Annotated in this window: 35 protein-coding genes, 1 tRNA gene and 1 other RNA gene; 11 read left to right on the top strand and 26 right to left on the bottom strand. The window is 60.1% G+C overall.

The window, feature by feature from the left end:
- Positions 1 to 127 precede the first annotated feature (127 nt).
- Positions 128 to 640, top strand: coding sequence for a hypothetical protein (locus CHY22_RS08710; protein WP_089573517.1), 513 nt, complete (start codon positions 128 to 130; stop codon positions 638 to 640).
- A 347-nt stretch (positions 641 to 987) separates the two neighbouring features.
- Here the strand turns inward: CHY22_RS08710 and ffs are convergent.
- Both ffs and tadA read right to left on the bottom strand, forming a co-directional pair.
- An RNA gene (gene ffs / locus CHY22_RS08705) (signal recognition particle sRNA small type) lies at positions 988 to 1,083 on the bottom strand.
- Positions 1,084 to 1,537: 454 nt separating this feature from the next.
- Positions 1,538 to 3,319, bottom strand: coding sequence for a tRNA adenosine(34) deaminase TadA (gene tadA / locus CHY22_RS08700; RefSeq protein ID WP_089573516.1), 1,782 nt, complete (start codon positions 3,317 to 3,319; stop codon positions 1,538 to 1,540).
- Positions 3,320 to 3,370: 51 nt separating this feature from the next.
- Between tadA and CHY22_RS08695 the strand changes: the two genes are divergently transcribed.
- Positions 3,371 to 3,460: transfer RNA gene (locus CHY22_RS08695), tRNA-Ser, on the top strand.
- A 3-nt stretch (positions 3,461 to 3,463) separates the two neighbouring features.
- Here CHY22_RS08695 and CHY22_RS08690 read toward each other — a convergent pair.
- The gene (locus CHY22_RS08690; RefSeq protein WP_089573515.1) at positions 3,464 to 4,048 is read right to left on the bottom strand and encodes a TetR/AcrR family transcriptional regulator; all 585 of its coding nucleotides are present in this window, start codon (positions 4,046 to 4,048) and stop codon (positions 3,464 to 3,466) included.
- 212 nt (positions 4,049 to 4,260) lie between these two features.
- Here CHY22_RS08690 and CHY22_RS08685 point away from each other — a divergent pair, with 212 nt between their 5' ends.
- Positions 4,261 to 4,812, top strand: a complete 552-nt coding sequence (locus CHY22_RS08685) for a LemA family protein (protein WP_089573514.1) — start codon at positions 4,261 to 4,263, stop codon at positions 4,810 to 4,812.
- Between the two features lie 561 nt (positions 4,813 to 5,373).
- On the opposite strand, the gene CHY22_RS08680 is transcribed toward CHY22_RS08685, so the two are convergent.
- Together CHY22_RS08680 and CHY22_RS08675 are read right to left on the bottom strand one after the other, a co-directional pair.
- Complete coding sequence (locus CHY22_RS08680) at positions 5,374 to 6,426, bottom strand: branched-chain amino acid aminotransferase (RefSeq protein ID WP_089573513.1); 1,053 nt, start codon at positions 6,424 to 6,426, stop codon at positions 5,374 to 5,376.
- Between the two features lie 289 nt (positions 6,427 to 6,715).
- On the bottom strand, positions 6,716 to 7,363 hold the full coding sequence (locus tag CHY22_RS08675; RefSeq protein WP_089573512.1) for a VTT domain-containing protein: 648 nt from the start codon (positions 7,361 to 7,363) through the stop codon (positions 6,716 to 6,718).
- A 224-nt stretch (positions 7,364 to 7,587) separates the two neighbouring features.
- Between CHY22_RS08675 and cysE the strand changes: the two genes are divergently transcribed.
- Entirely contained in the window at positions 7,588 to 8,292 is a 705-nt protein-coding gene (cysE, locus tag CHY22_RS08670; RefSeq protein WP_089573511.1) for a serine O-acetyltransferase, read from the top strand.
- 111 nt (positions 8,293 to 8,403) lie between these two features.
- Here the strand turns inward: cysE and CHY22_RS08665 are convergent, their stop codons facing one another.
- From CHY22_RS08665 to CHY22_RS08650, 4 genes are all read right to left on the bottom strand, one after another.
- Positions 8,404 to 10,419: an ABC transporter ATP-binding protein gene (locus CHY22_RS08665; RefSeq protein WP_089573510.1), complete on the bottom strand. Its 2,016-nt coding sequence runs from the start codon at positions 10,417 to 10,419 to the stop codon at positions 8,404 to 8,406.
- Between the two features lies 1 nt (position 10,420).
- Positions 10,421 to 12,145 carry an ABC transporter ATP-binding protein gene (locus CHY22_RS08660; RefSeq protein ID WP_089573509.1) on the bottom strand — a complete coding sequence of 575 codons (1,725 nt, stop codon included), beginning with the start codon at positions 12,143 to 12,145 and terminating at the stop codon, positions 10,421 to 10,423.
- Positions 12,145 to 12,645, bottom strand: a complete 501-nt coding sequence (locus tag CHY22_RS08655; RefSeq protein ID WP_089573508.1) for a MarR family winged helix-turn-helix transcriptional regulator — start codon at positions 12,643 to 12,645, stop codon at positions 12,145 to 12,147. Before CHY22_RS08655 ends, CHY22_RS08660 begins: the two co-directional genes overlap by 1 nt.
- 181 nt (positions 12,646 to 12,826) lie before the next feature.
- Complete coding sequence (locus tag CHY22_RS08650; RefSeq protein ID WP_055251737.1) at positions 12,827 to 13,117, bottom strand: hypothetical protein; 291 nt, start codon at positions 13,115 to 13,117, stop codon at positions 12,827 to 12,829.
- 294 nt (positions 13,118 to 13,411) lie between these two features.
- On the opposite strand from CHY22_RS08650, the gene CHY22_RS08645 reads away from it, so the two are divergent.
- The gene (locus tag CHY22_RS08645) at positions 13,412 to 13,933 is read left to right on the top strand and encodes a nitroreductase (protein WP_089573507.1); all 522 of its coding nucleotides are present in this window, start codon (positions 13,412 to 13,414) and stop codon (positions 13,931 to 13,933) included.
- A gap of 41 nt (positions 13,934 to 13,974) precedes the next feature.
- On the opposite strand, the gene CHY22_RS08640 is transcribed toward CHY22_RS08645, so the two are convergent.
- The 3 genes from CHY22_RS08640 to CHY22_RS08630 form a co-directional block, all read right to left on the bottom strand.
- A complete protein-coding gene (locus CHY22_RS08640) occupies positions 13,975 to 14,400 on the bottom strand; it encodes a hypothetical protein (RefSeq protein ID WP_143759226.1) in 426 nt (141 codons plus the stop codon).
- A 234-nt stretch (positions 14,401 to 14,634) separates the two neighbouring features.
- A complete protein-coding gene (locus CHY22_RS08635) occupies positions 14,635 to 15,852 on the bottom strand; it encodes a helix-turn-helix domain-containing protein (protein WP_089573505.1) in 1,218 nt (405 codons plus the stop codon).
- Between the two features lie 266 nt (positions 15,853 to 16,118).
- On the bottom strand, positions 16,119 to 17,153 hold the full coding sequence (locus CHY22_RS08630; RefSeq protein WP_089573504.1) for a YeiH family protein: 1,035 nt from the start codon (positions 17,151 to 17,153) through the stop codon (positions 16,119 to 16,121).
- Between the two features lie 192 nt (positions 17,154 to 17,345).
- Between CHY22_RS08630 and CHY22_RS08625 the strand changes: the two genes are divergently transcribed.
- Positions 17,346 to 18,047, top strand: a complete 702-nt coding sequence (locus CHY22_RS08625; RefSeq protein WP_089573503.1) for a GntR family transcriptional regulator — start codon at positions 17,346 to 17,348, stop codon at positions 18,045 to 18,047.
- A 114-nt stretch (positions 18,048 to 18,161) separates the two neighbouring features.
- Here CHY22_RS08625 and glmS read toward each other — a convergent pair whose 3' ends face one another.
- Positions 18,162 to 20,009 (bottom strand): glutamine--fructose-6-phosphate transaminase (isomerizing), encoded by a 1,848-nt coding sequence (glmS, locus tag CHY22_RS08620; protein WP_089573502.1) that lies wholly within the window; start codon positions 20,007 to 20,009, stop codon positions 18,162 to 18,164.
- A 558-nt stretch (positions 20,010 to 20,567) separates the two neighbouring features.
- On the opposite strand from glmS, the gene CHY22_RS08615 reads away from it, so the two are divergent.
- Positions 20,568 to 21,701 (top strand): LacI family DNA-binding transcriptional regulator, encoded by a 1,134-nt coding sequence (locus CHY22_RS08615; RefSeq protein ID WP_233502875.1) that lies wholly within the window; start codon positions 20,568 to 20,570, stop codon positions 21,699 to 21,701.
- Positions 21,702 to 21,938: 237 nt separating this feature from the next.
- Here CHY22_RS08615 and CHY22_RS08610 read toward each other — a convergent pair whose 3' ends face one another.
- The gene (locus tag CHY22_RS08610) at positions 21,939 to 22,589 is read right to left on the bottom strand and encodes an HAD family phosphatase (RefSeq protein ID WP_089573501.1); all 651 of its coding nucleotides are present in this window, start codon (positions 22,587 to 22,589) and stop codon (positions 21,939 to 21,941) included.
- Between the two features lie 173 nt (positions 22,590 to 22,762).
- On the opposite strand from CHY22_RS08610, the gene CHY22_RS08605 reads away from it, so the two are divergent.
- The gene (locus CHY22_RS08605) at positions 22,763 to 23,641 is read left to right on the top strand and encodes an ATP-dependent sacrificial sulfur transferase LarE (protein WP_089573500.1); all 879 of its coding nucleotides are present in this window, start codon (positions 22,763 to 22,765) and stop codon (positions 23,639 to 23,641) included.
- Positions 23,642 to 23,783: 142 nt separating this feature from the next.
- Here the strand turns inward: CHY22_RS08605 and CHY22_RS08600 are convergent, their stop codons facing one another.
- From CHY22_RS08600 to CHY22_RS08575, 6 genes are all read right to left on the bottom strand, one after another.
- Positions 23,784 to 24,236, bottom strand: coding sequence for a PTS sugar transporter subunit IIA (locus tag CHY22_RS08600; RefSeq protein WP_089573499.1), 453 nt, complete (start codon positions 24,234 to 24,236; stop codon positions 23,784 to 23,786).
- Positions 24,237 to 24,248: 12 nt separating this feature from the next.
- Complete coding sequence (locus CHY22_RS08595) at positions 24,249 to 25,187, bottom strand: transketolase family protein (protein ID WP_089573498.1); 939 nt, start codon at positions 25,185 to 25,187, stop codon at positions 24,249 to 24,251.
- Positions 25,187 to 26,017: a transketolase gene (locus CHY22_RS08590; protein ID WP_089573497.1), complete on the bottom strand. Its 831-nt coding sequence runs from the start codon at positions 26,015 to 26,017 to the stop codon at positions 25,187 to 25,189. Before CHY22_RS08590 ends, CHY22_RS08595 begins: the two co-directional genes overlap by 1 nt.
- Before the next feature lie 64 nt (positions 26,018 to 26,081).
- Positions 26,082 to 26,765: a fructose-6-phosphate aldolase gene (gene fsa / locus CHY22_RS08585; RefSeq protein WP_006235616.1), complete on the bottom strand. Its 684-nt coding sequence runs from the start codon at positions 26,763 to 26,765 to the stop codon at positions 26,082 to 26,084.
- A gap of 125 nt (positions 26,766 to 26,890) precedes the next feature.
- Complete coding sequence (locus CHY22_RS08580) at positions 26,891 to 28,165, bottom strand: class II D-tagatose-bisphosphate aldolase, non-catalytic subunit (RefSeq protein WP_006235615.1); 1,275 nt, start codon at positions 28,163 to 28,165, stop codon at positions 26,891 to 26,893.
- 144 nt (positions 28,166 to 28,309) lie between these two features.
- On the bottom strand, positions 28,310 to 29,782 hold the full coding sequence (locus CHY22_RS08575) for a fructose-specific PTS transporter subunit EIIC (RefSeq protein WP_089573496.1): 1,473 nt from the start codon (positions 29,780 to 29,782) through the stop codon (positions 28,310 to 28,312).
- Between the two features lie 415 nt (positions 29,783 to 30,197).
- Between CHY22_RS08575 and CHY22_RS08570 the strand changes: the two genes are divergently transcribed.
- Positions 30,198 to 31,208 carry a LacI family DNA-binding transcriptional regulator gene (locus CHY22_RS08570; protein ID WP_233502874.1) on the top strand — a complete coding sequence of 337 codons (1,011 nt, stop codon included), beginning with the start codon at positions 30,198 to 30,200 and terminating at the stop codon, positions 31,206 to 31,208.
- 129 nt (positions 31,209 to 31,337) lie between these two features.
- Entirely contained in the window at positions 31,338 to 32,297 is a 960-nt protein-coding gene (locus CHY22_RS08565) for a DNA/RNA non-specific endonuclease (RefSeq protein ID WP_089573494.1), read from the top strand.
- A gap of 129 nt (positions 32,298 to 32,426) precedes the next feature.
- Here CHY22_RS08565 and CHY22_RS08560 read toward each other — a convergent pair whose 3' ends face one another.
- The 4 genes from CHY22_RS08560 to CHY22_RS08545 form a co-directional block, all read right to left on the bottom strand.
- Positions 32,427 to 34,502 carry an elongation factor G gene (locus CHY22_RS08560; protein WP_089573493.1) on the bottom strand — a complete coding sequence of 692 codons (2,076 nt, stop codon included), beginning with the start codon at positions 34,500 to 34,502 and terminating at the stop codon, positions 32,427 to 32,429.
- Between the two features lie 310 nt (positions 34,503 to 34,812).
- Positions 34,813 to 35,577 carry an amino acid ABC transporter ATP-binding protein gene (locus CHY22_RS08555; RefSeq protein WP_089573492.1) on the bottom strand — a complete coding sequence of 255 codons (765 nt, stop codon included), beginning with the start codon at positions 35,575 to 35,577 and terminating at the stop codon, positions 34,813 to 34,815.
- Positions 35,570 to 36,208 carry an amino acid ABC transporter permease gene (locus tag CHY22_RS08550; RefSeq protein ID WP_089573491.1) on the bottom strand — a complete coding sequence of 213 codons (639 nt, stop codon included), beginning with the start codon at positions 36,206 to 36,208 and terminating at the stop codon, positions 35,570 to 35,572. Before CHY22_RS08550 ends, CHY22_RS08555 begins: the two co-directional genes overlap by 8 nt.
- Before the next feature lie 154 nt (positions 36,209 to 36,362).
- Positions 36,363 to 37,223, bottom strand: a complete 861-nt coding sequence (locus CHY22_RS08545) for a transporter substrate-binding domain-containing protein (protein WP_089573490.1) — start codon at positions 37,221 to 37,223, stop codon at positions 36,363 to 36,365.
- Between the two features lie 337 nt (positions 37,224 to 37,560).
- Between CHY22_RS08545 and rlmD the strand changes: the two genes are divergently transcribed.
- The gene (gene rlmD / locus CHY22_RS08540; protein ID WP_089573489.1) at positions 37,561 to 39,009 is read left to right on the top strand and encodes a 23S rRNA (uracil(1939)-C(5))-methyltransferase RlmD; all 1,449 of its coding nucleotides are present in this window, start codon (positions 37,561 to 37,563) and stop codon (positions 39,007 to 39,009) included.
- 77 nt (positions 39,010 to 39,086) lie between these two features.
- Here rlmD and CHY22_RS08535 read toward each other — a convergent pair whose 3' ends face one another.
- Together CHY22_RS08535 and CHY22_RS08530 are read right to left on the bottom strand one after the other, a co-directional pair.
- The gene (locus CHY22_RS08535; RefSeq protein WP_089573488.1) at positions 39,087 to 39,908 is read right to left on the bottom strand and encodes a phosphatase; all 822 of its coding nucleotides are present in this window, start codon (positions 39,906 to 39,908) and stop codon (positions 39,087 to 39,089) included.
- Positions 39,909 to 40,067: 159 nt separating this feature from the next.
- Positions 40,068 to 41,258, bottom strand: coding sequence for a pyridoxal phosphate-dependent aminotransferase (locus CHY22_RS08530; RefSeq protein WP_089573487.1), 1,191 nt, complete (start codon positions 41,256 to 41,258; stop codon positions 40,068 to 40,070).
- Between the last annotated feature and the right edge of the window lie 175 nt (positions 41,259 to 41,433).

Here is a 41,433-nt window from a genome sequence, read left to right as displayed (position 1 = left end):
CAACGCGTTGCGCTGAGTCCTGAGGCTGTTGCAATGAAGATGAGAATCAAGGGAATTAAATAAAATCGACTACACGACTCCTGCCGAAACTATTCGGCAGTTGCAAGAGGCGATCACAGAGGCAATAATGCAAGAAAATTCCTGTGAAGATAAGCTTGAGCACTGCCGAATGCGCCTCGAAAGTCATAAAAGCCTGATTTATTTCTTTGAAAGCGAAGTGGAGTTTAATAAAACCCATCTCGACGGAGAAACAGCCAAGCGGGATGCGCTCCTCGACGATTTGAAAAGAGCGCAAATAGCCTATGACGATGCCTGCAAAGCATACGAAGAGGCAAAGGCCGCGGCGGACAAGGCCGCCTCGCCCGAGATAACGAAACCGACCGAGGCAGCGCCTCCCTCCGGCTCAACGCAACCCGCCAAGGCGACACCGCCCGTTGCCTCACCTGCAACCGGCAAAGACGCCCTACCAAGCTCCATCAAGCAAGCGAGCACAAGCAGCGGCAAACAAGCAGATACGACCGCCGGCAAGCTCGCAAACACGGGCGACACAGCACCGAGCGCAATCGCACTCGCAGCAATCGCCGCCGCAGGCCTCGGAATAACCGCCACAGCCACACGCCGCATCAGGAACCCAAAATAGCTGCCAGCGGTTATTGTCTTCGCCAATCCGCAAACCCAGAGACAAAAGAGGCCCGTTTCCCCAACCCAGGGAAACGGACCTTTTTAACTGCAAAATCCAAGCAACAGCACCGCCACCTCTTGAACAACGTAGCCATCAATGCCCAGACAACGCCAGCGAGCAGCAAAAGGCACGGGATTAAATTATTCAGATAAATGTAACCCTTCAGGCGGTTTTGGTCGGCTACCCGCGAGTGCCGGCAGGGCGCTTGGTAGTCGAGCGATCCCGCAGGCGAAGCCGAGGACCAGCGAGACACCAAGCGCCCTGCCGGCACTCGCGGGTAGCCGCGGCACCAAAAAGCGCCCGTGCGTTCGATGGATTCGGATGCCCGACAGAGGCTCCTTATGGCTGCTTCCTTCCGGACCTGACCAGATTCGGAACATGTCGTCATCCGAACCCATCGAACGCGCTAGGCGCTCGGTATATCTTACCCGCTCCCGCCCGATGGGGCAAGACAGCTAATTTGGGACGGGGCTTTTTTGACTACTTTTTGACTGGTGGGGCATCAGGGTGGCGAAAGTAGTCAAGGAGGCCCCGTCCTAAATAGACTGATCTGGTGCTGTGCCACGAAAAGGGCCCATCTACTACGTTTAGGTCGCAGGGGTCGACCATAGCCGACTTTTTCGAAAATCGGCAAGCTTTCTACCTGCGGTTTTGTTTTTGCAAATTCCGGGATGGTCGAGGGTGGCCGGCTTAACGTAGTAGATGGTCGCATTTCGTGGCAAACGGTCCGACCCAAGACCCAAGGCAGCCAACCTCGAATGGCCATTCTCAAAGTTGCGGTGGAATACGGACTGAATTGGCCCCTTAAAGGCAAAAACACTCCGTATTCCACCGCAACTTATAGGGAGATAGGCCTTAGAGGCGAGCGAGGTCATAGGCTTGTGCGGCTGACTCGCCGGCGCAGATAAGGTTGGCTGTGGCTTCTTGCGGATCGAGTGCCCGCTCCAGGTCCACGGGCTTGCGACAGATCGGCAGGACAAGGTCGATGCCCTGCTCGTACACCGCATCCAGGTTGTCGGCACGACCGCCCACGACGGCAACAACCGGCTTGCCATATCGCTTGGCACGGCGGGCCACGCCCACCGGCGCCTTGCCGGCGGCGGATTGCTCGTCCATATTGCCCTCGCCCGTTATGACCAGGTCGACATCGCGTACACGCTCGTCAAACCCCACGAGATCGAGCACTGTCTCCACGCCCGAACGCAACTCGGCACCGAGCGCCAGCAGCGCGGCGCCCAGGCCGCCGGCGGCACCGGCACCGGGCACGCCGAGCACCGAGCCGAACGTCCGTGCACCCTCGGGCACGCGCAGCAGCCCCTGGGCCCGAGCCTCGACAATTGCCGTATCGAGCAGACGACCGTAGCCGACCATCCAACTGTCGCACCTGCTCAGCGCCTCGGCGTCACCCGTCGGCAAGCCTTTCTGCCCACCAAACACCGCCAATGCGCCCCGACGCCCCACGAGCGGATTCTCGACATCCGAAAGCACAACGATACGAGCGTCATCCAAAGCCTGAAGCGCTGGCGCCAAATCAACGCTCGCCACCTGCTCAAGGCCTGCAAGACCGGGGGCGATATCGCAGCCCCGATCATCGACCACACGCGCGCCCAGCGCCTGCAGCATGCCGGCGCCACCGTCGTTGGTGGCACTGCCGCCCAGACCAATATAGATAGTCTTTGCCCCAGCACGGACTGCGCGAAGCATGAGCTCGCCCACGCCATAGGTCGAAGCCGCCAACGCCGCCGACTCCGTACAGGGCGAATACCCAATACCCGCCGCCTCGGCCATCTCAATAACAGCCGACTCGCGCCCGCCGTCAACCAGTAACCGTGCGGGCACACGATCGCCCAAGGGGCCCGCAACCTCGCAGGTCGCAAGTTCACCACCGCACGCGGCAACGGCATCGAGCGTCCCCTCGCCACCATCTGCCAGCAGCAATGTGCACACCTCGGCATCGGGCCAAACGCGGCGCACGCCTTCGGCAACGGCCTCCTCTGCCCGCGCACTCGACACGCTACCCTTAAAGGAGTCGATCGCCAGCAGCACACGGCGGGGCCGGCGGCACGCAGGACCAAAGTCAACCGCCGTGTCAGTATCCTCACCGGCACCTGCAAGTGCTGCGGCGTGAGCGGCGTGTGCTTCAAGATCGGCCCCACAACCGCAGCCAGCACCATCGGTGCCACGCAGCCTACTAAAATAGCTGCTCAACACCTCACGACACTCGTCTGCCAGCACGCCGGCGGTCACGTTAAACCGATGATTCAGGCGCGAATCGGCATTCAGGTCATACAGCGAACCCAGAGCGCCCGCCTTGGCATCAGCCGCGCCATACACGCAGCGTCCTACGCGCGCGTTAACCATAAGCCCCGCACACATGCAGCAGGGCTCGAGCGTCACGTAGACCGTACAGTCGGAAAGGCGCCAGCGACCGAGCGACCGAGCGGCAGCGCACAGGGCCGCGAACTCTGCATGCGCCGAAGGGTCCTGATCGAGCTCACGACGATTATGCGCCCGCGCGACAATCTCACCCGCGCGCACCACCACAGCGCCAATGGGCACCTCGCCCACCGCCGCGGCGGCGCGCGCCTCCGCCAACGCCTCGCGCATGAACTTCTCGTCGATTTCGGTGCTCGTCATCGTTCGCCTTCCCTGTTGCAAATTCAAAACGATGCTATCATTACGACTCACGGAGAGATGGCAGAGCGGTTGAATGCGGCGGTCTTGAAAACCGTTGAGCGCGAGAGCGTTCCGGGGGTTCGAATCCCCCTCTCTCCGCCACTCTTAGTGACTCACCGGCGTCATGGTCCGCTCGAACAGCGCATCGACCACGTCGGCGATTTCGGATCGGCGCTCCAGCACGTGGCCCGATTCCCACCACATGGTAAAGAGCCGAATAATGCCGCCGGCGACAAACTCAGACGTTGTCTCGAGCGATACGGGCGCAAGCGCATCCTCGTCAAGCGCGCTCATCACGCGCCCGCGTATGGAGCGCGCGATGCGGTCGCAAATCATGCTGGTCAGCATGCCCGACATACTGCTCGCCAAAATGTTATCCATGAGCTGCTCATGCGCCAGAATCAGATCCATGGCATCGGCGAACACTTCGTGGCGAAGCGCGCGCACGTCCTCGGCGCCCTCCGCGCCATCCGCATCGGCCCGCTTTTGCGGCAGACCCGACATGAGTTCATCGATATAGAAGGCAAAGTAATCGTTTTTGTCGCGGAAGTGCTTGTAGAACGTCGTCCGACGAATCATAGCGCGGTCGCACAGCATGGCAACCGTCACGTCCTCAAACCGATGCTCTTCGAGCAGCTCAGTAAAGGCCTCGAACAGGGCCCGATAGGCTTTCTTGATGCGAAGGTCCATACGTATCGCCCTCCTCAAGGAAAAGACAGCGTTCACTAATCTGTCGCATATCTTACACCTGTATCGCCCACTCCCTGGCGAACGGCCTCACCTTGGTGGAAACATAACGCTTACCGGAAAGTTCGGTATCGCCAAGGGTTGCGGGTATACTAGTAGCGTTACACCAACGGCAGCCGGCGGAAGACGCCGCGGCCATTCGAAACGGAGACACCATGATTCCCGTCATCATCGGTATCGTTGTTGTCGTTGTGATTGTCTGCGCCATCGCCGGCATCTACAACAACATGGTCACCAAGCGCAATCGCATTGATAACGCCTGGCAGAACATCGACACGCAGCTGCAGCGCCGCAACGACCTGATCCCTAACCTAGTCGAGACCGTCAAGGGCTATGCCAAACACGAGCAGGACACGCTTGCCGCCGTGGTCAACGCGCGCAACGCCGCCGTGAGCGCTACCACGCCCGAAGCCAAGATGGAAGCCGACAACGTGCTGACCGGCGCCCTGCGCCAGCTCTTCGCCGTGGCCGAGGCTTACCCCGATCTTAAGGCGAACACCAACTTTACGCAGCTCCAAGCCACGCTCGAAGACACCGAGAACAAGGTAAGCTACGCGCGCCAGAGCTACAACGACTGCGTGCTTAGCTACAACAACGCCATCCAGACGTTCCCGGCCGTTATCTTTGCCGGCATCTTCCAGTTTAAGGAGCGCCAGGGCTTCGAGGCCGCCGAAGCTGCCCGCCAGGCACCGACCGTCAAGTTCTAACAGATCCGCAGCGTATCCTTAATCGGGTATATGCATAAACCGCCCCGTCGAATGCATACTTCGACGGGGCGGTTTCCCTTATCGCGAAGGTCCCCCTCAAGGCGCCGTGCATTTTTGGGAGTATTCAGCACAGCCAAGAGCTTTGGGCTCCGCAGCAGAGGCGTTAGATAGCGAATACCCCTGCAGCCAGAGACCCAGCAGCCCATAACACCGCCTATTATTCGCGAAAAGCATCGACAAGCACGGATTTTTGCCCGAACGACGGTATACAGGAGCCTTCGATTGCAGAATACTCGCAAAAATGCACGTCGCCACCACCCCCACATGGCGCGACGCAAAACAAAAGCGCGGCCTAAAAGGCCGCGCGCCATCTTTCATTCAGATCTATATTGCCCGTAACGGCAGCGCCGAGGTAACGCAGGCCCGAGGGCAACCTTCCTTTCCGGCGCACTCCGCAGGACGAAAGAACCTCCGCCGCACGAAGTGCGCTGCGGAGGTTCTTGCATGTCCGAGGACGCGCCGGAAAGGAAGGTTGCCCTCGGGCCGAACAGCTATGGCAGCTTACGCGACGGTGTAAACCCAGTCGTGCTTATCCTCGACAGCACCAGATTGGATGCCGGTCAGGGTCTCGCGGAGCTTCTTCATCACAGGACCGATCTCGGTGTAGCCAGCCGGGAAGGTCACGGTCTCGTCGGCTCCGTAGACCTTGTTGTCGATCTCGCCGACCGGGGAGATAACGGCAGCGGTGCCGCACAGGCCGCACTCAACAAAGGTGCCGGCCTTGACCTCGGCCCACTCGACGGGACGCTGGTCGACGGTCATGCCCAGGTCCTGAGCAACCTGAACGAGCGAACGGCGGGTGATGGAGGGCAGGATGGAGTCGGTGTGCGACTGCGGAACGACGAGGGTGCCATCCTCCTTCACGAACAGGACGTTAGCGCCACCGGTCTCCTCGACATAGGTGCGGGACTCGGAGTCGAGATACAGGTTCTCGGCATAACCCTCGCGGTGAGCCTCCATCGTGGGCTTCAGGGACATGGCGTAGTTGAGGCCGGCCTTGATGTTGCCGGTGCCGTGCGGTGCGGCGCGGTCGTACTCGGAAACGCGCAGCTTGACGGGCTTAAGGCCGCCCTTAAAGTACGGACCGACCGGGGTCACGAGAATGCGGAACGTGTACTCAGGAGCGGGAGCCACGCCGATTACGTCACCGGAGCCGATCATAAACGGACGCACATACAGGGTTGCGCCAGAGCCGAAGGGCGGAACCCATGCGGCATTGGCAGAGACGACCTGCTTGACGGCCTCGACAAACTTGTCCTTGGGGAACGGGGGCATCTCGAGGCGCTGCGCAGAGTTGTACATACGCTCAGCGTTCATGTCGGGACGGAAACAGACGATGCTGCCGTCCTCGGCGGTGTAGGCCTTCAGGCCCTCAAAGACCTCCTGGCAGTAGTGGAAGATACCACCGCACTCGGAGACATGCAGGGTGTGGTCGGTGGTCAGGCCACCCTCGTCCCACTCGCCATCCTTCCAATGAGCCTCGTAGCTGTAATCGGTCTTCATGTAGCCAAAGCCGAGGCTACCCCAATCGATATCCTTCTTCTCGACAGTCATATGTCGCTCCTTACATACACAGTTGCATACTCGCGAACCCGCACGCAAGGACCGGGGCCGACCGCGTCGCAACGTCACACGCCCGGAGCGTAGAGCCGGACGGGACACGCGGACGACATCGAAGCCGATGACACGTCGATTCGCATGCACGAGATTGTACTCCGCACACGCATCGGATAAAACGTTTTTCTTTAACTAACTAAAGTATTTTCATTTGACCGAAGCTAGAGAGGCCCGCCACCGTAAACGGTGACGGGCCTCAACGACACGATTTGTGCGCCGGCTCGAGCTACGCGTTCTTTTTGCCCAGCTTTGCCTTAACCAAACCGACCACGGTCGGAATAATCGACACGGCAACAATGCCCACGATCAGCAGCTCAAAGTGCTCCTGCACAAAGGGAATGCCGCCAAAGAAATAGCCCAGCAGTGTAAAGACCGTCGACCAGGTGATACCGCCCAGCACGTTATAGATGACAAAGTTGCGCCAGTGCATGCCGCCCATACCGGCGATGAAGGGCACAAAGGTGCGGATAAACGGGAAGAAGCGACCCAGGAAGATGGCCAGGTGGCCCCACTTGTCAAGGAAGTCCTCGGACTTTTTAATGCGCTCGGGCGTCATGGCCTTGACCTTGCCCGAGGCGATGATCTTTCGGCCAAAGAAATGGCCGATCATAAAGTTGCACTGGTCGCCCAAGATGGCGGCCGTCCATGCGACGGCCAACAGGGCCACGATGTTAAAGCCGCCGTTGTGGGCAAAGAAGCCCGAAGCGAACAGCAGCGAATCGCCGGGAAGGAACGGGAAGAACACCACGCCCGTCTCGATAAAGATAATTAGGAACACGCAGCCGTAGGCCATAAGCGGGCCGGCGGCGATCCAACTGGCGATCGCGGTGCGCGGGTCCTTGAGCAGCTCGGCGATAAAGTTAATGAAACCCATGAAGTAAAACCTCTCAGTTGTGGGCGCGGACACGTCCAAGTTGACCAGTATACGGTTGCGGCGCCCCCTCGTGCGCAACCCCACAAAAGCATGACTCCATTACCAGCAAGTTTGCATAACTGACACTTGTCGCCCAAAGCAAAGCAAGATCGCCCTTCTTAATCCCTAGCGAATCGCTATACTTTATTGAATCGCATTGTCACGGCGCTGAGGGAGGGCGGCCAGTGAGCTTTATCAATACCATTCGCGAGGACATCAAGACCGTCCAAGCGCAGGACCCCGCCGCGCAAAACGGTCTGGTCATTTTTCTTTCGTACCCCGGCCTGCACGCCAAGTGGAACCACGTGCCCGAGCACTGGCTGTGGGAGCACGGCCATCGCTCGCTCGCCCGGGTGCTCTCGCAAATCACCCGCCACATCACCGGCGTCGAGATTCATCCCGCTGCACAGATCGGCAAACATTTCTTTATCGACCACGCCATGGGCGTTGTCATCGGCGAGACCACCATTGTGGGCGACAACTGCGTGCTCTACCAAGGCGTCACGCTCGGCGGTACCGGCAACGAGACCGGCAAACGCCATCCCACCCTGGGCAACAATGTCACGGTGGGCACGGGCGCCAAGGTGCTTGGCAACATCCACATTGGCGACAACGTCAAGATCGGCGGCAACTCGGTCGTCGTCAAGGACGTGCCCGACAACTGCACCGTCGTGGGCGTGCCCGGGCGCATCATCAAGCGCAACGGCTGCCGCGTGTTCGAGGAGAGCTTCGACGCCAAGCAGCATCGCGAGTACATGCCCGACGATGCCGCCGAGCAGAGCGCCCTCAACCGCCAGGGCATCAACGAAAACGCCCGTCGCGTCAAGGAACTCGAGCGAGAGGTGGCCGAGCTCAAAGCCCTCGTCGCCAAGCTCGTGGACGAGCGCTAGGGCCGTGGGCAGCCGCCACAGCATGAACGCCAGCACAAAAGGCGCGCCAGGGAATCAGCCCCCGGCGCGCCTTCTTTTCGATGCGACATGCGGGACTGCCCCTTTGTCACCTTATGCGAACTGGCTTAGGTAGAGGTCGGCGTAAGCGCCCTCGGCAGCCAGCAGCTCCTTGTGCGTACCCTGCTCGATGATATTGCCGTGATCCATGACCAGGATGAGGTCGGCATCAACAATCGTCGACAGACGGTGCGCGATCACAAAGCTCGTGCGCCCGCGCATGAGCGCGTCCATGGCGCGGCCGATGGCAAGCTCGGTGCGCGTGTCCACGCTCGACGTCGCCTCGTCCAGGATGAGGATCGCCGGGTTGTTGAGCAGCACGCGCGCGATGGTCAGCAGCTGACGTTGGCCCTGGCTGATGCTCTCGGCATCGTTAGCCACCCGTGTGTCGTAGCCCTGCGGCATAGTGCGCACAAAGAAGTCGACCTGAGCGGCACGTGCGGCCGCGACAATCTCCTCGCGCGTCGCCTCGGGACAGCCATAGGCGATGTTCTCGGCAATGGTGCCACCGAACAGCCAGGCGTCCTGCAACACCATGCCAAACTGCTGGCGCAGCTCGCCGCGGTCCATGCAGCTTGTGTCCACGCCGTCGAGCGTAATGCGGCCGCCGTCGATCTCGTAAAAGCGCATAAGCAGGTTGATGAGCGTGGTCTTACCCGCACCCGTGGTTCCCACCACGGCGATCTTTTGGCCCGGCTCGGCGGCAAACGACACGTCGCGCATAAGCGGCTTGTCGGGCGAATAACCAAAGCGCACGTGCTCAAAAGCGACGCGGCCCTCAATGCGACCCGGCAGCTTGGCGGCCTCGTCCGGCAGCGGATCGGCCTCCATCTCGGGCTCATCAAGCAGGTCGAACACGCGCTCCGCACTCGCCAGCGCGCTCTGCAGCGAGTTAAAAGTGAACGACAGCTGCGTCATGGGTTCGGACGCCTCGTAGATAAACTGGAAGAACGCCTGGAACACGCCGACGGTCATGTGACCGGCGACCAGCATGCTGCAGCCCACGAGCGCAATCACAATCTGCGCCAAACGGCCGATAAAGCGAACCGCGGGTCCGACGGCGTTAATCATAAAGTCGGCCTTGGTGCTCACGCGCGCCAGCTCGCCCGAGGCCTCGTGCACCTCGGCAGAGCTCTGGTGCTCGCGGTTGAATGCGCGAATCACCAAACGGCCCGAATAGCCTTCCTCGACCGCGCTCGTGATTTTGGACACCCACTCCTGACGCTCGCCCGTCACATCATGCGTACGGCGCGAAACCACCTTGGTCACCAGCAGCGACAACGCCGTAAAGAACAAAAAGACTAGCGTAAGCGGCACGCTAAACACGAACATCACGCCCACGGCGCCCACCACGGTGCCGATCGACACAAGCAGCTGCAGCAATCCGCGCTGCATGCTCTCGGACATCTTGTCCAAGTCGTTGGTCGCACGGCTGACGACCTCACCGGGACGATGCGCATCAAAGAAGGCAAGCGGCAGACGGTTGAGCTTTTGTGCGATGCGGTTGCGTAGACGCAGGTTGAGGCGTTCGGCCACGCTCGACATCAAAAAGCTCTGGAGCGCATAGAACGAGGCGGCGGCAGTCCAGATCATAAAGTAGACGAAGATGGTCTTGCCGCAGTTCTCCCAGGTGATGTTGAAGGTGGTTCCGTTGGCAAACGCCACCTGAATGTGGCCCCACAGCTCATCGATCACGCGGGCGCTATATGCCGGCGCGGCGGTGTTAAAGATGACATAGAACACAATGCTCGCAAACACGATATAGAAGCGCCAATGGTCGCCGGCAGCCTCGCTCCACAGGCGGCGCACCGTCGCCCAGGTATCACGGGGCGTCTCGTCTTCGTCTTCGTCATCCACGTCGCGCATGCGCTCTGCCTCGGCGCGGGCACGCTCATCCTCGGCTCGTTCGTTTTCCTCGTAAAGCGCTTGACGACGAGCCTCGCGCCCGGCCGCCGCCTTGGCGGCGTCATCCAGCTCGGTCGACGCGGCAGCCTGGTCGACCGTTTTATCGGCAGCGTCCGCAGCGGCGGCATCGACAAGGTCGCCCTGCTTCTTGAGCTCCTCGGTCATGCTACTCACCTCCCTTCATCTGCGATTCCGCGATGGCGCGGTACACCTCGCAGGTTTCCATAAGCTCGCCATGCGTGCCCAGGCCCACGACCTCGCCATCCTTGAGCACGACAATCTGGTCGGCGTGCAGAATCGTCGAGATGCGCTGCGCGATGATGAGCACCGCGGCGTCGCGCGTCTCGTCCTGCAGCGCATGGCGCAGGGCCGCATCGGTCTTAAAGTCCAGGGCCGAAAAACTGTCGTCGAAGATATACAGGTCGGCGCGCTTCATGAGCGCGCGAGCAATGGCCAGGCGCTGGCGCTGACCACCCGAGAAGTTCGTACCGCCCTGGGCAACCGGGGTATCGAGCCCCTGCGGTTGATCGAGCACAAAGGTGCTCTGGGCAACCTGCAGCGCATGAAGCATGTCCGCCTCGGTCGCGTCCTCGTTGCCAAAGCGCAGATTGCTTGCCACGGTGCCCGAGAACAGCCACGCCTTCTGCGGCACATAGGCAATGCGCCCGCGAATCTCGTCTTGCGAAAGGTCGCGCAGGTCAACACCGTCCAGGCGAATGGCGCCCTTAGTGGCATCGTGAAAACGCAGCAAGAGCTTTGCCACCGTCGACTTACCCGAACCGGTCGAGCCCACGATCGCGGTGGTCTGCCCGCGACGACAGGCAAAGCTCAGGTCGCACAGGGTGTCCTCGTCGGCATCGTCAAAGCGAAACGACATGTGATCGAACACGGCGACCGCATCGGCCCCGTCCTTTGAGTCGGACGCGGCCGCATCGAGCGTACGCTGGCCATCGACGATGCTCGGCTTAATCTCCAGCACCTGCTGTGCGCGGTTCAGACATGCGGCGGCACGCGGAAGCGTCAGCACCACCATCTGGGCCATCATCACAAAGAACAGGATCAGAAGCGCGTACTCCAGCACCGCCGAGATGCTCGCGATCTGCATGGCGTGGGCGCCCACGCGGTTGCCGCCCACCCACAGTACCGCCACCTCGGCGATATTCATCAGAAAGAAGGTGGAGCTGTCGAGGCCCACAAACAGATGGTTGACTTTGATGGCGTTGGCGGCGTAGTCGCTAAACACCTCGTCCAGGCGCTGTTCCTCACGACGCTCCTTGTTAAATGCACGGATGACGCGCACGCCCACGATGTTTTCGCGCAGCACCACGTTCATGCGGTCGATAAAGCTCTGCAAGCGCATAAAAATCGGAGCCGCGTTGGCAACCGTAAAGACCGCCGCAACCAGCACGATCGCAACCACGACGCCCAGAAGCATGCCCATGGCCGGATCGATGAGCCAGGCGAAGATGATGCCTGCCACCGCCAGGAACGGCACCGGCAGCACCAGCTGAATGGTCTGCAGAATCGCCTGCTGAATCACGTTGATGTCGTTGAGCGAGCGCGTGATCATCGAACCCGTGCCAAAGCGCTCAAAGTCACTGGCAGACAGCTCGAGCGACTTGTCGTAGACGGCATTGCGGATATCGCAGGCCACGTTGGCGGCCAGGCGCGCCGAAAGATAGCAGCCCAACACCGCGCCGCCGCTGGCCATGCCGGTCGCGATAAGCATGTAGAGACCGTTGCGCAAAATGTAGTCGACATCGCCCGTGGTGATACCGGTGTTGACCATGTTCGCCAACATCGTGGGTACCAGCAGTGTGCCGACGTTGTCGATTAGCAGCACCAACAACGTCACCGCGACAAGCCTGCGATACGGCTTCATAAACCTCATTAAGAGTCGCACGACTCCCCCTCACCTTGATTCTCGGCCTGGCTCTCGGCAGCGATATGCTGCTTAAAGGCATCGCACTCATCGCCGAGCGCATGGGAAAATTTTCCGATTAGGCGCATGATTTCGCGTTGCTCACACGGCTCAAGCGCGCCAAAGGCTCGCTGCTCGGCCTTGAGTGCCGGCAGCGCATAACGCTCGGCAAACCGCATGCCCGCTTCGGTCAAACGCACAACCTTGTTCTTACGGCTGCCTTCGGCAAACTCCAACGTTGCAAAGTCCCGCGCCGTCAAGGTTTTAATGGCCGAGTTGATGGTCTGCTTGCTGTAGAACCATTCGCTCGTCAGGCGGCTTACGGCAATACTGCCGCCCGCCGTGCTGGTATCGACGAGCATCCAGTAAGCGCAGTCCGAAAGACCGCAGGCGCGCGAGAACTCCGAATAGATATGGTCGAGTCCATTGAGCAACCGGTCGAAGTCGACCAGCGCAACCGCACTATTCATCTATCCCACCATTCGATTGTCCGATTTTTGACCAATTTTGTATCTCTAGATTAGTCCGAGTTTTGACTATCGTCAACAGGCTCTCCGCAAATGCTTGCACTTTTATGGCCTATCGGCAGAAAAAGACCGCCGGCGCGGGGGCAGCGCCAGCGGTCACGTGAAAATCGGGTTTTATTGCCCGTTAAGCGGCGACGGCCTCATAGACCGTAGCGCCCGAGAAGCTGTCATGCAGGCTCTTGCCGGCAATCCACGGCAGCTCGACGACCTCGCAGACCGTATTGACCAGCTCGGAGCAGTCAGTAAAGTGGCCCTTGTCGTTGAGGGCCTCGCAATCCTGAACACGCCAATAGCCATCGGTGTGCGTGATGTAGTACTCGTGATCATCAATCGTCACAAAAGCGCGCGTCTTGGAACGCAGCAGCTTCAGAAATCCTTCGAAGTCGGTCTCGACGACATCTCCAGCCTGGAACATGATGTTACCTCCTGGCCCGGCGCCACCACGGCGCATTGATAAACGTTGGTACTCCTTTAGTAAAACCTTTATCAGAGGTTATGCGTTCGTCATTTAGGCAAGTGGTAAAAAACCGCAGGGTAGACGGGATAAAACGTTTAACCATCCCATTTGTTTGTCACATTCTGAAGGTACTTTTATGCAAACCTACTTTTCCAATTGGAATCTACCCTTTTGGCCGGGCAATTGACCGTCTATCGTTTGAGCCCGACGGGTATGAACGGGGCATCTGCAACGCCACCGCAAGGAGACACCATGGAGACTATCGAAGCACTCATCCACCGCCGCAGCTGCCGCAAATACAGCGATCGTCCCGTCGAGGTCGAAAAGCTTGCACGTATTATCGAAGCTGGCCAATATGCACCGAGCGGCATGGGCCGCCAACCGGTGACGTTTGTCGCCGTCACCGACCCCGCGACCGTCGAGCGTCTCTCACAGCTCAACGCCCAGGTCATGGGCAGCAACGGCGACCCCTTCTATGGCGCCAAGACCGTTGTGGTGGTGCTGGTTGACCGCAGCGTGCCCACGCATCTGGAAGACGGCTCGCTCGCCATGGGCAACTTGCTCAACGCCGCCTATGCACTGGGTGTCGATTCGTGCTGGATTCACCGCGCGCATGAGGTCTTTGACTCGCCCGAGGGCCTGGAGCTGCTGGCCAGCTGGGGCCTGCCCGCCGACGGCAGCCTGCGCGGTGTCGGTCACTGCATTCTGGGCTATGCCGAGGACACGCTACCCGAGGCAAAGCCGCGCCGCGACAACGTGGTGTATGTAAAGTAATTAGTTCCGCCGTTCTAACGAACGGCGGACCCGCTTGCAACTTATCTTGCCGGTGGAGTTGTCGTCGTTTCGTTCGTTTGAGTCGTTTCGGCGCCGTCGCCCTGTTCGCCGTCGTCCTTTTGAGCGTCGGCGATGGTGGAGGCTGCCGCAACGATACCGCGCTGGGGCACGACGCCCGTCTGGGTCTGAGCGCCCTCGACAATTTCTGTGCCTGCATGCGCGAGCTCGGGCGATTTAAACATCGCGTCCAAGTTGGCACCGTCGCCGGCGTAGCCAAGCGCAGCGAGTGCGATGACGATCACTGCAACGACGACCGCGATCGGAACATAACGATGCCAACCAGCCGGATTGAGTCCGCTGCGACGAGCCGCCCCGCGGCTGATGTAGCCGAGCGTGCCGTCGTGCTTGAGCTTTGAGCCCACCACGCGTTTGCGGTCCCACAGCGAGGACTCTGCCTGCATTGCCAAGCGGGCACCTGTCGAAGGATAGCCGTATTTAGTGCGCTTGAACGAGCCGTCAAACCCCGAGGCGTGTTTGCCCCACGTCACCGATGTTGTGCGTCGGTTAACCGGCGCGGCGCTCCGCCTTCTGCGGCTCGGTTTTGTAGTCTCAGCCATACGCCCCCGCACGCCGTAACCAAATCGAAACAATAACGCTTTGGACTGTAGCACACGCGTCGCGCGCGGTCACGGGCGCCTCGCTCAACGGTCATCGTCCTTCAGCAAGCGCCACAGCGTTGTTCGGCTTATGCCCAGCACCTCCGCCGCACGGGTTCGGTTGCCATGGAGATGGTCTACAACCAGATGCGCGATATCTCGCTCGGTATCGATCAACGGTCGCAGGATATACAGGTCGCTTTCGAGTGTCGGGGCGCCAAAGGTTGCGGTCTTAATCACGTCCTCTTGGGCTAGCACTTCCTCCGCCACAGCGCGATCCACCGTGCCCGCCCCCACCAATATATACAGTCGTTCCGAGACCTCGCGGAGCTGCAGATAATTGCGCGGCCAGCGGTAAGCATCGAGCGCCTTCGTCGCCGCGGCAGACAGCGTGGGCGCTGCCGTTCCAAATGCATCAGCGAGATATTCCAAATAGCGCGCAACCTTCGTCGACGCGGCCCCCTGCTCGGCGATTGCCGGCGCCACGCTCACCGCACAGGCGAAGCGCTCGGTCACAAAGGCGGCTTGATCACTTTCGCTGCCACCCGGCATGTCATTCGCCGTCAGCACCACATGGCAGCGCGTCGCCAACGCGGTGTCGGCCATCGTGGAAACGAGCTCGCGAAGGCGCTGGGGGCCAACCGCATTCCAGCCCGCAATGCAAAGGGTCAGCCCCGTTTGGAACAGCGGCGATTCGGCGCTTTTGAGCACGTGGCGCCAACCGCGATCGGTAAGCTCATCGAGCGCAACGGCAACAAAGGGCTGGTCGACAAAAGGACCGTCCAGATAGAGGCGCATGGCAATCTCGACCTGACCCGCGCCCAGCTCGCCCTCGAGCATAAGGGGCACACCGCGCGCGTAGCTCTCGGCGACCGGCGCAGCCACCGAGGCAGCCCCCTCAACGATGCCGTACGTGCTCGATTCGTAGCGGGCCTCAACTTCGTCGGCGTTGAGCCACTCGATGCCCGCATGCGCCGCGGCGCCGCGCACCTCGCGGACCACGACGACCCAAAGGCCCCCGCCCTCTTTGTCGGCGGGGTGAACGGTCAGGCTCAGGCGCGTACCCGCACGCCCCATAACCAGACGCGCGCCGTCTCCTATACGGTCGAGGCGTTCGGCAACAAAAGCTGCCACATCCCGCTCAAGCGCCGCGTCATTCATGGTCGAAATCGCGACGTCCCCACGCGCATCGATTGCCAATGCCGAGGCCCCGGCAGCAGCCAGGGCCTCGGTCAAGATGTTCAGCTTGGCATCGCTATCCATGATTTGCCCCTGTCCGCGGCGACGTGCAACCACCGACGGTCGCACAACCGAGTGTTTCAAAATTGAACGATATTGCTCACCAAACACTATAGGGCAGAGAGCGCCGTCCTGCGAGTATAGGTGTTGCCCCGCATCGCCATCCTGGCGGGGCGATAAGAGCTCTTCGGGACTTATAAACCTGCGGACAAGCCATACCCGCAAGAGCTCCTATCGCTCCACCGCAGGCATGCGCTCACCAGCAGCCAACACGCAAACTGGCTACTTCTCTACCAGATTCCCAGCACGTGCTGCATTCCCAAGCTCATGCACGCAATGCCAATCCAACAGCAAAAGCCCAGCGCGATGGGCTTGCCGCCCTTTTTGAACAGCTCGACGATATCGGTATTAAAGCCAATAGCCGCCATGGCCATCACGATAAAGAACTTCGAAAGCTCCTTGATGGGCGCCGTAATGGACGCGGGAAGCTGAAGCACCGTGGTGATTACGCTCGCCAGCACAAAGAACAGCACAAACATGGGAAACGCGCGTTTAAGCGAGAACGTGCTTTTGGCGTCGCCGCCGGCCTTGCGTGCCAGATGCATCTGCCAGCATGCGAGAACCAACGTAATGGGAATAATGGCCAGCGTCCTGGTGAGCTTGACCACCGTGGCGCTCTCGAGCACATTGGCGCCGGGATGCATGCTGTCCCAGGCGCTCGCCGCAGCCGTTACCGACGAGGTGTCGTTGATGGCGGTGCCGGCAAACAGGCCAAAGCCCTCGTTGGTCAGCCCGAGCATGCCGCCGAGCGTCGGAAACACGAGCGCCGCGATAACGTTAAACAGGAAGATGACCGAAATAGCCTGGGCAATCTCGCGATCGTCAGCATCGATGACGGGTGCGGTCGCGGCGATGGCAGAACCGCCGCAAATCGACGAACCCACACCCACAAGCGTCGCGATCTTGCTCGGCACGTTCATGACGTGGCAGAGCACGAAGGCGACAACAAGCGAGGTCGAGATTGTCGCCACGATAATCGGCAGCGACTGGGCGCCCTTGGACAGAATCTGCGAGAGGTTCATGCCAAAGCCAAGCAGGATAACCGCGTACTGCAAGACTTTTTTAGACGTATAGGTGACACCGGCGGCGAGCTGTTCGCGGCGATTCTTGGGAAAGACGAGCGCCAGGACCATGCCAAAGAGGATGGCAAATACCGGCCCGCCGACCACCTCGATTTGTTTGCCGAGCAACGTCGCGGGGATAGCGATGACCAGGCAGAACAAGACGCCCTTCCAGCGCTCGCGTACGATATTTGCCAGTTGCATATGGGATTCCTTCTTTCTATTTCACGTTTGCGACGGCTTATGATACGGCAACGTTGAGCACAATCCCGTACAAACGCAGGCAAAAATGTCGCAAAAGTTATCGGGCGTCGATTGAATTTCCACCGCAGAGAACTGATTCGCGGCATAATAAACAACTGACATATGAGTGTGGAAGAACGTTTGTGAGGCGCTATGGAAGAATCGATGCACATCGGCGAGCAAGAAACGAGCCTACAGGACCAGTCCTACCACACCATTCGACGCAAGATCGTCTATCTGGACTACAAACCGGGCGAAAAGCTGGGCGTCAAGCAGCTGTGCGACGACCTGGATATGGGGCGCACCCCCGTGCGCGAGGCACTGGTGCGTCTGGCGCAAGAGGGCCTGGTGCGCACCGTGCCCCAAAGCGGCACCTATGTCTCGCCCATCAACCTCACCCTTGCCGAGAGTGCCTGCTACATTCGCGAGCACCTGGAAAAACAGGTGATTGTAGAGTGCTGCGCGCGCGCCACCTCGGCAGGCGTCGAGCAGCTCGACCGGGCCATCGCGTTGCAGGAAAAGGCCATGGCCGAAGAGGATCGCATCGGCTTCTTTTTAAGCGACAACCTCATGCACCGCATGATCTTTAGCATCGCATGCCGTAGCACCGTGTGGTCGTGGCTCGAAGAGACCAATGCCGACCTGGAGCGCTTCCGCTGGCTGCGCGCCGCCACACAGACGCTCGACAATCAGGAGACTGTTAACGAGCATAAGCAAATCCGCCGCGCCATCGCCGGTCGCGACCCCATCGAGGCGAGCTTTTTGGTCAGCAAGCACCTGCATATGATGTTCCGCAACCAAACCGAGGTCCTGGACCAGTTCCCCGAGTACTTCGAGACCAGCAAGCTTCGCTAACCTGCCAAAAAGGGACAGGTTTATTTTGGCAGGTTTTATCTGGGCAAATGCAACAAGGCCCGGCTCCGTCTTGATGCGGAGCCGGGCCTTAGTTGTTAGAACGACGGAACTCGATTATTCGACCGTGACGCTTTTCGCCAGGTTGCGGGGCTGGTCAACGTCGCAACCGCGCAGGATGGCTACCTCGCGGGCGAGCAGCTGCAGCGGGACGCTCGCCGTGATGGGGCTGAACACGTCGCGGACGGCCGGCACGCGAATGATGCAGTCGGCAATCTTGTTGATCTCCTCGTCGCCTTCAGTAGCGACCACGATCACCTTAGCGCCGCGCGCCTTGCACTCCATGAGGTTCGACACGGTCTTGTCGTAGGTGGCACTCTTGGTGGCCACCGCGATGACGGGGAAGCCCGGGTCGATCAGGGCGATGGGGCCGTGCTTCATCTCGCCGGCGGCGTAGGCCTCGGCGTGCAGGTAGCTGACCTCCTTGAGCTTGAGCGCGCCCTCGTAGGAGATGGCAGCGCCCATACCGCGGCCCACAAACAGTGCCGACTGCGCGTCCTTGCACAGCAGGGCGGCCTCGTGCACGGCCTCGCTCTGCGTGTCCAAAATCCACTGGATCTGCTCGGCCGTATCGGAAAGCTCGCGGAACAGCATGCGCGCCTGTTTGGTGGTCAGACGGTACTTAACCTGCGCCAACAGCAAAGCCAGCAGCGTAAGGCTCACGACCTGGCCGATGAAGCTCTTGGTCGAGGCGACCGCGATCTCCTTGTTGGCCTTAGTGTAGATGACGCCGTCGCTCTCACGCGCCACGGGGCTACCAACCACGTTGGTGATGCCGAAGACCTTGGCACCCTTGATGCGCGCGTCGCGAATGGCGGCAAGGGTATCGGCCGTCTCGCCCGACTGGGACACGGCCACAACAAGCGTCGTCGGCGTAATGATGGGGTTGCGGTAGCGGAACTCGCTGGCCGCCTCAACCTCGGTGGGGATGCGAGCCCAGCCCTCAATGAGATTCTTAGCAATGAGGCCAGCGTGATAGCTGGTGCCGCAAGCGATCACGTAGACGCGGTCGATGTCGTTGAGCTCCTCGAGCGAAAGGCCCAGCTCATCGATGTCGAGCTCGCCGGCAGGCGTCATACGGCCAACCAGCGTGTCGCGCACGACGCGCGGCTGCTCGTGGATTTCCTTGAGCATAAAGTCGGGATAACCGCCCTTTTCTGCCATGTCCAGGTCCCAGTCGATGTGGGTGCCCTTGGGCTCGATGACATTGCCGGACTCGTCGGTATACTCGACGCCCGCAGGCGTGAGCTTGGCAAACTGACCGTCCTCGAGCACCACGACATCGCGGGTGGCGTCGATAAGCGCGATCACGTCGGAGGCAACGTAGGAGCCGGTCTCGCCCATGCCGACCACGATCGGGGAATCCTTGCGGGCCACGGCGATTACGCCAGGCTCGTCGGCGCACACGGCGGCCAAGCCATAGGCGCCCACCACGTGGGTGCAAGCCTCGCGCACGGAGGCCATCAGGTCGTGTGTCTCGGCATAGGCCTCTTCGATCAGATGCGCGAAGACCTCGGTATCGGTCTCGCTCTTAAAGTGATGGCCGCGGCCCTCCAGCTCCTCGCGCAGCTCGGCGAAGTTCTCGATGATGCCGTTGTGGACGATGGCGATACGACCGTCGCAGCTGGTGTGGGGGTGAGCGTTAACGACAGAAGGCTTGCCGTGGGTGGCCCAGCGGGTGTGACCGATGCCGCAGGTTGCGTCGCTATCGATGTTGGAAAGCTCGCTCTCCAGGCCCGCAACCTTACCCACGCGGCGGATAACGTCGAGGTGCGCCGCGGCGCCCTCGCCCACCTCGAGCGCGACGCCCGAGGAGTCATAGCCGCGATACTCCATGCGCTTAAGGCCTGTGACCAGGATGTTCTTTGCAATATCAGAGCCGGTATAGCCGACGATTCCGCACATAGGATAAATCCCTTCGTTCGCGTGACTGCAAGACGTCCACGCACAGGGGGCGCTGAGACGTATAACGTTCGAGTATTGTACTCACGCAAGCGCAAGCTGATATACCAGAAGTGGTATCTCAACTTAGATACCACCCGATGCACACATGCCCAGCCGGTCCAAACCACCACGAAGGGGACAGGCACCTTTGTGGTGGTTTGGACCGGCGCGGCGGCCTATCCCGGCGAAAGATCTCAATCTGTAACATCTGGGCCGCAATAAGCCGGCTTAGTGTTACAGATCAAGACATTACGGTTCGGCCCCAGCACTATGTCTCGATCTGTAACAGGTAGAGCCGGTTTTGCCGTCCAGATGTTACAGATCGAGACAATTGAAGGCCCGGGCAGCTCAAGCCACCACAAAGGTGCCTGCCCCCTTCGTGGTGGTCGCGCTGGCAACGGCGTTTCCCCAGATAAAACCTGCCAAAATAAACCTGTCCCTAATTGGCAGGTTTTGACACCCTGGGGGCGGGCGATGCTACAATCTGGCTTGTACTTGAAACGCATCAAAGGGGCCGCTATGGCAAAGGTAAAAATCAGCGACGTCGCGCGCGAGGCAGGGGTCTCGCTGGGCACGGTATCCAACGCGCTCAACCACCCCGAAAGGTTGCGCCCCGAAACCCTCAAGCTCATCAACGAGACCATTAATCGCCTTGGCTACCTGCCCAACCAAAGCGCCCGTCAGCTCGCGGGCGGCACCACCAAGTCCTTTGGCCTGGTCCTCCCCCGTCTCGACCACGGCTTTTCGCTCCAAATTGCCAGCGGTGCCCACAACGAGGCACGCAAGCACGGCTATGACTTGCTCATCGCTAACGCCGACAACGACGACATTCTCGAAGACCATTACCTGCGCTACTTTATGGGCACTCAGATGTCCGGCGTCATGGTTCAGCCCATGGCATCCCCCGACTGGCACCCGGCCATGACTAAAGTGCCCGTGCCGATCGTCCATCTGGACATCCACTGCTCCGAGCCCGGTTATTACGTGGCTGCCGACAACGAGGCACAAGGCCGCATTATCGCCGAGCTCGCCGTTGCCCGTGGCGCACGCCATATCACCGTTGTGGGCAGAGCGGCATTTATGCAGCTCACCTTGCGCGTACTTGGCATCCACAAGGCCCTCGCCCTGCATCCCGATATCAAGATCGAAGTCATCGACGCCGGCGAATGGAATACCGCTGCCGACGGCTACGGCATCGGTGCCCAAATCGCTGAGCGCCCCGCGGACGAGCGCCCTGACTTCGTGGTCGGCCTGACCGACGTACTGGCGTCGGGCGTTATCTCGGCGCTGATAGACAAAGGCATCTCCGTCCCCGAGCAGGTCCGCGTGGCCGGCTGCGATGGCAACCCGCTTGCCTGGAGCGGATCGGTCCCCCTCACCACGGTAGCACCACCGGGCTACGAGATCGGCCGCAAGGGCGTGCAGCTGCTCATGGAACAAATCGAGGATAAACCTGCCGCCAAGACCAAACGAGTCCGCATCGGCTCCGCCGCGCGCACCGTCACCACGGTCACGGCCACCGAGGACATCAACCGTCAGGAAATCGTGCGTCCCTTCTTGCTCGAGCGCGTAAGCACCCAAAATGCCAAGCCGCATCCGACGGGCCAACCCATAGTCCCGACAACCGACATCAACCTGGGCGCCTACCTGTAACAAAAAAACGCCGCAACGGAAACAGCCCCGCTGCGGCGTTTTTGCTGACCCCACGGGCCTTCCCCGTTTAGCCGAACCTGCGGCTACGGATTTTTATGGAATGTAATCCATTTTTCATTAGCTTTTTTGCAAAAATGGATTCAATTCCATTTTTTAGAACAGTGCCTCCGCGCGGGCGCCGTTGCCGTCGCCGTCCTGCGGGATCGGGCGCGGGGCATGGCGACTCGCGTGCGAACGCTAACACACGACCTTGACCGCGGCCGTCAGATCGAACAGCGTATCGAGCACAGCCTCGCAGCCGTCCACCACGTCCTGCGGCAGCGGCACGATGTCGGGAACGGCAAACACATGGCAACCGGCCGTGATGCCCGAGACGCAACCGTTGCGTGAGTCCTCGACCACGGCGCACTCCTCGGGGGCAAAGCCCGCGCGCTCGCAGGCGAGCAGGTACATCTCGGGGTCGGGCTTGCCGCGCACGACGTCCTCGCCGCAGGTCACCGTCTCAAACTTGTCAAAGAGGCCAACCGTCTTGAGGTTGCGCTCGGCCGTAACGTGGCGCGATGACGTCGCAAGACCCACGTGATAGCCCGCAGCCAGCAGCTCGTCGAGGCACTCGGCGGCACCGTCCTTAAGCTCCAGATCGGTCTTGACCATCTCGTCGCGAATCTCCCTATGGCGACGATAGATTGCCTCAGCGGTTTCGCAGCTGCCGTAATGCTCATCAAGGATCTCCATGACATCGGGCAGCGTGCGACCGATAAACTGATGGATCAGCGCATCATCAATCGCGAATCCCAGCTCGGCCGCGCCCGCCTTCCACGCCTTGATACCCAAACGCTCGGTATCGACCAGCGTTCCGTCCATGTCAAAAATAACGGCCTTGATCATATCGGTCCCCCATCGCTTCGCGCTGCTGTACTCCCGCAACTTTACCGCACCTGTAAACTTGTATATAACGTATATAGCATATTGCACTTTCGTTACATAGATAGAAGTCTTATGACAAGCGACTCGGTAGGATTATAGTTTTCGACCGAGTACTCAACGGCAAGGATCGACTTATGCTTTCAGACACCACCGCACCCGCAGAGGGGCTTCAGGACAAACTCGCAGCGCTCGAGCAGCTGCTTTTAGCATACGGACGCGTCGCCATCGGCTTTTCCGGTGGCGTCGACAGCAGCTTTTTGGCCGCGGTCTGCGCCCGCATCATGCCCGCCAGCACGCTTCTCGTTCACCTCACCACGCCGCTCATCGGCACGCCCGAGCAGGCTTCGTTTGAGCGGGCGGTTGACGGGCAGGCCGATGAGGGGCCGCATTTTAAGCTTCCCGTACTCAACCTCTCGGTCGATCAGCTGCAGCTCCCCCAGGTAGCCTGCAACGACGCCGACCGCTGCTACCACTGCAAGCGCGCCGGCTTTACCGCCATCGTCAACCACGCCAAGTCGCTGGGCTTTCCCACCGTCATCGACGGCAGCAACGCAAGCGACCGCGGCGACTACCGCCCCGGCATGCGCGCCGCCCAGGAGCTCGGCGTGCGCTCGCCGCTTATGGAGGTCGGCTTTACCAAGGACGAGGAGCGCGAGCTGCTACGCGCCTGGGGATACCCCGTCTGGAACCTGCCGGCAGGAGCCTGCCTGGCCACGCGAGTCCCCACGGGCGAGGAGCTCACGCGCGAGAAGGTCGATGTAATCCGCACCTGTGAGGACTACCTACACGACCTTGGCCTGGACCAGGTCCGCGCACGCCTCGTCGGCGGCTGCATGCATATCGAGGCCGAGCCGGCAGACGTCGCCAAGATCGCCGCCCTCAGCGGTGCCGCCGTCGACGCCGAAGGCAAGACCCCGCTGCCCGCCGCCATCGAGTCCACGCTGCGCGAGCTGGGCTGCGGCCATATCTCCCCCGAGGTCACCCCCTACATCCACGGCAACATGAACCTTTAAGTTACGCCGTTTAACCTACCAAAAAGGGACAGGTTTATTTTGGCAGGTTTTATCTGGGGAAACGCAGACAGGGCCGCGACGCCTATAGCGTCGCGGCCCTTTTCCTTGGAGAAGGATCGATTAATGGAACGGAGAGCCCGTTCTAGCCCTCGAGCCCGGCGTTGATGAGCTCGGCAATCTCGACAGGATCGGTGCTTTCGCGCACCCTGTCACGGAAGCCAGCATCCATCAGCATCACGGCAGCCTTGGAGAGCAGACGCAGGTGCGTGGTTCCCGCTTCGCCGGCGGGCACGTACAGCGCGAGCGCCACATCGACGGGCACGCCATCAAAGCTCGGCCACTCAACAGGCTCGGACAGCTTGAGCACGGCCACGCCCGGCGTATGGATCGCATCGCTCTTGGCATGCGGAACGGCAAAACCGGCGACGAGGCCAGTCTCGGCCTCGTTTTCGCGAGCAATAAAAGCCGCCTCTACAGCAGACGCGTCATCGGCAAAACCAAGCTCAACAGCCTGCTCGGACAGATAATGCAGCGCGTCCTCGCGCGAGGCGGCGGCGTAGCCAATCGTCACTTGGTTGGCAGATACAAACCCCATGGAAAGCCTTCCTTACAACACGGACCTGACCGCAGCTTCGATGCCGTCGGCGTCCAAACCGTACTTATGCAGCAAATCGACCGCAGGGCCGGACTCGCCGTACACATCGCGCACGCCGACGCGACGCATCGGCACTGGATGCTGCTCCGCGAGCACCGAGGCAACGGCCTCGCCAAGACCACCGATAATCGAATGCTCCTCGGCGGTGACCACGCGACCGGTCTTCTTGGCGCTGGCAACCACCAAACGCTCATCGAGCGGTTTGATCGTATGCATGTTGATGACCTCAGCATCGATGCCGTCGGCAGCGAGCGCCTCGGCAACAGCGAGTGCCTCAGCGACCATGAGACCGCACGCGACGATCGTGACATCAGAGCCCTCCCGTACAACAACACCGCGGCCGATCTTGAACTCGTAGTCCTCGTGATCGTTGATGACCGGTGTTGCCAGGCGGCCGAAGCGCATGTAGACCGGCCCCTCAAACTCATAGGCGGCGCGCACACAGGCGCGGGCCTCGACATCGTCGGCGGGAACGACCACCGTCATACCCGGAATCGTACGCATGAGTGCGATATCCTCGCAGCACTGGTGCGTGGCGCCGTCCTCGCCCACCGAAATGCCGGCATGGGTGGCGCCAATCTTGACGTTGAGGTGCGGGTAGCCAATGGAATTGCGGACCTGCTCGTAGGCGCGACCGGCGGCAAACATCGCAAAGGTGCTCGCAAAAGCAACGCGGCCCGTGGTCGCGATGCCGGCGGCAAGACCCATCAGGTTGCTCTCGGCGATGCCGGCATCGTAAAAGCGCTCAGGATGGGCAGTCTTAAACTTACCCGTCTGCGTAGCGGCAGCCAGGTCGGCATCGAGCACTACAAAGTCATCGTGCTCATTGCCCAGCTCGACGAGTGCCTCGCCGTAGCTTACGCGCGTGGCGACTTTTTTGACCTCTGCCATTAGAGTTCCTCTCCTGCTGCCGCGAGCTCGGCCATGGCCTGCTCAAACTGCTCGTCATTGGGCGCCTTGCCATGCCAGCCAACCTGGTTCTCCATAAAGGAGACGCCTTTGCCCTTCACCGTCTCGGCGATGATAGCGACGGGCGCGCCGGTCACCTCGCGAGCTTCGGCGAAAGCCGCCTCAATCTGCGCCATGTCGTTGCCATCGGCTAGCTCTATCACATGCCACTTAAAGGCGCGGAACTTGTCGGCAAGCGGCATGGCCGAGTTGACTTCATCGATCGTGCCGTCAATCTGCAAGCCGTTGTGGTCGACGACGGCAACAAGATTGTCGAGCGCATGGTTGCCGGCAAACATAGCCGCCTCCCACACCTGGCCTTCCTCGCACTCACCGTCGCCCAGCAACGTGTAGACACGGTAGCTGTCGCCCCAGTGCTTAGCGGCAAGCGCCATTCCAACTGCAGCAGAGATGCCCTGACCGAGCGAGCCGGTGGACATATCGATGCCTGGGGTATCGTTCATGTTGGGATGGCCCTGCAGTCGGCTGCCAATATGGCGTAGCGTCTCGAGCTCTTCGACGGGAAAATAGCCGCGATTTGCCAACACCGAATACAGGCCCGGCGCCGCGTGACCCTTGGAGAGCACAAAGCGGTCGCGATCGGCCTTGTGAGGGTCGGCAGGATCGATATTCATTTCCTCAAAGTACAGATACGTCATGATGTCGGCTGCACCGAGCGATCCACCCGGATGTCCCGACTTGGCCGCGTGAACCGCAGTCACGACACCCTTCCTGACCTCATTGGCGACCTTCGCCAGCTCCTGGTTGGTCATACGAATTCCTCTCTTGAGAACAACCCCGGCACCGGATGGCGCGATGCCGAGGGCAACCCGGTCGTTAAGCCTGAGCGACGACCTTCTGCCAGTCAGCCTCAAAAGAGGCGAGGCCCTGGTCGGTCAGCGGGTGATGCAGGCACTTCTTGAGAGCGGCCATGGGCACGGTCGCGATGTCGGCACCAAGAAGAGCCGCCTGGGTCACGTGGTTGGGCGTGCGGACCGAAGCGGTGATGATCTCGACGGTGTCGTCGACGTTCTTGCCGGTCCAGTCATAGTTCTTGATGCATGTCACGACATTGTCGAGCTGCGAGATGCCGTCCTCGGCGATGTCGTCAAAGCGGCCGACAAACGGGCTGATGTAGCGGGCACCGGCGTTGGCGGCCATGAGGGCCTGCGTCGGCGAGAAAACAAGCGTCATGTTGACGCGCACGCCCGCATCGGCCAGGGCGCGGCAGGCGGCGAGGCCGGCCTCGCACACGGGAAGCTTGACCACGATGTTGGGAGCCAGGGCGGCAAGACGCTTGCCCTCCTCGATCATGCCCTCGGCAGTGGTCGCGGTGGACTCAGCAGACACGGGCAGGCCCTCGCAGAGCTCGGCAATCTTGAGCATATGGGGCTCAAAGTCGGCGAGCTTGCCGCCGGTCTTGGCGTACAGGGACGGGTTGGTGGTGACGCCGGCAAGGCAGCCCCAGCTCTTGGCCTCGGCGATCTCGTCAAGGTTGGCGGTATCGATAAAGAACTTCATGGTGCAAACTCCTTCGGAGGAATCCAAAACTCAAAAGAAAGGACAAAGGGGATGCCCCTTTGTCCTATGTGCCGGGCCTGCAGCTGGGACATGCCCCAGGCCCGGCGTCGTGTAGGAAAAACTACTTAGTCCTCGAGAGCCTTCTCGATGCGGCTCGTGACGCCCTTGAGGTTAAGACCGACGACATACTGCTTGATCGGGCGCTTGATGTGCTCGATCACAAAGCGCTTGCCGTCGATGTCTTGGGCAGCGAGGTTGCGATAGAGCTTCTCGACCTGCTCCTTGACCTCGGGATCGTTGAACGCGTAGTGGCCGGAGACATCCAGAATCTTCAGGCTGAGCTCGTCGTCGGCCAGAATGTCGTCAACCTGCAGGTTGACATCGTCGCCAGTCATCCACTTGCGCCAGCGCTCGGTCTTGATGGCCTTGACCAGCAGCGTGTGATACAGGTCGGAGGGATCGTCGCACAGGCCGTTGTCGACCAGAATCTGCTCGGTAGCGCAGAGTTTGAGGTAAGCGCGGGTCTCCTCGGTGCCATACTGCGGAGCAACGTTGGAGGCGGTCACGTGTGCCGGGATATGCTCGAGCAGCGTCGCGTCATCCAGGTAGTCGGCGTTGTGCTCCTTCAGACCCACGCCGTAGCGCTTGGCCATATCGGCAAGCTCGCGAGCGTTCTTGAAGTTGTAGTGACCGACCTGCTCGGTCCAACGGGTGAGCGTACCGGTCTGGCCGACGATAAAGGTGGGCATGGGGCAGCCGCGCTTCTCGAGCTCGGGCTGCAGCTGAGAAATGAACTCCTCGTACTTATCGGTAGAGGTCAAGCCGCCATTGGTCTCCTCGGTACCGACCTCATAGGCAACCTCGGGCAGGTTATGCTCGCGACGGTATTGCTCAAGGTAGTCGATAAGATCGATCGTACGGCGAAGCACCACGTCGAGCGGAATAACCTTGCCGATCTGATAGGGGTCCTTGGTGGGGTCGACCATCAGCAGGTCAAAGCCCGCCTCCATGTCGGCGACAAAGGACTTGCGGGCGAGCTCCATGGCCTCGTCCTCGGGCAGGTGGGCGTTACGCTCCTCGTCGCGCTGCCACGGACCGCCGTGATCGCGGCACAGGTAGTACGGACCGGTGTAGCCCACCTCGTCGGCAACCTTCTTAATGTCGGCGGCAAAGCGCGTCTGGTCCCAGCCGTTGACGTAGCCGGCGCCCATCTCGTCCATATCGACCTGGTTGCGGCTAGCGATAAACATGGGCGGGAAATCCTCGTCCTTGGCAAGCTCGAACACGGCCTGAATCAGGTTGGGGCTCATGGGGCCAATGCCGACCATGGTTGCGTGATCGCCGCTATCCTGCAGCTTGAGCATGCCCTGAACGGCCTGACGGATGGTGAGATTGGACATTTTGTTCTCCTTCTCCAGAGGATTTTTGACAAAAGTTCCCTGGGACCCAGATGCGGGCCCTATCAGTGCAGATGGATTTTGTTGTGTAGGGGCGGTTGTGCGGAGTCAAATCCATCCCTCCGCACAACCGGAGTCCTTAAAGGTTTACTTGGCCTGCTTATCGAGCGTGGGCTTCATGGCAATCAGGATTGCAGCGGCAACCACAGAGCCAATCACGATGTCCAGGCAGAACAGCGCGACGTTGTTGGTGGCCAGGGCGACAATAAAGCCACCATGCGGAACATAGCAGTCGATGCCCTGGAAGGCGGCAAGCGCCGCGCCCACGGCAGAGCCGATGCAAATGCCGGGCAGGGTGTGGCCAAGATCCTTGACCGCGAAGGGAATAGCGCCCTCGGTAATACCGATGCAGCCCATGAACAGCGCAGAGATGCCCATCTGACGGTCGGCGTCATCGAACTTGTTCTTGGCAATGAGCGCTGCAAGACCGCAGGCAATCGGGGGAATGGCGACGGCGACGCGGAACATACCGTTGGGGCCATAGATGCCGGAGGCCATGATGGCCATAGTGAAGGTCGAAGCGGTCTTATTGATGGGGCCACCCATATCGAAGGCGGTCATAACGCCAATGACCAGGCCCAAGACGACGGCGGAGCCGCCCTGCAGGCTACCGAGCACGCTGGTGAGCCAATCCATCACAAAGCCAAGCGGCGTGGCCAGGATGTAGATGTAGGCCATGCCCAGGACGAGCGAAGTCAGAATCGGGATGATCAGGATCGGCATGATGGTCTGGATGGTGTTGTTGACCTTCCAGGTCTTCATCCAGCGGACAAAGTAACCGCAGATGACAGCCATGATCATGGCGCCCAAGAAGCCGGTCGAAACGCTGTTGCCGCTCGGGGTGACGACGGCGTTGTTAACCAAGTAGCCCAGGACGAAGCCGGGGGCAAGTGCGGGCTTACCGGCCATCGAGTAGGCGATGTATGCCGCAAGCACCGGAATCATCATAGAGATGCCGGCCATGCCGATAGTGTTAAGGCTCACCATCAACGGGTTGGTGACCTCCATGCCGCTAGCACCGGCAGTACCGGATGCCAACGAGAAGGCGAGGAACACGCCACCGATAACGACGATGGGGATAAAATAGGAAACGCCGGTATTGAATGCATTGAGCAGCGTCTTGCCAGGGTCGGCAAAGATGGACTGCTTGGACGCCGGTGTCGGGGCCTGCGGGGCAGCGGAGACGGCCTTCTTCTCTGCCTTGGCCTCGGCCTTGGACGCGTCAACGGCACCGCCCGTCGCCTTGATGATCTCGACAGCCTGGTCGATAATCTTTACCGGATCGGCGATTACATCCGAGGTGCCGACCTTGAGGAACTTGCCCTCGGCCATCTTTTGCTCAAAACGGTCCTCGTTCTCGACACCCACGTCGACGGACTCGAGCACCAGGTCGGCGGAATCAACGTCTTCCTGCGTGAGCTCATTCTCGATACCCAGACCACCCTGAGCCTCGACTTTGCACTCGATGCCACGAGCGGCGCATTCATCCTGAATCGCCTTCTGGGCCATATACGTGTGGGCGATACCCACGGTACAGGCGGCAACGCCTACGATCTTCATTGCTTCCCTCTTTTCATAGAGTTGCGTGCGCAAGACACCGTTTGCGGAGGCCTCCGGAGCATCCCCTGCCGTTTGGACTTGCTGTCTTTTCGACAAGACCAATATAGGTGCTCGTTTTTCTTAATGCCAGTTTATTTCGGTAAACGCGCAGGTCAGAGCGTTGGTTACGCTATTTAGTTATGCGTTTAACTAAAAATGAATCCTGCGATTTTACCCTCGATTTCAAAAGTCAAGAAGTATTTGATTTTCTCGGTAGACGGCAGATGCGCATGCCGGTCACAAATTTCGACCCCACCCATATACCGCATTTGTTGCATACTCATATGAAAGGAAAAAGTCGCTCACCAAAGCGCATCCCTCACCAAGACTCAAAGTCATCATGTTGGAAAATGCTCTTCTGTCGGAAGGAGTCGCTGTGGCAAAACAGCGCGTTACGATCGCAGACGTCGCTCGAGAGGCGGGAACCTCGACGGCAAGCGTCTCGTATTACCTCAACGACAAACGAGAAAAGCTTAGCGAGAAGACGCAGGCAAAGATTGCGCGCGTCATCAAGGAACTCGGATACGTTCCCAACGCCCAAGCGCAAACGCTCACCGGCAAGCAAACCCACGTCATCGCCATCATCATCTTGGATAACACCAACAAATGGGCAGGCCTCGTCCTCAACGGCATGGAGCAGGTCATGCTCCCCGCGGGCTACCAGACGGTCGTTTGCACGAGCAACTTTAATCCCGAGACCGAGCTCATGTATGTCGACAAAATGCTCTCACTGGGCGTCGATGGTTTTATCATCCAGCCCACGGCAAATTTCAAGGCAGTCCACGACCGCATCAAGCGCGCCGACAAGCCCGTCGTCTTTTTTGACGCGGCCATCTACAGCCCAGGCACCAGCTGGATCAAAACCAACCTCTACGACGGCGTGTACAATGCCACGCAGGCGCTTCTCGACGCCGGCTACGAAGACTTCTTTTCCATCGCCGCCAACATGACCGAAATGCGCACTCGCATGGAACGTTTTCAGGGATATGCCGAGGCATTGGCCGCGAATGGGCAGCTCTACAAAGCCATCCCCATCGATCACAACAAGCCGTCAATCAACGAGCTTACCGAATACTTTAAATACAAGTTCAACCCCGCCAAGCGCACGCTCATCTTCGTACAAAACCAATGGGCGCTTCCCCGTGTCTACAAGGCCCTCCAACCCATGGCCCATCTACTTCCGCAGCAAATAGGTCTTTTGGGACTCAACTGCGAAGACTGGACCAACCTCACCACGCCGACCGTCTCCACGATCATCGAGCCCGTCGACCAGGAAGGCAGGGAGGCGGCCGAGATGCTGCTCGCCTTGCTTGATGGCAGCAGCCAACCCGGCGAGCAGCGCATTCTCGAGTGCAAGCTCAACTGGCTCGACTCCACCTCGATCTAGCCATACGTCAAATATGAAGCAAATGAACCAGTAGCGTTTGTCCCAAATCTTAAGTATTTGTTCGACAGAACGGCCTCTGCCGGCTCCTGCTAGACTGGTAGATTCCCAACCGTCCATCCAGGAGCCTCAATGTCGCGCAAGTCCGCCTACAAGCAAGCACTTTCCATCGGCACCGCCGTGGTGCTGGGGTTTGCGCTGTTTACGGGATCGCTCGATGGGGCGCCCAAGTTGCTGTCGCCGCAAAGTGATGAGCAGGCGGCGGCCCTGGCCGAGAAGCAAAACGAGAGTCCCAGCCGCACCGACGACGAGGCGGACTTGGTCGCCCGGCTCGAATCGGGAACAGCGAGCTCCGAGGACTCCGGCAATGGCTCCGAATCCGCCACGACCAACGGCAACGTTGCCGAGGACAGCTCCGCTACCCCCATCGACGAGGTCGAAAACCCCGACCTCAACCGCGCGCGCGGCGTATACCTCACCAGCATTCCTGACTACGCCGGTAACCCCTACGTCGCCCTTCGCGCCGATGGTACGCACCCGCTTGGCACGCCGTCGTTCACGCTCGATGAATACGAACGGGCCACCGAAGAGGGCTGCTTTAAGAAGTTCTCTAAACTCGACAGCCTGGGCCGTACCCGCAAAGCGCTCGCCTGCATAGGGCCCGAATCGCTCGGCCAAGGCAAGCGCGGTGATATCTCGCGTATCCATCCCGCCGGTTGGCACCAGCAGCGCTACGACTTTATTCCAGGCCAGAGCCTCTACAACCGCTGCCACCTCATCGCCTGGTCGCTCTGCGGCGAAAATGCCAATCGCAAGAATCTCCTCACCGGCACGCGCTATCTCAACGAGACGGGCATGCTGCCGTTTGAGGAGCAAATTCTTAACTACATCCACGACACGGGCAACCATGTTCTCTATCGCGTCACACCCATGTATAACGAAGAGGAACTTGTCTGCCGTGGCGTGCGCCTCGAGGCGCAATCGGTCGAGGACCACGGCAAGGCCCTCTGCTTCCACGTATATTGCTACAACCTGCAGCCGCATGCGCAGATCGACTACGCCACCGGCCGCAATCAGGCCTCGGGGGACTAGGGCCGACTAAGCTGCCCCAAAACCTAACATGATCCGTTTTCCTCCGTCCCCTAGGGATCAAAAAGGGCCGCCCTGGATTGCCCAGAGCGGCCCTTGCATCGGCATGTATGTTGCAGGCAAAGCCCCGCGCTACTTGGCGCGGCCCTCCTCATAGCGCTCGACCAGCTTGGCCTGAACGTCATAGGGCACCTGCTCATAGCCCGCGGGCTTCATGGTAAAGTCGCCCGTGCCGCGCGTGATGGAGCGCAGGCGCGTCGAGTAATCCGTCAGCTCGGCCAGCGGCGCCTGGGCAATGACCACGGTGTCTCCGCGCTCATCGGTCTCCATGCCCGTCACGCGACCGCGCGAGGCCGAGATGTCGCCCATCACGGCGCCGGCGTAGCTCTCGGGGATTGTCACCGTGATTTCCTCGATGGGCTCCAGCACCACCGGGTCGGCATCGGCGCATGCCTTGCGCAGGCCGATGCGAGCCGCCGCGCGGAACGCCATCTCGTTGGAGTCGACGCTGTGATACGAACCGTCGTACACCGCGACGCGAATGCCCGTGAGCGGGTAGCCGGCAATAATACCGTCCTTCATGGTCTCCTGGACGCCCTTGTCCACGGCGGGAATCAGCGAGCGCGGGATGCGGCCGCCCACGACCTCGTCCACGAACTCATAGCCGTCGCTCGTGCCGTCGGGCCCAATAAGCGGCTCCACGCGCAGCCAGCAGTCGCCGTACTGACCGGCGCCGCCGGTCTGCTTCTTGTGGCGACCCTGGGCGCTCGCCGTGCGGCGGATGGTCTCACGATACGGAATGCGGATCGGCACGCTCTTGGCGGCGACCTTGGTGCGGTCCTCCAGACGGTTGAGCAGCACCGAAACCTGTGCCTCACCCACGGCGGAGATAATGGTCTGGCCAGTCTCCTCGTCGCGGTCGATGCTCATGGTCGGGTCTGCCTTGCAGGCCTTCTCGATAAACGTGTAGAGCTTCTCCTCGTCGCCGCGGTTCTCGGCCTCGATGGCAATGCGGTACTGCGAGTTGGGGAACTTAAACGCCGCTGCCTCGACCTTACCGGTAATGGAGAGCGTGTCACCCGTCTCTGCCGCCAACTTTGGCGCCACGATAATGTCGCCGGCATAGGCGTGACCGACCTCGGTCATGTCGCGGCCGCACATCACATACAGGTGAGCCAAACGATCGCTCTTGCGGGTACGCGCGTTGACCAACTCAAGACCCGGCTCAAGCGTGCCCGTCAGCACCTTGATAAAGCTGATGCGGCCCTGCTGCGGATCGGCCAGCGTCTTAAACACAAACGCCACCGGACGGTCATCGTCACTCGAAATCTTAAGCGAATCACCGTCGATGAGCGGCATCTCGCCGTAGTCGGTCGGCGCCGGGAAGTACGTGGCGATGTCGTCCATCAGCGAGCTGACGCCCTGCTCCTTAATGCAATCGCCCGCAAAGACCGGCACAAAGATGCGCTCGGCGATCGCCTTAGACAGCAGGCCTTCAAGCTCCTCCTGCGTCAGCGTCTCCTCGCCTTCCAGGTATTTCATCATCAGCTCGTCGTCAGCCTCGGCCACCAGCTCGCACAGATGGTCATGGGCCTCCTCGGCCTGGGCACGATACTCCTCGGGAATCTCCGACTCAACGGCCTCGGCGCCGTTGCAGTGGCGCGCCTTCATGCGCACCAGGTCGATGATGCCGTCAAAGTCCTCGCCCTCGCCCCAGGGAAGAGTCACGGCGCCCAGGCGCGTACCAAAGCGCTCCTGCAGCAGGTCCATTGTGGTCGCAAAGCTGGCCTCGGAGCGCGACAGGCGGTTTACGAACACCGCACGCGCCAGGCGCAGGTCCTCGGCGGCATACCAGAGCTTAACCGTCGTAGGCTGCGGGCCGGCCTCGGCGTCGACCACAAACAGAGCCGTCTCGCAGACGCTCATCGCGGCAAAGGCGTCGCCGATAAAATCGGGGTAGCACGGGGCATCGAGCACATTGATGCGCGCGCCCTTCCAGTCGATCGGCGCAATGGTCGTCGAGATGGAAAATGCACGCTTAACCTCTTCGGGGTCATAGTCGAGCGTGGGCTTGGTGCCGTCGTGGCCGCCCAGGCGGGCGGTCTTGCCGGAAAGGTGGAGCATGGCCTCGGCGAGTGAAGTCTTGCCCACCCCGCCTTGGCCTACGAGCACCACGTTCCTTACGTTACCGGTCTTGGGAGCACCCATGATGACCTCCTTGCAGGGCCGCGCGCAATGCGCGACGCCAACGGGGAGAGTTCGCGGTCGGTGCCGTCCCGGGAGCAGCATGGTCGGCAGCCGAGCCGACTCACCCTCCAAATGTCCTATGCCACCACCCTACCCTCACGAGCGGCTGTCCATGCATACCTTTCGGCACACGTATGAATACAGGCGGCGAGAGGAAGAGACAAGCTTGTGAGGCAATTATTGAACCTCGTCGATGTAAACAAAAAGCCGCCACAGACCGTAAGACCTGTGGCGGCTTCGCCTCAATTAATAGTTGAGTAAATACCTGAGCCTATCCCTCGATACGGCTCAAGAACTCACGCGTGCGCCGCTCGCGCGGATGGTCGATGACCTGCTCGGCAGGACCCTCCTCGACAATACGACCGCCATCCATAAAGACCACGCGGTCGGCAACATCGCGCGCAAACTGCATTGCGTGGGTCACGATCACCATCGTCATGTTCTGCGCAGCGAGGTCCTTAATGACACGCAGCACCTCGGCCGTCAGCTCGGGATCGAGCGCCGAGGTCGGCTCGTCAAAGAACAGGATCTCCGGGTCGAGCGCTAGGGCGCGGGCAATACTCACGCGCTGCTGCTGACCGCCCGAAAGCTCACACGGAACCTTATTCTCGTTGCCCATAAGCCCCATCTGAGCAATCAATTCATACGCACGAGCTTCCGCCTGCTCGCGCGGGCGCTTAAGCACGCGGATCGGCGCGTCGATGATGTTTTTCATCACGGTATAGTGCGGGAACAGGTTGTAATTTTGGAACACCAGGCCGAATCGCGAGCGCGCCTGCTTGGGCACGTCGCCTTTCGCATAGACCGCACCCGGCCCCGCGTCCGTCGCAACGGCAAGGTCGCCAAACGAGAGAGAGCCTCCGTCGAGTGTCTCGAGCAGCGTGGCACACCGCAGCAGCGTAGACTTACCGCCGCCCGAAGGTCCGATAATCGCCACGACCTCACCGCGCTTGACTTCGAGTGAGATATCCTTGAGCACCTCATTGCCGCCAAACGCCTTACGCGCGCTTTCGATTTTCATCACTGAGTTAGTCATGATAATAGTCCAGCTTCTTTTCGGCGGCGCCCAGCAGCATCTCGACCACAAAGTTAAAGACCCAGTAAATCAGCGCCGCGATCGCAAACGGCACCATGCTCACTTGCGAGGCAACCAGCGCCTTGGCCGTCGAGAACATCTCCCCCACGCCGATGGCAAACGCCAGCGATGTGTCCTTGACCAGCGTGATGATCTCGTTGCCCATCGCCGGCAAAATGCGTTTGGCAACTTGCGGCATCACGATGTACAAAAATGTCTGCAGACGCGAGTAGCCCAGCACCTCGGCGGCCTCATATTGACCACGTGGAATCGACTGCAGGCCCGAGCGATAGATCTCGGCAAAGTAGCCGGCGTAGTTGATGATGAACGCCACAACGCACGCCGTCCACTTGGAATCGGGCGTGAGCGAGATGCCGAACACGTAGTACGGGGCAAAGTAGATGGCAAACATCTGTAGCATGAGCGGCGTGCCGCGCATGACCGAAATATAGATGCGCGCGATCCAGCGAAGCGGCGCAATTTTGCTCATGCGCATAAACGCCACGGGAATTCCCAGCGGAATCGACCCCAACAGCGTCAGCACAAACAGCTGCAAGCTAACCAAGAATCCCTGGCCAAGCATCTGCATCATGACTTGGATAGACAACCTACCCTCTCTTTCACAGCAACAGTACAGCGGTTTTTACTCTCAAATAGGCACAGTGCCCAAGATTGCGAGCGACAAGCCCGAAGAAGCGTACTTTGGTACGCGAGGAGGGTTGGAGCCGCAAGGTTGGGTGCTGCGGCTATTTGAGAACCCAGTTGTCGAAGGACAGACCGTATTCTGCATACTTATCGCACAGGTCCTTGACCGTACCGTCCTCATAGAGCGCCTTGAGCGACTCGGTCACGGCGTCGGCCGACTTGCTGTCGCCCTTCTTAAAGCCGACGGCGTAGTGTTCGCTGGACAGCGGCTCATCAAGCTGCGTATAGGCATCGGACTTGGCGGCCAGCTGATACTGAGCGATCGAGAGGTCACAGGCAACGGCATCGACCGCACCACTCTCGAGCTGCATAAACGCCGTGTTGTACTCACCGATGGTATCGAGCGTGGCAAACGTCGCGGCCAGATCCTTCTGGTCGCCCTCGAGCACATCCTGCGCAGCGGAATCAGTCTGGGTAATCACGGTCTTGCCGGCAAGATCGTCCCAGCTCTTGATACCCGCGTCCTTCTTGACCACCAACACCTGCTCGTTGAGCATATACGGCTCGGAGAACGTGTAGTCGTCCTCGCGGCCCTCCATGGTAAAGCCGTTCCAGATGCAGTTGATGGCGCCGGAGTTGAGCAGCGTGTCCTTGGCATCCCAATCGATGGCCTCGTAATCGACATCCCAGCCCTGCTTATCGGCAACGGCCTTGGCAAGGTCAAGGTCAAAGCCCGTGTACTCGCCGTCATCGCCCACAAAGCCGTACGGAGGGTAGGACTTGTCAAAGCCCACCACGAGCTTCTTGGACTCCGCGGCGCCCTTCACATCCTTGGCCGCGGCAGAACCAGCAGCGGAGCCCTTGCCAGCACCACCGCCGCAGCCGACAAGACCAAGGCCAAGCACCGTGGCGAGCGAGCCGGCTAGACCAACAAACTGACGACGAGACATATCGGCATTCATGGTATTCCCCCTTGATGGCACTTTAGTTAGGTAAAGTGAGTCATGTAACGTCCAGAATCATACACTTTAGCGTGATAGAGCACAAGGCGAGTTTGCCCGCCGCGTGAGGGTGTGGGGGTTAAGTTTCCTGCTCTACAGTCCTGCTCACGACGGAGGCCACATTAAGTGGCCTCCTGTTCGTGCGGAACTCGCGATAAACTTAACCCCCACACCCCTCACGCGGCGGGCAACCGTCGTTGGGCTTATCACTGACACGAATAAACCGCTTGTATATCGTCTGCTGGCTTGGCACGGTACAATACTTGCAGCTTAAATTCATGAATTAGTGGAGTTATTGATGGCAGAATCTCGTGCGGAGCGTAAGGCTCGTCGTGCTTTGATCGAGGCGGCTGAGGGGTCGGAGGAGAAAACATCTTCTAAGAAATCCAAGTCGTCTCAGGACGCGAAGGGTAAGTCGGCCAAGGGCAAGGCTAAGGCCAAGCGTCCCGGCTCTCGTCGGAGCGAGGATAAGGCATCTCAGACTCGCTCCAAGCGCTCGCATAAAGATCCGGTTTCGTCTGCGCGTAAGGTTGTGGACCCCAAGTCTCCCTGTTCGATCATGAAAGCTTGCGGTGGGTGCACGGCGCTCAATCGTCCTTATAAGAAGCAGTTGGCGGCCAAGCAGGCTGCTATGGAGGAGCTGTTTGCTGAGCTCTGTGAGCGCGAGGGTGTTGCCGTTGATCCCATTCGCGGTATGGGTGTTACCCCGGGCGACCCGGGCAAGTATCCTGCGCCGCGTGGTTTTCGTCATAAGGCTGCCACTCCGTTTGCTCCCGGCAAAGAGGGCGCTGTGCGCTGCGGATTTTTTGAACGTGGGACGCACAGGATCGTTGCTGTTCCTGAATGCCCTGTCGAGGCGCCGGGCGCTCGTCAGATTCTCAACGGCATCGCTCGCGAGGCCGAACGTCTGCACATTCCCGCCTTTAACGAAGACAAGCATCTGGGGCTGCTTCGCTATGGCGTCGTTCGCTGCGGCTGGCGCACCGACCAGATTATGGTCACCCTCGTGACCGCTCAGCGCGACTTGCCGCATGCGCAGGAGTTCTTTGAGGCCGTCGCCGCACTCGATCCGCATATTGTCACCGTCGCCCAAAACATCAACGGACGCCCCGGCAATGCCATCTTGGGCGAGGAGACCCGTATCGTCTATGGAGCCGAATGCATGCGCGATCAACTGCTCGGCTGCGACTTCGACATCTCCCCCACCGCGTTTTATCAGACCAACCCGCAGCAGACCGAACTGCTCTATCAACTCGCCATTGACGGTATGGATCTGCAGCAGGGTGACGTACTCATGGACGCCTATTGCGGTAGCGGAACTATCGGCCTGTGCGCAGCTAAAGATGCCCAGGACAAAGGTGCCGGCATTATGCTGCTCGGTGTAGAGCGCAACCCCGCCGGCATTGCCGACGCACGTCGCAACGCCGAGCTCAACGGCCTTACCCGTAACGCGTGGTTTATGGCTGACGATGCCACTGACCATATCCTCGATGCCGCCGACAACAACGAGCGTGTTGACGTTCTCTCCATCGACCCGCCGCGCGCCGGCTCCACACCCGAGTTCCTCGAAGCCGCTTGCGCGCTCAAGCCACGCCGCATCACCTATATCAGCTGCAATCCCGTGACCCAAGAGCGCGATCTGCACCAGCTCCTCGATGGAGGCTATCGCCTGCTCAAGATCACACCGGTCGACATGTTCCCCCATACCGACCACACCGAAACCGTCGTGGTCCTCGAGCGCCGCTAATCCACCCCAGTAGATTTTTGGGACAAGAAGGGGGCGACCCATCTGGGCCGCCCCCTTTACTTGGTTTATGAACGCCGTTACATGCCCTTGCGCAGGTCGCACACGCCGGCTGCCGCCATCTCGCGCAGCAGCGTCTCGCGATCGCGCGTCACGATCAAATCCAGCGGGAAGTGAATCTCGTCGAGCATCTTGCGCGCGTGATCGAGCTTGCCAATGGCCATGCCAATGTGGGCATCGGTCGACACGCCAATGCCAACGCCCAGCTCGGCGCAGCGCTCGGCGATCTTGCGGCATACGGCCCAATGCTCAGTGTCGGCACCGTGCTCAAGACTATGGTTGTTGATCTCGATAATCTTGTGCTTGGCCTTAGCCGCCAACAGCACCTCGTCGATATCGAACGGCACGCCCGAGCGCCCCGCATGCCCCAGCATGAACACCTTGGGGTGCTCCAGGGCATTGATGTACATCTCGGTCGTCTCGGCGAGCGTCGCGCCTTCGGCAAACTGCGGGTTATGCACGCTTGCCACCAAATAATCCAAATTACGCGTCACCAAATCGAACAGCGAATGCTCACGACTATACGAATCGCCGGCGATATTGAGCGAAACGGGAATGTCCTCGCCAAACAAGCTTCCGTCCAGCGAAACGATATCGGCCTCGGCGCCGCGGAGCACCAGCACGCCGCTCCAAATGCGCGGCCAGATATCCTGGTTAATAAAGAACTGGAAACTGCGCAGGTCATTGGGGCAAGGCGTAACCATCGAGCTTAAATGATCGGCGGAACCGAGCACCTGAAGGCCACGCTCCGCCGCCCAATAGATGTTCTCCTCAATGGTTGAGTACGCATGCGCGGAGAACATCGTATGAGTATGGATATCACAGGAAAGCAGGTAGGGCATCAGGTCTCCTTGTCCAGCATGGCCGTCGCGTATATTCATTGTACGCATAGCTTTCGGCAGTCGTAAAACTGCTTCATCCCAATCACACAACGGCATAGACAACGGGGTCTGGCTTAACACCAAACCCCGTTTCACGTAAAACATTGTAAGCAGAGCGCTTTACTTTGGACGATACTCGTCGGCCAGCCGCTTCCAGGCGGGCAGCGAGTTGACGATAGTCTCGTAGCTCACGCAGTAGCCCAAGCGGAACCAACCCGACATACCAAAACTGTCCGAGGGAACCGCAAGCAACTCATACTTCTTTGCGCGCTCGCAAAACGCATTCGCATCGGGCTCGAGCGCCTTCACCCACAGGTAGAACGCGCCGTCCGGCTCAACATAGGTATAGCCGTAGTCCGCCAAGGCGTCGATGAGCGCCGTACGGTTGCGAGCATAGGTCTCGACATCACTCGGCTCATCGCTGCAGTCGATAATTACGCGTTGGAAGAGCGCCGGTGCACACACGAAGCCCAGCGTACGGGCGGCACCGGCAACGGCGGGCATTAGACGAGCTGCCTGGGGATTCGTATCGGGAACCAGAATCCACCCAACTCGCTCGCCCGGTAGCGAAAGCGACTTGGAATACGAGTAGCACACGATGGTGTGCTCGTAGATCGAAGGCACCCAAGGCACCTCGGCGCCATAGACAATCTCGCGATACGGCTCATCCGAGATAAGCGTGATTGGGTTCTCGGGATCGCGCTTGGCGTTGACCTCGCGTAACACATTGGCCAGTCGCGTCAGGGTGTCGCGCGTATACACGGCACCGGTCGGGTTGTTGGGTGAGTCGATAATGACGGCAGCCGTCTTATCGGTAATCGCCTTGAGCACGTTATCCACGCTCAGCTGGAACGTATCTTCATCGGCGAGCGCCTCGACACACGTACAGCCTGCCTTCTCAATCCACACGCGATACTCCGGGAAGTACGGGGCGATAACAATGACCTCGTCACCCGGGTTCGCAACGGCATTGAGCGTGCAGGTGAGCGAAGCCGCCGCGCCCACGGTCATAAAGACATCCTTGCCCTCATAGCTCGTACCGAAGCGACGGTTGAGCGACTCAGCCACGGCGGTACGGCACTGCGGCAGGCCCGGAGCGGGCGTGTATCCGTGCAGCTGTTCGCTCGGCAGTTCAAGCGCCTTTTTGATGGACTCCGCGACGGCAGCGGGAGCAGGAACGCTCGGGTTGCCCAGCGAGAAATCGAACACGTTTTCCGCGCCGATTTGCGCCTTGCGCTCAAGGCCGTAGCTAAAAATCTCGCGGATGATGGAGCTTTCCGCACCGCGAGCATACATAGTTTCGTTGATCATCTGTTCCCCTTTCGCATAGGCGGTATTGTACGCTTTAGTCGGGCAAAGTGCCGCAGTAATGTTGATTGGGGACAGACTTAAATGCGTGAAAACGCTCATTTAAGTCTGTCCCCAATCAGCGAAATCAAAACCACCCCTAAAAGGGGTGGTTTGCTCTTAGGGTATAACCCTTGGA

It is taken from the genome of Collinsella sp. TF06-26 (assembly GCF_002232035.1).
In the GTDB taxonomy this organism is placed as follows: domain Bacteria; phylum Actinomycetota; class Coriobacteriia; order Coriobacteriales; family Coriobacteriaceae; genus Collinsella.
Note: the sequence above shows the minus strand (reverse complement) of the source record. Positions and strands in the feature narration are given on the sequence as shown.

Bases quoted from the DNA above. Each gene is read 5' to 3' on its own strand.
- CHY22_RS08710 (WP_089573517.1), top strand. From the start codon at position 128: ATGCAAGAAAATTCCTGTGAAGATAAGCTTGAGCACTGCCGAATGCGC.
- tadA (WP_089573516.1), bottom strand. From the start codon at position 3,319: ATGACGAGCACCGAAATCGACGAGAAGTTCATGCGCGAGGCGTTGGCG.
- CHY22_RS08690 (WP_089573515.1), bottom strand. From the start codon at position 4,048: ATGGACCTTCGCATCAAGAAAGCCTATCGGGCCCTGTTCGAGGCCTTT.
- CHY22_RS08685 (WP_089573514.1), top strand. From the start codon at position 4,261: ATGATTCCCGTCATCATCGGTATCGTTGTTGTCGTTGTGATTGTCTGC.
- CHY22_RS08680 (WP_089573513.1), bottom strand. From the start codon at position 6,426: ATGACTGTCGAGAAGAAGGATATCGATTGGGGTAGCCTCGGCTTTGGC.
- CHY22_RS08675 (WP_089573512.1), bottom strand. From the start codon at position 7,363: ATGGGTTTCATTAACTTTATCGCCGAGCTGCTCAAGGACCCGCGCACC.
- CHY22_RS08665 (WP_089573510.1), bottom strand. From the start codon at position 10,419: ATGACCGAGGAGCTCAAGAAGCAGGGCGACCTTGTCGATGCCGCCGCT.
- CHY22_RS08660 (WP_089573509.1), bottom strand. From the start codon at position 12,145: ATGAGGTTTATGAAGCCGTATCGCAGGCTTGTCGCGGTGACGTTGTTG.
- CHY22_RS08655 (WP_089573508.1), bottom strand. From the start codon at position 12,645: ATGAATAGTGCGGTTGCGCTGGTCGACTTCGACCGGTTGCTCAATGGA.
- CHY22_RS08650 (WP_055251737.1), bottom strand. From the start codon at position 13,117: ATGTTCCAGGCTGGAGATGTCGTCGAGACCGACTTCGAAGGATTTCTG.
- CHY22_RS08645 (WP_089573507.1), top strand. From the start codon at position 13,412: ATGGAGACTATCGAAGCACTCATCCACCGCCGCAGCTGCCGCAAATAC.
- CHY22_RS08635 (WP_089573505.1), bottom strand. From the start codon at position 15,852: ATGGATAGCGATGCCAAGCTGAACATCTTGACCGAGGCCCTGGCTGCT.
- CHY22_RS08630 (WP_089573504.1), bottom strand. From the start codon at position 17,153: ATGCAACTGGCAAATATCGTACGCGAGCGCTGGAAGGGCGTCTTGTTC.
- CHY22_RS08625 (WP_089573503.1), top strand. From the start codon at position 17,346: ATGGAAGAATCGATGCACATCGGCGAGCAAGAAACGAGCCTACAGGAC.
- glmS (WP_089573502.1), bottom strand. From the start codon at position 20,009: ATGTGCGGAATCGTCGGCTATACCGGCTCTGATATTGCAAAGAACATC.
- CHY22_RS08615 (WP_233502875.1), top strand. From the start codon at position 20,568: ATGGCAAAGGTAAAAATCAGCGACGTCGCGCGCGAGGCAGGGGTCTCG.
- CHY22_RS08610 (WP_089573501.1), bottom strand. From the start codon at position 22,589: ATGATCAAGGCCGTTATTTTTGACATGGACGGAACGCTGGTCGATACC.
- CHY22_RS08605 (WP_089573500.1), top strand. From the start codon at position 22,763: ATGCTTTCAGACACCACCGCACCCGCAGAGGGGCTTCAGGACAAACTC.
- CHY22_RS08600 (WP_089573499.1), bottom strand. From the start codon at position 24,236: ATGGGGTTTGTATCTGCCAACCAAGTGACGATTGGCTACGCCGCCGCC.
- CHY22_RS08595 (WP_089573498.1), bottom strand. From the start codon at position 25,187: ATGGCAGAGGTCAAAAAAGTCGCCACGCGCGTAAGCTACGGCGAGGCA.
- CHY22_RS08590 (WP_089573497.1), bottom strand. From the start codon at position 26,017: ATGACCAACCAGGAGCTGGCGAAGGTCGCCAATGAGGTCAGGAAGGGT.
- fsa (WP_006235616.1), bottom strand. From the start codon at position 26,765: ATGAAGTTCTTTATCGATACCGCCAACCTTGACGAGATCGCCGAGGCC.
- CHY22_RS08580 (WP_006235615.1), bottom strand. From the start codon at position 28,165: ATGTCCAATCTCACCATCCGTCAGGCCGTTCAGGGCATGCTCAAGCTG.
- CHY22_RS08575 (WP_089573496.1), bottom strand. From the start codon at position 29,782: ATGAAGATCGTAGGCGTTGCCGCCTGTACCGTGGGTATCGCCCACACG.
- CHY22_RS08565 (WP_089573494.1), top strand. From the start codon at position 31,338: ATGTCGCGCAAGTCCGCCTACAAGCAAGCACTTTCCATCGGCACCGCC.
- CHY22_RS08560 (WP_089573493.1), bottom strand. From the start codon at position 34,502: ATGGGTGCTCCCAAGACCGGTAACGTAAGGAACGTGGTGCTCGTAGGC.
- CHY22_RS08555 (WP_089573492.1), bottom strand. From the start codon at position 35,577: ATGACTAACTCAGTGATGAAAATCGAAAGCGCGCGTAAGGCGTTTGGC.
- CHY22_RS08550 (WP_089573491.1), bottom strand. From the start codon at position 36,208: ATGATGCAGATGCTTGGCCAGGGATTCTTGGTTAGCTTGCAGCTGTTT.
- CHY22_RS08545 (WP_089573490.1), bottom strand. From the start codon at position 37,223: ATGAATGCCGATATGTCTCGTCGTCAGTTTGTTGGTCTAGCCGGCTCG.
- rlmD (WP_089573489.1), top strand. From the start codon at position 37,561: ATGGCAGAATCTCGTGCGGAGCGTAAGGCTCGTCGTGCTTTGATCGAG.
- CHY22_RS08535 (WP_089573488.1), bottom strand. From the start codon at position 39,908: ATGCCCTACCTGCTTTCCTGTGATATCCATACTCATACGATGTTCTCC.
- CHY22_RS08530 (WP_089573487.1), bottom strand. From the start codon at position 41,258: ATGATCAACGAAACTATGTATGCTCGCGGTGCGGAAAGCTCCATCATC.